Source organism: Thermococcus waiotapuensis (genome assembly GCF_055384795.1).
In genome coordinates this window covers 1,312,619-1,370,289 of the sequence record NZ_AP042429.1, presented here as the reverse complement: position 1 = coordinate 1,370,289, position 57,671 = coordinate 1,312,619, and the positions used below count along the sequence as shown (strand labels likewise).

Genomic DNA, 57,671 nt, shown 5'->3' with positions numbered 1-57,671 from the left:
TGGTTTACCTTAAAACGGGCCTGGGAGAAGGGGCTTTTGGAGAAGGACAAGCGCGTTCTCCACTGGTGCCCGCGCTGTGAAACCGCCCTCGCTGAACACGAGGTCCGCGGCGAGTACAAGATAAGGAAGGACCCGAGCATCTACGTAAAGTTCCCGGTGGAAGGAAAAACCAACGAGTATCTCCTCATCTGGACAACCACACCCTGGACGTTGCCGGCCAACTTAGCTGTAACTGTCCACCCCGAGTACGAGTACGCAAAGGTTAAGGTTGAGACTGAAGATGGCGAGGAGTACTGGATAATAGCGAAGTCCCTCGTCGAGCGCGTTCTTTCCGAGGTCGGTGTCAGGGGAGAAATCGTTGAGGAGTTTAAGGGGGAGGAGCTCGAGGGGATTAGATACACCCACGTCCTCCTGGAGGAATACCCAGCTCAAAAGGAGTTCCGCGAGAGGTGCGAGTGGGCCCACAGGGTTATCCTCGGCGAGCACGTAACCCTTGAGGACGGTACCGGCTTAGTCCACACGGCCCCGGGCCACGGTGAGGAGGACTTCGAGGTCGGAAGGCGCTACGGTTTGCCCGTTTACAGCCCGGTTGACGACGAGGGAAGATACACCGAGGGCCTCTGGAAGGGCACCTATGTCAAGGACGCTGACAGAGAGATAATCGAGCACCTTCGCGGGAAGGGCTATCTAGTGAAAGCTGGAGAAATAGAGCACAAGTACCCCCACTGCTGGCGCTGTAAGACGCCGCTCATATTCAGGGCAACCGACCAGTGGTTCCTCAAGGTCAGCAGGGTCAAGGACAAGATAATCCAGGAGAACGACGAGAAGGTGACCTGGTACCCCGACTGGGTCAAGGTTCGCTACGACAACGGCGTCATGAACAGCGGCGACTGGGTCATAAGCAGGCAGCGCTACTGGGGAATTCCGCTCCCGATATGGCAAAGCGAGGACGGCGAGATATACGTCGTTGGAAGCTTTAAGGAGCTGGTCGAGAAGAGCGTGGCGATAGAGGTCAACGGCAAGCGCATTGAACTCCCCGAAAGCTACGAGGAGAAGCTCAAAATCATAGAGGAGAAGCTCGGGCCGGAGGATTTGCACAGGCCCTACGTTGATGCGTTCATCATAAAGGTGAACGGCAAGGAGATGCGCCGCGTCAAGGACGTCGTTGATGTCTGGTTCGACAGCGGAATAGCCAGCTGGGCCTCCCTCGACTACCCGAGGAACGGGGAGCTCTTCGAAAAGCTCTGGCCTGCTGACTTCATTGTTGAAGGCGAGGATCAGGTGACCAAGTGGTTCTACTCCCAGCAGGCCGCTTCTGTTATAGCCTTCGACACCGTCCCCTACAGGGCCGTTGCCATGCACGGCTACGTCCTGGACGAGAAGGGCGACAAGATGAGCAAGAGCCTTGGAAACATCATAAAGCCCGAGGAAGTCGTCCAGAAGGGGGGCAGGGACTCGTTCAGGTTCTACATGCTCTGGGCAACGAATCCATGGGAGAACCTCCGCTTCAGCTGGAAGGGCCTTGAGCAGGTTGGGAGGATGCTCAACGTACTCTGGAACGTGTACGTGCTCAGCGCAACCTACATGAGCCTCGACAGCTTTGACCCCACCAAGGTTTCTGAGGAGCTCCCGTTCAGAGAGGAGGACAGATGGATACTAAGCAGGGTCAATGGCCTCATAGGCGAGGTTACGGATGGTATAGAGACCTTCAGGCTGGCGAAGGCGACGAGGGCGATCTACGACTTCGTTGTTGAAGATCTGAGCCGCTGGTATGTCAGGCTCATCAGGAAGCGCATGTGGGTCGAAGGCGACGACCCGGACAAGCTGGCGGCCTACTACACAGTCTGGAAGGTCTTCGACGTCCTGCTCAGGCTTATGGCGCCGTTTACGCCCTATATAGCCGAGGAGATATACCAGAACCTCCTGAGGCCGTTCCTTGGCGTTGAGAGCGTCCACATGCTCGACTGGCCAAAAGCTGATGAGAGAGCTATAGACAGGGAGCTCGAGCGTGAGATGGACGTTGTAAGGAAAATCGTTGAGGCGGGCTCATCGGCGAGGCAGAGGGTCAACATAAAGCTCCGCTATCCAGTGAGGAGGATAATCATCGAAACAGAGGAGGAGACCGTCAAGAAGGCTGTGGAGAGGCTTAACAGGCTCCTGTGCGACCAGCTCAACTCCAAGGAAGTCGTCGTTGGCAGGGTCGAGCGCGAGCTCATAATAAAGCCGAACTTCGCGAAAGTTGGCCCCGAGTTCAAGGGCGACTCAAAGAAGGTCACGGCCTGGATAGGCGAACACGGCAGGGAGCTCTACGAGAAGGGCGAGATGGACGTTGAAATCGATGGAAAGACCTTCCACCTCACGAGGGAGCACCTCACCGTTGAGGAGAAGCTACCGGACTTCCTCGTTGCTGAGGAGTTCGAGGGCGGGAAGGTGTTCATCGACAAGACCCTCACGAGGGAGCTTTTGGCGGAAGGCATAGCCAGGGAGTTCGTGAGGAGGATACAGGAGATGAGGAAGCGCCTTGATTTAGATGTCAACGACCGCATCATGGTCACGATAGAAACTACCGACGAAAACCGCGGGCTGCTCCAGGAAAACCTCGACTACATAATGAGGGAAACGAGGGCTGTGGAACTAATCTTTGGTGAAGCGAAGGGCTACGTAGTTGAATGGCCCGAGGTCGAGGCGAAGATAGGGATTGAGAAGGTGGGGGGCTGATTTCAGCTCTGCCCGCTGCGTTTTTATTTTCTCTTCTCCCGTTACCGTCGGGAATTAAGTATCGCCAGCAGGGCAATGCCCGCCACTGCAAGTTCTCCCAGAGCGCAAAGATTGAGTGGTAACCGCGGTGATGATTAACAGAAATCAAAACGACGAGAACAAAACGAAAGAAGCAAGGGTAAAAACGTCCCGAAGGTAAGGAAGCTCCAACACAGGGGCAGGCGTAAAACAGACCTCTCTCTTCCGGTGCATCCCTTTTCCAACAGTCCGGCTTCTATAAGCTTCCCCGTTACCCTAGAAGCTCTGGTAAATTTAGTACCCCTTTAAATTGTTACTAATTAATTACGTCAGTCCGAGACAGATATAGCCCAACGTGGCATCGAAAAGCTTTTATGACGTGCACGTATTATAGGCCAGGTAGGGAGGATGGAGCTGGACCTCAAGCTGGGCCTCGAAATATTAAAGCTCGGCATAGTAACGTTAGCCCTGTTCATCCTCTACAGGTATCGGGCCCTTTTTGAGACTTCCCTTTCCCGGAGCCTTCTCAGAAAGGGTACCTATGTAACACTACTCCTCTGGCTGGGTTTTCTGGCTGATGTCATGAACGACGTTTATCCCACATCCCTCACCAAGATCCTTGACGACATCATAATCTCCTTTGCCCTTCTGCTGGGCACCTATTACCTTGTGGACTACATGAGAAGGGCCCGGGTTGCCGTGGAGCCATCGAAGATAGTCAATGGAACATCCCAGCTTAAGAATGGGGCTTATCTGGCCGGTACCAGGGATATAGACTCCATCCTCAGGCTGTCGGCGGGCAAAAAAGTGATGGCCCTGACGAGGACGCCGGAGGTATTCAAAAAGAGGGGCATCCCCTACCTGTGGCTCAGCAAGGTCGAGGGTGAGAACTCTATTGATCCTCTCCGTCTTCCGGCGATTCTCCATCGCCTGATTTCCATGGCGGACGAAGATACCGTCATAATCATCGATGGCCTCGAATACCTGATAATGGAAAACGGCTTCAGTAGCGTTTTCAAGTTCCTGACCACCTTGAGGGATTACTTCCTCCTTAAAGGGGGGACGTTGGTAGCGGTGGTGAGCCCCGCCGCCCTGGAGGAAAGTCAGCTCTCCCTGCTGAGGAGGGAGTTCAAGGAGCTCGACGTTGAATAACTACAGGGGAGTTCTTTCCACCTCCAGCCTGTCCCAGGTCGGGTATTCTTCTACGACGAAGAACTTAACGTCCCCCTCTACTGCCTCCGCCAGCTCAACCGCAACTTCCTCCGGCATCTCTATTCTTCCCTTCTCGCGGTTTATGTAAAGCCACTCGGGCGGAACCTCTGCCTCTTCAACAAGAAAGCTGTAGAGCTCGTCGAGGTCGTCGTATTCCGCTACCCCAAAGCGGAGCGTTCCTTCCTCGGTTATCTCCATGTAGGGTTTGGCGACGTTTTTCGCCATCCTCTTCAGCCTGTTCCTGAGCTGGACGGCGTCCTTGAGCTTCGCGGTGCAGAGGTGGTAGCTCAGGGAAGTATTCTTCTCTCCCCACTCGAGGAGCTTTAGGCCGGTTTCAAGGGAGCCTTTTATCGCGGCGCTCTCGTCGCTGACCGGCTCGTAGCCCATCTCCAGAAGCGTCTTGAGGGTCATCTCGCTGTACTCAAGCTCGTTCACGTTGAGGAACTTCGCACCGAGCTTATCAAGAAACTCGGCGTACCACTCCATCCTCTCGAACTGGCCCGGAATTGCGGGTATCTCCCCCCCAACGTCCCAGTCGAAGTCGAAGGCGTTCTTTATGTTCTCTATCTCAACCCTGAAGAGCTTTGAGCTGGGATTGAACAGGTCAGGGTGGAAGCGTATCTCGTCTAAACCAGCATCGTAGAGCTTTTCGAGGTTCTTCTTGGTCGCCAAAGCCCCGGTGGTGTAGAGGTGGACGTGGAAGTCCCTGCCAAAGCGCTCCTTGAGGAGTTTTATGTATTCCACAGTTCTGTCGAGCCTCGCCAGCGGGTCTCCACCCGTGACACCTGCCCCTTTTGCCTCCTGGGTAATGGCCTCCTCGATAACGTCTTCAGTGCTCTTAACGGGTCTCTCGTTGGCGTAAACCACGTCTCCCCTCCTCCACGGGCTGAGCGGGCAGTAGAAGCAGTTCCTCGGGCAGGCGCCGGTGGTGAACAGGACGAGCTTCTCTCCCCTAACGCAGAGCTGACAGCCCTTTGGGAGCTCTCCCACGGCGAATGAAAAGTAAGGCGTTTTCATAACTCCTCACCCCGCTAACCCAGCCTGGGGGCATGGCTTAAAAAGGTTGGTGGCCAGATTCATGGGGTGTGAAAATGAAGGAGAAGCCGAAGTACCTGCCGCCGACGCTGAGGGATAAGTACCGCTACATAGCCTTCCAGGTTATAGGTGAAAGGGCCTTCACGGGTGAGGAGATAAAGAGGGCCATCTGGGAGGCTTCGCTGTCAACTCTTGGCTTCCTTGGCTCTGCTAAAGCTAAGCCGTGGTTCATAAAGTTCGACGAGAAGAGCCAGACCGGCATCGTTAGGGTTGACAGGGAGCACGTGGAGGAGCTCCGCTTCGCCTTAGCACTGGTTACCCAGGTGAACGGTTCGCGGGCAATCTTCAGAACGCTCGGCGTTTCGGGGACGATAAAAAGGTTGAAGGGGAAGTTTTTGGCTCAGTATGGCTGGCGTTAGCGCAGAAAGGCCATAGCCCTGTCAATCTCGTTGAGATAGGCCTTAACGTACCTCTCGCAGGAATTTCTCCACGTGAAGTCTTCCCTCGCGCGCCTCTTTCCGTTCTTCCTGAGGCGGTCGAGCGTCCCTTCATCGAGGTTCCTCGCCCGTATCATCGCCTTCGCCAGCGCAAACGCATCCCTCGGCGGCACGAGTATTCCGGTGGCGTTTTGTGGATCCCCATCGAGGTCTATTATCGTGTCCTTTATCCCCCCAACGGCGCTTCCTATCGGGACGGCCCCCAGGCACATGGCCTCGAGTTGAACCAGGCCAAAGGGCTCAAAGTAGGACGGGATAACCACGAAGTCCACGGAGCCGTAAAGCTCTCTGGCTGTTTCCCGGGGAAGGAGTTCTGTTATCACGCGAACGTTGCCCGGGAAGCGGCTTTCCACTGCCCTCGCCCACCTCTCAAGCTCGGGGTCGCCTTTTCCAATTATGAGGAAGCACATGTCCCCAAAGCCCGGATCGCTGGAGAGCACTTCTATAGCTCGCAGGAGGGTATCAACGCCTTTCTGGGCCCTGTCGAAGCGACCTATGAACATGAAGGCTTTGCCGTCTGAGAGGCCGAAGCGCTCTAAGATTAGCCTTCTGCGCTCTTTCCTTGGCAGAGTTGCGTTTTCGAGAAGCCCCTCGTTCCAGAAGGTGCAGTCTATGCCGTTGAAGACGTGCGTGGCTTTACCTTCGAAGTGCCCGAAGAAGTCCCATTCCTCCAAAAGGTAACTCCTGCTGACGGTGGTCACCAGGTCAGCCATGTAAGCGGCCGTGTGCTCCGGGTCGATATCTGGGTAGGGGGCGAACTCACCGAGGTTTGCCTCGTGGAAGTATCCCGCTGGGACCTTTGCCCTGTTGAGCCTGTGGACAGTAAAAACGCTTCTTATCCCGAAATACTTCTTCAGGAGGCCGAGCGCAAAGACGGTATGCCAGTCGTGGGCGTGGACTATATCAGGCTTGAACTCCCCAATGAGGCCGTTCATAAGTCCGGCGCTGGCCTTCCCGAAGAGGACAGTCTTTTTCAAAAGCCTCTCCCAGCCAGGTCCGTAGACGTCGGGCTCGCTCAGAAGGCCACCCGCGAGAGAGTAAACGGTCACACCGTTCTGCACGCGCTTTCTTACCTCTATCTCAACCTCTTCCCCGAAGGAAATGACTTTAAACCTCTCCACGGGCTCCCCGAGGCCCCTCCCGTGGTCCGGCGTGAATACAACGACTTCGTGGCCTAGCCCGGTAAGGCCTTCCGCTGTGCTCGTGATGGCTTCCGCCAGCCCGCCGACTTTTACCGGAAGGTACTCAAACCCCAGCATTAGTATCCTCATCTTATCACCTCCACTTCTCTTTAATCCTCTGCTACTCCACGGGAACAAGTCCGAGCCGTATGTCCGTGCTCGCGTAGTCCTCGATGACTGCGAACATTCCCCCGACTTTTACAATACCCCTCTCAGTCTCCACGTGGATGTTGTTGATGGCCTCCTTGAGAGAGAGCGTATATCCCACAACCAGTCCCTGGAGAGTCTCCTCCCGTCCAGTCTTGATATTCTTTCCCATGATTACCGCGGTTATCTGGCTGTCTTTCAGGTGTCTTTTAACCAGATCTGCCGCATGGAACATGGCAAAGAACCTCAGATCGCTGGGATTGGTGAGAATCTCCCCTATCAGCTTTGATTCCTTAAAAATCTCTATTATAAGGCTGTACTGGGAGAAGATTATCTCCGGGTACGTGGACTTGAATGCCGGCGGGTTGCGGGGGTTGAATGCTACGTTTTGGATGGTTATCACCTCCCTCCCATCCACCATGCCCACGATGTGGTTGGGTTTGTAGAAGCTCCTGAGGAAAAGGTTTCCAGGGCCTTTGAACCCTGAGACATCAGGAATTTCGTCGGTGTAGATGGAGACAGTTACTCCCCTTTTAAACGCCTCTATGAGGTCTTCCTTAATGGAATCAAATAACTTGCCTGGAATTACGACTATAACCTCATTCTCAGCTGAGGAAAGGGATTCTCTGAACATTTCAAGGGCCTCTTCGAGATCCTGGCTCCTCCATATGGCTGGCCTCTCCTCCTCGCGTTTTACATCCTTTAGGGCCTTCTCAAACTGAGCCATTATCTCGTCCAGTTCCTGTTTGAACCGCAGAAGCGCTATCCTGGGAGAATAAGCGGCGTATACTTTTGGTTTCCCTTCAATCTCGGTAACGAATCCTCTCCTCTTCAGAGAGGATATGGTGTCGTAAACCCTGTTGTAGGGCACCCCACTCTTGGAGGAGACCTCCTTAGCTGTGCTGGGGCCGTAAACCAGGAGCGTCCAGTAGGTTAAAGTCTCGTATTTTGTGAAGCCTATCTCGCTCAGTGCCTGTGCAAGTTGTGGGGGAACCTCCATCGTCATCACCGGCTATAAAAGGTAAAAGGTTTAAAAAGAGTTTAGGAGGTCGAGGTACCTCTCAAGGTGCCTCGTTATGATGAAGTTTTCCCTGACCCGCTCTCTGCCATTTGCCCCCATTTCATCCGCTACATCTGGGTGCCTTAGGAGGTAAAGCGCTTTTTCGGCAGCTTCTTCAACGCTTTTCACAAGGAAACCTGTTTTCCCGTCCACTATTTGGAGTTTAATCCCTCCGACGGATCTTCCTATAACGGGCCTTCCTTTCCACATTGCCTCCGTAACAGTTAGGCCGAAGCCCTCTTTTATGGACATTTGAAGAACCACGTCGCTGGCTCTCTGGAATGCGTTCACTTCCCTTGCGTGCACTCCGTTCAGGTTTGTGAGCACCTTGACGTCGTAGTCCTCCCCTATTTTCCTCAGTGTCTTCTCGAAGTAGACCCACCCTTCGGGGTCATCGTGGGCCATGACCCCAACTAGGAGCAGCTGGACGTCCGGGACTTTTTCCTTCACCTTCCTGTACACGTCTATGGCGTCGAAGACTCCCTTCCACGGATCGAATCTGGCCACCTGGGTGAGTATTGGTCTGTCCGGGTCGACGTCGAATTTCTCCAGGATCTTCAGCACGTCTTTTTCCTCGAGTTCCATGTTCTTATCACTCAGCGGGTCTATAGAGGGGGGCATTATAACGACGTTTTCCCTTTTGAGGTCGTTTCTGACGTAGTCCTCCATATGGAAGATATATCTGTCGTATCTCACAACGAACTCCCTTAGGAAGCTCCAGAACTCCTCGTTGGGGTCACTCAGGTCTATGTGACATCTCCAGATCCATGGCTGTCTCTTTTTGTAAAAGTTTATCAAGGCTGCTGGCTGAGGGTCGTGGATCACGACATAGTCGAAAGCGCCCAAATCGAAGTCCCGGGCGTTTTTTTCATTGGTCTTGAGGTAAAGGTTCTTCATGTCTTCCGTGAGCCTTAGTTCCCTGTTGCCTTGGAGGGCGTTGTGGAAGGTCTTGGTCACGTTGAAGAACTCATCTGGTCCCTCGATAACGAACCATCTCGCGTCGAGGCCGACGTCCCTCATTAGTGGGACTAGGTTGTGAAGTATCTCTGCTACTCCTCCACCGAAGGAGGTCGAGTTAACGTGGGCCAGGCTCTTTCCTTCAAGCCGCTCGGCCTTTTCCCGGATTCTTTCTAAGGTTTCCTCTCCCGTTATTTTGGCGTAGTCTTCGAGTTTCTTTCCTTCTCCTCCAAACTTCTTAACCTCAAACATGTTCTCACCTCACCCTCCCTTCAATGCTCCAGCAGTCAGTCCGCTTACTATATACCTTTGGAATATCAGCGCTAGTATCACGAGCGGAATTGTGGAGATGGCCGAGGCTGCCATTATGTTTCCCCAGGGCACCTCCCCGTGGACGCCCTGAAAGAGGGCTATGCCAACGGGAACGGTTCTGGCACGATAGTCTGTCGTAAAGAGGAGGGCGAACATGAACTCGTTGAAGGCCGCTATGAACACCAACAGGGCTGTTGAGAATAAGGCCGGAGCAGAGAGCGGTATAATAACTTTGTACAGTGTCTGAATTCTTGAGGCTCCGTCTATAAGGGCCGCCTCGTCGAGATCTTTGGGAAGCTGGGTAAAGTAGCTAAGGAGTATCCAGAGGGCTAGTGGCATCGTCCACGCCACGTATGGGAAGAACAGGGCCTTGTACGTGTTTATCCAGCCGAGCCTCTCAATGAACTTGAAGAGGTAACCGACGAGGCTTATCTGGGGGAACATCGAAAGGCCCAGCACAAATATCGGAACCGTTATTCTCCCCCTGAACTTTATCCTTGATACCGCGTAGGCTCCGAGAGCCGACACGGTTACGGTAACCACCGTGACGAGGGTCGCTATTATCACGCTGTTTTTGAAGTAGTCGAGGAAATGGAGCGTTGGGTCGCTTAGAACCGTCCTGTAGTTGTTAACTGTGAACTCGAAGTGTACGTACGGGGAGCCCAGAAAGGTGGCGTCCTTCGTGAAGGAGATCACCACCATCCACACGAATGGGAAGAGGCAGATTAACACCATCAGGGTGGCCCCTATAATGACCAGGGTCCTCTTTAGCTTTTTTTCGTTCATTTCAACCCCTCCTGGAAGCGGCCGAGCCTCAGGTAAACCACCGTGAAGCTGAGAACGGTTAGGAACGTGATGATTGAGATAGCCGACCCCACACCATAGTCGCCAAGGTTGTAGTAGTTGAAGGCTAGGAAAGATATAGACATAGTGGCCCCTCCTGGCCCGCCACCTGTGAGGACGTAGATTATGTCGAAGACTCTGAGTGCATCTATTGTTCTGAGAGTGACTGCGACTATGAGAACTGGCTTTAGGAGGGGGATGGTTATGTGCCAGAACCTCTGGAACATTGAAGCGCCGTCTATGATTGCTGCCTCATAAGTATCCTTTGGGATGGCCTGAAGGCCTGCCAAGAGAAGCAGGGTCATGAAGGGTGTCGTTTTCCATACATCAGCAAAAACAACCGCGAAGAAGGCGCTTATTGGTGTGCCAAACCAGTTGACGGCCCCTAGGCCAACTTGTGAGAAGATCCAGTTGAAGAGGCCGTAGCCGTAGTTGTACATCAGTTGCCACGTCTTGGCGGAGATTATGGTGGGTACGGCCCAGGGGATGAGCACAATCGCCCTCAGGAGCCCCTTGCCCTTTATCTCCTCGTTCAGGATAAGGGCAAAAATGAGCCCCAGCATCGTTTCCAGGCTAACGCTTACAACTGAGAACGCTATGGTGACCATAAGAGAGTGCCAGAACTCCGGCTTCTCAAGCACGAGAATATAGTTCCTCATCCCAATGAACTTGAAGCCGGGTATGAACGTTACGTCCCTATGAAGGCTTATCCAGAAGGTGCCGATTACCGGGATGACTATGAACAGGATGACGAATGCGAGCATTGGGGAGAGCATCCCGTAGGCCAGCTTTTCCTCTCTGTACTCTATTCTGCCCATTGACACCACCCGTTACGCCTTGAAAGTTCAAAGGGATGAAAAGAAAGAAAAGGATCAGCCGTACTGCTGTACCAGGTTTTCTGCCTCTTTCTGGGCCTGATCCAGCGCGTCCTGTGGACTCATGGTGCCAGCCAGTGCGGCGTTCACGTACTTCTGGATTATCTGGCTGAGCTGCGGGTAGTACGGAACTATTGGCCTTGGGACCGCGTTCTCAAACACACTCCTGAGGTCCTTTAAGTATGGGGCCGCCTTAAGAACGTCCGGGTCATTGTAGACGTCGGTTCTTCCCGGGTTCCAGCCGAGGTTTATGGCAAAGCCCTTCTGCTGCTCGTAGCTCTCGACGAACTTGACGAAGGCCCAGGCAAGCTCTTTGTTGTCGGAGTACTTGTTTATTCCGATGTGCCAGCCACCTAGGGTCGCGGCGCTCTTGTGCCCTGGGAAGTGGGGGAGCGGGGCTATCCCCACCTTACCTTTCACAGGCGAGTCGTTGGCGTTATGGAGGCCCCAAGCATAGGGCCAGTTCCTCTCAAAGGCCGCGTTGCCCTGCTGGAAGGTGAGCCTGACGGGCTCCTCAGTCATCTCTGTGTACGTGTTGGGAGGTGAGATCTTGTACTTGTGAATGAGATCGACCATGAACTGGAGGGCCTGGACATTCTCGGGCTTGTTCAAGGTCGGAACCCATTTCCCGTTCTCGAAGTGCCCGAGCTCACCGCCATTGCTGTAGACGTATTCGACGAAGTCACATACGAGGCCCTCGTACTGTTGGCCCTGCCACACAAAGCCCCAGAAATTGGGGTTGCTGGCTCTCTCCCCTTCCTGGATCCTCTGGGCCATCTGAACGAGCTGATCCCAAGTCTCAGGTGGATTGCTGTAGCCGTACTTCTGGAGGAGATCCGTTCTATAGTATAGCAGGCCAGCGTCAACGTAAACAGGAAGCGCCCAGAGCTTGCCGTTCTGCTTGTCGGCCAGGTTTACCACACTCTGGAAGAAGACGCTCAGATTATAGTTATCCTTCTGGACATATGAGTCAAGTGGTTCAAGCCAGTCGGACGCTATAAACTGTCCGAGCCACGCAACGTCCATCAAGAAGACATCAGGATCGCTTGACTTTGCCCTTAGGGCGTTTACGAGGTCAAGCCTCCTCTGGTCGGTGTCAGTGGCTTGTCTCTTGAGCTCCACCGTGACACCGGGGTATTCCTTCTCAAAGTCAGATATCACTTTTTGCCAGTAGTCGATCTCGTTTGGGGCGCCTCCTACAGCGAACACGATCTTCCCGCTGAGCTTGGTGCTACTGGTTCCTCCGCCACCGCCTATGCACCCGCTGGCCACAACAGAAAAAACAACCAAACCAACCAAAAGCACACTTAACATGGCACTCCTCGAAAGTGCTTTCATTTGGAGCACCTCAAAATTGTTGGTATACTTGAAGTATATATAGATTGCGGTCGTCGGATACCTCTCACTGGTTACCTGCTATGATGCCAGCAAAGCTATCAAAGGCCAAATTTTGGAGGGCGTTCTATTTTGATTTACTCATAGTATAAGCAAATGCCAGAGAGAAACGAGAGGTCATCTTGGCGCCTGATGGAAGGTCGGTTTAAAATAAAAAGACCTCAATCCAGCAGTATGAACTTCTCGCCTTCAACGTCCTCAAAGTAACTGCCGATTCCACCAACCTTGAGGACGTTTCCGTTGTACCTGAAGGTTATGTTTGCGGTCAGTGGGGTGTACTCATAGTCGACGATTTCACCTTCGAGGGTTACGGGTTCCTTAGTATCGATGTACCTTCCCACTATCTCAGCCCTTCTCGGGAGCTTCACGAACTTGAGAACCGTGATGAGGGTTCTGATGTTGACGAGAGAGAGCGGTTTTGGCAGACTTTCATAGTTTAGCGGTTTTATGACCTCGCTGTTGTCGAAATAGATGGTGTAGAACCAGTGCATGTAGTTCTGGGTTATCTTCGGGCTCCTGGCCCAGAAGGAGTAGAACTTCTCCCTTCTCCTGTCCTTGGGCAGGGCACCGAAGAAGAGGGCGTAGTTGACGTCGCCGATTATCCAGCTCGCCATCAGCCATGGCGCTCCACCGCTCTTTGCGAGGATGATGTTCTCCTGCCTGAGCCATTCGGGTATCTCACCCTCGAAGTTGCTCGTGATGACGAAGACCACGTCCTTTCTGTTTTTAATCTCGCCCTGGAGGAACTTCAGGAACTCGAAGGGCGTGTTTATGAGGACTTCGTACCTGGCGCTTCTAATTATGTGCTCCGCCCTCTCAACAGTGTTCTCAAAGCCCTGGATTGTCCAAATCTCCGGCAGCTCCTCCCCGTGTGCCTCCCGGTATAGGTCGAGGAAAGCTGCTTTAAGGTCCTCTATGTCCTGGATTATGTCCTCCTTTATCCTCTCGAGCACGACCTCGGGGTTGACTGGCTTGTAGAGCCTCGGCGTCCCCTGCATGACGTCAACAAACCCCTTCCTGTGGAGTGAGCTTAGGACATCGTAAACGCGGGTGTGGGGAATTCCGCTTTCCTTGGTTATGTCCGTGGCCTTGCTCGGCCCGAGCTTTAGGAGATTTATGTACGCCAGGCTCTCATACTTGGTGAGGCCGAGCCTCTGAAGTTTTTCTATGATCTCTTCCTCCCTCATGGCCAGACCTCCAAAGACATTTAAGTTCACTGGCATCGGTTTATTCATCAACAGTGATACGGGGGTGGTCAAGGTGTATAAAACTTTCGGATTCGTTGAAGACCCGTATTTCGGGAGGCTTGCCGAGGTGGAGTTCTCGATTTCCGCAGGCAACGAGAAGTACGCCTACCTCCTCGGAAGTTTCAACGCGTTCAACGAGGGCTCCTTCAGGATGAATAGGAGTGGAAACCGCTGGACGGTAAGGGTTCTCCTTCCGGAAGGCCTCTGGAGGTACGCTTTTTCCCTTGGGGGGAGGTTCGAGCTCGACCCTGAGAACCCGGAAAGGGAGAACTACCGCCGTCCTGCGTACAAGTTCGAAAGGGAAGTAAGTATAGCCGAGATAGCGGGTGACGATGAGGTATACCACTCTCCCGCCCTGCTCTACCTCTACCACTTTGCCGGAAGGACTCATTTCATTCTGAGGGGAAAGCGTGGCGTTGTGAGGTCAGCTGTGTTAGCAGTCAACGGAGAGAAAACCGATATGTGGAAAAAAGCCGAGGACGGGCTTTTTGAGTACTATGAGGCGGTCCTGTGGCAGGAACCGGCGGAGCTAGAGTACTACTTCCTGGTTGAAACAACGTCAGGAAGCCTGAAAAAGCTCGGCCCGTTCAGGGCTGTCCCAAATGAGCTTGAAGCCCCATCGTGGCCATTGGAGAGCGTTTTCTACCAGATAATGCCGGACAGGTTCGCGGTCGGAATTCAGGAGAAGAGGCTCCCGCTGGAGGGGGAGTTATTCCATGGGGGGGACTTGAAGGGGATCGTTGAGCATGTGGATCACCTTAAGGGCCTGGGTGTCAACGCCCTCTACTTAACCCCCATCTTTGAGTCCATGACCTACCACGGCTACGATATCATCGACTACTACCATGTGGCCAGGAGACTCGGAGGGGATGAGGCCTTCGAGGAGCTCGTGAAGGCCCTGAAGGAAAGGGGCATAAAGCTCGTCCTTGACGGTGTCTTCCACCACACGAGCTTTTTCCACCCGTTCTTCCTGGATGTTGTCAAAAATGGCGAAAAGAGCCAGTACAAAGACTTTTACAGGGTGACGGGCTTTCCGGTCGTTTCATCGGAGTTCCTCGAGCTCCTGGGCTCAGACCTCCCCTGGATCGAGAAGCATAAAGCGCTGAAAAGCTTAAACTGGAACTACGAAAGCTTTTTCTCGGTCTGGCTTATGCCGAGGCTAAACCACGAGAACCCTAAGGTGGTGGATTTCATAGCGGACGTTATGGAGTCCTGGCTTGAGAGGGGCGCCGACGGCTGGCGCCTGGACGTTGCCCACGGCGTTCCTCCGAGCCTCTGGCGCGATGTTAGAAAGCGGCTCCCGAAGGAGGCTTATCTCTTTGGCGAGGTCATGGACGACGGAAGGCCCTGGCTCTTCGACGTCTTTCACGGGGTCATGAACTACCTCCTCTACGATGCAATCCTGAGGTTTTTTGCGTTTGAGGAGATCAAAGCGGAGGAGTTCCTCAACGAGTTGAACCTTTTGAGCGCCTACTACGGCCCAGCGGAGTACTTCACCTACAACTTCCTCGACAACCACGACACCGAGCGCTTCATAGACCTTGTCAACGGGGACGGAAAAAGGTACCTCTGCGCCCTTGCATTCCTGATGACCTACAAGGGGATCCCAGCGATTTTTTACGGAGACGAGATCGGTCTAAAAGGCTCTGGGGAAGGCATGAGCGCGGGAAGAACGCCGATGCCCTGGAAGGAAGAGCTGTGGGACGAAGAGACACTCCAAAAAGTCAGGAAGCTCATAGACTTCAGGCGTTCCCTTGCTCCTCTCTCCCGTGGAGATTTCAGGGTTGTGGCCGCGGGGGATAGATGGTTCGCTTACAAGCGGGTTCTGGGCGCGGAAGAAGTTTTCGTCGCTATAAACTGCTCAGGGGAGGAGGTAAAACTGACTTATGGAGGAAAAAGCCTTCCAGGGGTGCCGCCCACATCGGCCCTTTTAATGTACAAAAGTGTCATCGAGGTACTGTAAAGGGCACTGGGCTAAACTTGAACCCGGGAGCGCAAGATATATATATCACTCGTGATGATACTAGAGTGCAGAAGTCTAAAGGGTGATGGCCATGAGAAAAAGCCTGTTAAGCCTTGTCCTGGTGGGAGTTCTTGTTCTTGGAGTAGTGGCCAGCGGCTGTATCGGAGGCGGTGGGGGCGGAACTACAACAACTACGACGACTACCCCCACGATGACTACAACTACAACGACCACGACAACAACTACGATCCACCCAATGACTACTACGACAACTACTACCACGACAACTACGACAACCACTACCACCAAGCCGACCACCACTACAACCACTACTACCACCAAGCCCACAACAACTACGACCCAGCCAAAGACTACTACGACAACTACTACCACGACAACTACGACGACCACTACCACCAGTACCCCGGGTCAGGAAGTTACTATAGTCCTCTGGCACGCAATGGGCGAAGATGAGGCCCAAACCTTCAAGGATCTCATAGCGGAGTTTGAAATCGAGCACCCCAACATACACGTCGAGATGGTTTACAAAGCCGATCTTGAGGGGGCACTCAAGGTTGCTATTCCCGCTGGCAAAGGTCCCGATCTCTTCATCTGGGCCCACGACTGGATTGGAAAGCTCGCCGAAGCAGGACTTCTAAAGCCGATAGATGATTACGTTCCGGCCAACTTTAAGGACAACTTCGTTCCGCTTGCCCAGGATGCTTTTGAGTACAAGGGCCACTACTACGGTGTTCCCTTCGCGGCCGAGACCGTTGCCCTGATCTACAACAAGGATCTTGTGCCAAATCCGCCGAAGAACTTCGATGAGCTGAAGCAGATGATGCAACAGTACTACGACCCGAACAACGGCAAGTATGGCATAGCCACCCCGGTTGATCCGTACTTCATCTCTGGATGGGCCCAGGCCTTCGGCGGCTACTACTTTGACGATAAGACGGAAATGCCGGGCCTCAACGATTCCAAGACAATACAGGGGTTCCACTTGTTCTTTGATGAGATCTGGCCTTACATGACCAGCTCAACTGACTACAACACCCAGGTCGGTCTCTTTACCGACGGAAAAGCCCCGTTCATGGTCAACGGCCCGTGGAGCATTTCTGGTGTTAAAAATGCCGGGATCAACTTCGGAGTCGTCCCGCTTCCGCCGATAGTAGTCAACGGAACCACTTACTATCCAAGGCCTTATGCTGGAGTCAAGCTGATCTACGTTACCGCCAACGCCAATGACGAGAAGATGCAGGCCATCTGGGAGTTCCTCAACTGGTTCTCAACGAGTGAGGACGTTGCCCTCACCCTTGCCCTCCAGAACGGCTACGTTCCGGTTCTTCAGAGCGTTGCCAGCAATCCAGACATCCAGAGCGACCCGGCTATAAGCGGCTTTATGAAGGCTCTTGAAAACGCCTACCTCATGCCTAAGAGCACCAAGATGGCCGCAGTCTGGGATCCAGTCACTAATGCTATCCAGGCCATAATCGGCGGTGAAGAGACCATCGAGCAGGCCCTCCAGGATGCACAGCAGAAGATACTTCAGGCGATAAGTGGAGGGTGATGTCTCTTTTCTTTGTTTTTTGTTTCATGATCGGAGGCGGGTGGATAAAATGAAGAAAAGAACCATTGCGGCCCTTGCGCTCATCACTCCGGGGTTAGCTGCCTTCCTCTTCTTCAACATATACCCGATAGTCTACTCCATTTACATAGCCTTTACTAACGCCCAACTCGGCAACTTCCCCGTGCAGACCCCCAACGCTCCTCCGCTGAAGTTCGTTGGTCTGGAGAACTTCAGATGGGCTATCAGTGACCCTGGATTCAGATCCGCTTTCCTCTGGACCTGGATATTCGTTGCCACCAGCGTAACACTTAAGGTTCTGGCTGGTATATTCCTTTCCGTGCTCTACAACAGCGAGTATGTAATTGGGAAGTCGATATACAGGGCCCTCCTCATAATCCCCTGGGCGCTCCCATTGCTTTTTTCAATAACCGTCTGGCGCTTTATGTTTGATCCGGTGTTTGGTCCGGTCAATATTATCCTCAGGGATTTAGGCGTTTCAAACCCTCCTGACTGGATGAACAACCCATTCTACGGCTTTATAGCATTGAATATCATTGAAGTCTGGCTCGCATACCCCTTCATGATGACAGTAATAACATCAGCACTCCAGGCTGTTCCGGATATACTCGTCGAGGCTGCCATTATAGACGGGGCCAACTACTGGCAGAGGCTTACCAGGGTTGTCATTCCAATCGTCAGCAAGCCCATAGCCTTCTCCACGATCCTCACGAGTGCCGCCAGCTTCCAGTACTTCCTCGTGCCTTTCCTCTACAACGGGACATTGTTCGAAGAGAAGTTCTTACTCCTCTACGGGTACAAGAGGGCATTTGGTGCCTCGATACCGAGCTATGGAAGGGCTGCTGCAGTTCTATTCATAGCCACTATAGTGCTCGCCATTTACATGCTGATTAGCATGAAAATAACAAAGCTCCAGGAGGGAGCGAGCTGATGAAACTTGGAATAGGGCTTCCTCAGGATATTAAAAGGCACCCACTGAAGGCTCTGGCCCTAACCTTACTGGCAATCCTTGTAATGAGCACCATACTCTTCCCTGTCTACTACATGTTCATAGTTTCCCTTAAGCCGGAGGGAACTCTGGCCTCTACTTCCATAGACTTGATACCGGATAGGATGACTCTTGATAACTACAGGGAAATCCTTTTCGGTCACAAGGAGGCCACCGTGAAGGCAAAGGTCTACAACATAACCTCAGAGCATGGAACGCTTATTGGGAATGGCTACACGATCGAGTACTGGGATGGAACACTCTGGGGCAAGTCGCTCATCAACTCCCAGTTCAATCTCAAGTACGTTGAAGACTTTAAGGTCGTTGGAGCCAATAAAACGGTGGTAGAAGGGCAGGAACGCTATGTTAACGGAACAGAGGTAACGATAAGGGCCAAACAGATAAACTCCGGAATCGGTGTTATAGGTGTTCAGCTCAGGGCGACTAAAATAGTTGTAACCTTTGAAAATCCTGAAAATCCGCCAGTAAAAATCCCCGGTCTGGTTAAGGTCGGAAACAACACCTACGAAACAGAAAACGTTGAGCTAAACCTACCAGGTAACGTGCGAATATACTCTGACAGTGGAACCTTTAAGGCGGAGAACTTCTACTACGTGCTTATTAACGAGGTCGGCGGCAAGTTCTTCGGCTACCTCAAGAGGAGCCTCATCATAGCGACGCTGACGGTAGTCCTCACCCTGCTCTTCGTGATCCCAGCTGCCTATGCCTTCTCAAGGCTCAAGTTCTTCGGCAGGGAGCATGTACTATACTTCTACCTGATGTTCACTCAGGTTTCCGGAGGTCTCGGAATAGCGGGCCTTGTTGCGCTCTACGGAATGCTTGTTAAGCTGGGCTTAACAGATAACATATACGTGCTTCCATTCATTTACGCCGCCGGAAACGTGCCATTCAATACATGGCTACTCAAGAGCTACATAGATTCAATCAGTCCGGACTTCGACGAGGCGGCTCTGGTTGACGGGGCCAGCTACCTCCAGATCATAAGGCACGTTTTAGTGCCAATGGCACTGCCCGGGATAGCGACGGTTGCAGTGTTCGCTTTTATTGGTGGATGGACGGAGCTTATCCTTGCAAACCTGCTCCTCAGCAAAGAAAATCTTTATCCGCTCACGGTATGGCTCTACAGCATGCTCAATGACCTCAGAAACGTCTCCTGGAATCAGTTCTCTGCCGCTGCCCTGCTCTTCGCACTGCCGGTGTTCATAATATTCCTCCTGGCGCAGAGGTACATAAAGAGCGGTCTGACAATCGGAGGTCTGAAGGAGTGATTTCGTTGTTGTCTCATATTTAACGGAGGTGTGGTGGTATGTTGGGGAGGAAGAAGAAAATAGGAATTTCCCTGCTGTTGGCGGGCTTTGTAGTTCTGAGCGTTTTCAGCATAGGCGTTGGCAGGGCCTCCGGGCAAGAGCCAAAGCCCCTCAACGTCATAATAGTGTGGCACCAGCACCAGCCCTACTACTACGACCCTGTGCAGGACATCTACACGAGGCCCTGGGTCAGGCTCCACGCGGCAAACAACTACTGGAAGATGGCCTACTACCTGAGCCTCTATCCGGATGTTCATGCGACCATAGACCTCTCCGGCTCCCTCATAGCCCAGCTGGTAGACTACATGAACGGCAAGAAGGATGTGCTCCAGGTCATAAGTGAGAAGATAGCCAACGGCACCCCCCTGACCCTCGACGAGAAGTGGCAGATGCTCCAGGTTCCCGGGGGCTTCTTCGATCACACCATCCCCTGGAACGGTGAACCCGTCACTGACTCCAACGGAAACCCAACGAGGGACTTCTGGGACCACTATACAGAGCTCAAGGACAAATTAATGAACGCAAAGGAGAAGTACGCGAACTTATCGCTCGAGGAGCAGAAGGTAGCCATAACTGGCGAGTTCACCGAGCAGGACTACATTGACCTCGCCGTCTACTTCAACCTCGCCTGGATTGACTATGGCTACATAATGGATCACCCCGATCTGAAGGCCATATACGACAGGGTTGACCTCGGCAACTACACGAGGGAGGACCTCCAGACGGTTCTCTACCACCAGGAGTGGCTCCTCAACAACACCTTAGCTGAGCACGAGAAGATAAACTACCTCCTCGGCAACGGCAACGTTGAGGTTACCGTCGTTCCCTACGCCCACCCGATTGGCCCGATACTCAACGACTTCGGCTGGGAGAGCGACTTCGATGAGCATGTAAAGGTCTCCCACGAGCTTTACAGGGAGTACCTCGGCAACGGAACCGTTACCCCCGTTGGAGGCTGGGCGGCTGAATCGGCGCTCAACGACAAGACTCTTGAGATACTCGCCGAAAACAACTGGACATGGGTCATGACCGACCAGATGGTTCTCCAGAATATGGGGATAGAGAACACCGTTGACAACTACTACCACCCATGGGTGGCCGAGTTCAACGGAAAGAAGATCTACCTCTTCCCGAGGAACCATGATCTAAGCGACCGCGTCGGCTTCCGCTATTCTGGAATGAACCAGTACGATGCCGTCAACGACTTCGTGAACGAGCTCCTCAAGATCCAGCAGCAGAACTACGATGGTTCGCTCGTTTACGTCGTTACTCTCGACGGTGAGAACCCATGGGAGAACTATCCATACGACGGAAAGCTCTTCCTTACCGAGCTCTACAAGAAGCTTACCGAACTTCAGCAGCAGGGACTCATAAGGACCGTTACGCCGAGCGAGTACATAAAGCTCTACGGGGACAAGGCCAAGGTTCTCACGCCCAAGGCCATGACGTATCTCGACCTCGAGAATAATACTAACGCTCTCCTTAAAGCTCAGAGCCTCAACGAGCTTTACGACATGGCCGGCGTTGAGGGAACCCACCAGTGGCCCGAGAGCAGCTGGATAGACGGAACGCTCTCCACCTGGATAGGCGAACCCCAGGAGAACTACGGCTGGTACTGGCTCTACCTTGCCAGAAAGGACCTTATGGCCAATAAGGAAAGCATGAACCAGAGCGCCTGGGATAGGGCTTACGAGTATCTGCTCCGCGCGGAGGCCAGCGACTGGTTCTGGTGGTACGGAAGCGACCAGGACAGCGGTCAGGACTACAGCTTCGACCGCTACTTCAAGACCTACCTCTACGAGATTTACAGGTTAGCCGGTCTCGAGCCGCCGAGCTACCTCTACGGCAACTACTTCCCCGATGGAGCTCCCTACACAACAAGGGCCCTCACTGGGCTAAGCGAGGGTGAGATAAAGACTTACTCAAGCCTTTCCCCACTTGCTGATAATGTAAGCGTTTACTTTGACGATGACGGCCTGCACTTCGAGGTTACCGGAAACCTCAGCGAGTTCGAAGTAAGCATATGGGAACCCAACAGACGCGTTGGCAACACCTTCACGGTCCTTCAGAACAGACCAGGCGAGCTGAAGTACACAATATTCCCGTTCTCAGCTGACAGCGTTGGACTTATGATAACCAAGCACGTTGTCTTCAGAGACGGGAAGGCGGAGATCTACAATGCCACCGACTATGACAACTACGAACCACTCGCCAACCTTGCCGTCTCAGTAGAGAACGGAAAAGCGGTGGTCACGCTTCCCTTTGACTACCTCGAGAGCCCGAGCGACTTCTACTTCGCGGTCTCAACGGTAAAGGACGGAAACCTCGAGATAATAAGCACCCCGGTTGAGCTGAAGCTTCCAACCCAGGTTACAGGAAAAGTCCTTGTGGATATGGTTGACCCCGAGGGTGATGATCACGGTCCGGGAACCTACACTTACCCGACCAACCCGGTGTTCCAGCCAGGGGTCTTTGACTTGCTCCGCTTCAGGCTCCTCGAGCAGACGGACAGCTACGTGATGGAGTTCTACTTCAAGGACCTCGGTGGCAACCCGTGGAATGGGCCGAACGGCTTCAGCCTGCAGATTATTGAGGTTTACCTGGACTTCACGGACGGTGGAAACACCTCTGCGATAAAGATGTTCCCAGATGGGCCGGGAAGTAACGTTGACCTCGACCCAGAGCATCCGTGGGACGTTGCTTTCAGGATAGCCGGCTGGGACTACGGAAACCTGGTTGTCCTCCCGAACGGGACTGCTATACAGGGTGAGATGACGATTTCGGCTGATCCAACAAAGAACGCAATCATCGTAAAGGTTCCCAAGAAGTACATCCAGCTCAACGAGAACTATGGCCTCTGGGGTGCGGTGATCAGTGGTTCGCAGGATGGTTATGGGCCGGACAAGTGGAGGCCTGTGCGTGTTGCGGCAGAGGAGTGGGCTATTGGTGGGGGAGATGCTGACGCTATCATAGCTGGAGTTGCTCCCAGGGTTATGGATCTCCTCGCTCCAGCTGGATTCAAGCCAACACAGGAAGAACAGCTCCAGAGCTACAACACGGAAGCAGAAACAAGAGCAACTGTGAAAGCCCTCCAGCTGATAAAGCCCGCAATAGTAGTAGAGGATCCCGAGGGTGATGACCACGGTCCGGGAACCTACACTTACCCGACCAACCCGGTGTTCCAGCCGGGGGTCTTTGATCTACTCAAGTTCAAGATGGTCGAAAAAGACGACTACTGGCACATGGAGTTCTACTTCAAGGACCTCGGTGGCAACCCGTGGAATGGGCCGAACGGCTTCAGCCTGCAGATTATTGAGGTTTACCTGGACTTCACGGACGGTGGAAACACCTCTGCGATAAAGATGTTCCCGGACGGGCCGGGAAGCAACGTTGACCTCGACCCACAGCGCCCGTGGGATCTCGCCCTTAGAATTGCAGGATGGGACTACGGAAACCTGGTTGTCCTCCCGAACGGGACTGCTATACAGGGTGAAATGAAGATATCAGTCGACCCCACAACCAACGCGATAATCGTCGACCTGCCCAAGAAGTACATGGAGATCAGCGAAGACTACGGTCTCTATGCAGCAGTGCTCGTTGGTAGTCAGGATGGTTATGGGCCGGACAAGTGGAGGCCTGTGCGTGTTGCGGCAGAGGAGTGGGCTATTGGTGGGGGAGATGCTGACGCTATCATAGCTGGAGTTGCTCCCAGGGTTATGGATCTCCTCGCTCCAGCTGGATTCAAGCCAACACAGGAAGAACAGCTCCAGAGCTACAACACAGAAGCAGAAACGAGAGCAACCGTGGTTATGTTGACGCTTGTGGAGGGCACTGCCCAGGGTGGCGGTGAAACGACCACTACAACTACGACGTCACCGGCTACGACTACTGCGCCTACGAGCACGCCGGTTACTGTTACTAAGACGGTGACTAAGACTGAGACTATGACTAAGACCGTGACTGACACCATGACAGAGACTTTTACTCACACTACAACTAAAACTGAGACTAAGACTGAAACAATGACCAAGACTGAGACTACGACCAAGACTGAAACAAAAACCGAAACCACCGGCGGTGGCGGAATCTGCGGACCGGCAATCATAATCGGCCTAACAGCGGTTCCGCTACTACTAAGAAAGAGACGCTGACTTCCTCTCTTTAATAAATTTTTTGGAGGTGGTAGAATGGCGGAAGTGAGGCTCATCAACGTGTGGAAGCAGTTTGGTGACTTCACCGCGGTTAGGGATATCAACCTCCACATAAAGGATGGGGAGTTCATGATTCTTCTGGGCCCGAGCGGTTGCGGTAAAACAACGACGCTGAGGATGGTAGCCGGCCTCGAGGAGCCCACAAAGGGTCAAATCTACGTCGGGGACACCCTCGTTGCTGACCCCGAGAAGGGAGTCTTCGTTCCCCCCAAGGACAGGGACATCGCCATGGTCTTCCAGAGCTACGCTCTCTATCCACACATGAGTGTTTACGACAACATCGCCTTCCCGCTCAAACTCAGGAAGGTTCCCAAGGACGAGGTAGACAGGCGTGTCAGGGAAGTCGCTGAAATGCTGGGCTTGAGTGAACTCTTAAACAGAAAACCGAGGGAGCTTTCCGGTGGTCAGAGGCAGCGTGTCGCCCTTGGGAGGGCCATCGTCAGGAGGCCCCAGGTGTTCCTCATGGACGAGCCGCTCTCGAACCTGGACGCGAAGCTCAGGGTGAAGATGCGCGCCGAACTGAAGAAGCTCCAGAGGCAGCTTGGGGTCACTACAATCTACGTCACCCACGATCAGGTCGAGGCGATGACGATGGGTGACAGGGTGGCGATCATAAACGCCGGGGAACTCCAGCAGGTTGGGACGCCGGATGAGGTCTACGACAGGCCGGCTAATACATTCGTGGGGGGATTCATCGGCTCGCCGCCCATGAACTTCCTCGATGCAACCGTCACAGAAGACGGTTTCGTGGACTTTGGCCCCTTCAGGCTCAAGCTCCTGCCTGACCAGGTTGAAGTGCTGGAGGAGAAGGGTTACCTCGGAAAGGACGTCATCTTTGGCATTCGCCCGGAGGATGTCTACGACGCCTTCTTTGCCCAGGTGAAGATTCCGGGGGAGAACATGGTCAGGGCCATGGTGGAGATAATTGAGAACCTGGGTGGGGAGAAGATAGTTCACCTGAGTGTTGAGGACGTTGTCTTCACTGGCAAGTTCCCGGCGGAGTCGAAGGTCAGGGAAGGCCAGGAAGTCGATGTGGTCTTCGACATGAACAAAATCCACATCTTTGAAAAGGGCAGCGGAAAGGCAGTCTTCTGAATCTTTTTAAGTTCCCGCTCTCATTTTCTTCCATGCCGCTTGAGGACTTCGCGGAATTTCTTGCGCAGAACGTTCCAAAGGGTAAGATAGCGGAGCTCGGGATAGGCTTTCAGTTCAAGGTGGCGCTCAGGCTGAAAGAGCTCGGCTACGACGTTCTTGCCGTTGACTGGAACCCCTCATCGGTCGAGAAGGCCAAAAAACTCGGCATCAACGCATTTAGGGATGACCTCTTCAGCCCGAACCTCGGCCTTTACAGCGGAGCCAAAGCGCTTTACTCGGTGAGGCCAACGCCCGAGATAGTGAAGTCCATCCTCGAACTCGGGGAGAGGCTTGGAGTTCCGGTTTACATTCTCCCCCTCGCAGGGGATACAGTGCCGAAAACCCTGAGGCTGTTCAACTTCCGTGGACTGGCCATCTACGCCAAACCTATTTAAACGCCTGCCAAAGTAGTATCGGTGGTGGCGATGAAGCTCTTTGGCACGGCTGGAATACGCGGAACGCTGTGGGAGAAGGTCACGCCCGAGCTGGCGATGAGGATGGGGATGGCGATAGGGAGCTATGCCGACGGTGAGGCCGTTGCCGTCGCGAGGGACGGGAGAACTTCGAGCGTCATGCTCCAGAGCGCAATGATAAGCGGCCTTCTCAGCACGGGCAAGGAGGTTCTTGACCTCGGGCTCATTCCGACGCCAGCTTTGGCCTGGGCAACGAGGAAGCACGCCGATGCCGGTGTCATGATAACTGCCTCCCACAATCCACCGACGGACAACGGGATAAAGGTCTTCAACGGTGATGGCACTGAGTTTTACGTTGAACAGGAAAGGGAACTTGAAGAGCTCTACTCCTCCGGGAGCTTCAGAAAAGCGAACTGGGACGAGATAAAGTCGGTCAAGCCCGTCGAGGTCATCGACGACTACATCGGTGCAGTTCTCGATTTCGTGAACCATGAAACAGGCCTTAAGGTTCTTTACGACGGTGCGAACGGGGCCGGAAGCGTGGTTGCTCCCTATCTCCTCCGCGAGATGGGGGCAAGGGTGATAAGCGTCAACGCTCATATCGACGGCCACTTCCCCGGGAGAAAGCCCGAGCCAAGGTACGAGAACATAGCCTACCTCGGACAACTCGCGAGGGTGCTGGGCGTTGACCTCGTAATAGCCCAGGACGGGGACGCGGACAGGATAGCCGTCTTCGACGAAAAGGGGAACTACGTTGACGAGGACACGGTCATAGCGCTCTTCGCGAAGAGGTATGTTGAAGAGCACGGCGGTGGAACCGTTGTCGTCTCCATAGACACGGGCTCGAGGATAGACCACGTTGTTGAGGAAGCCGGTGGAAAAGTCGTCCGCGTCCCCCTCGGCCAGCCCCACGACGGGATAAAGAAATACGGGGCCATTTTTGCAGCCGAGCCCTGGAAGCTCGTCCATCCGAGGTTCGGCCCCTGGATTGACAGCTTCGTCACGATGGGCCTGCTTTTGAAGATGATGGACGAAGAGGGGAAGCCCCTCTCCCAGATCGTTGAGGAGAGCATTCCCACTTACTACCTTGCCAAGGAGAACGTTAAATGCCCCGATGGGCTTAAGGAGGAAGTCGTGAGGAAAGCCGCCGAGGTTCTCAGGGAAAAGCTTAACGATCAGATAGCGGAGGTTCTCACGATCTCCGGCTACCGCTTCAACCTTAAAGACCGCTCCTGGGTTCTCATCAGGCCGAGCGGGACAGAGCCCAAGATAAGGGTCGTCGCCGAGGGGCCGACCGAAAAAAGGAGGGACGAGCTCTTTGAGCTCGCCTACGGGATAGTAAAAGGAGAGGTTGAAAGGCTCAAACCAACCTCGCCGGTCTGAGAGTTTTCACCGCTATGTCCTTTTTGTTTATCATTACCCTCAGCCCCTCCTTTGCAACGTAGGTCTTGACCCCGGTGATGTTTTCGATGTACTCGGCTTCCTTGTAGGGGTTGGCGAGGTGCATCTTCATGCCGATGTGGGTCATTACCAAAGCCTCGGGCTTTTTCTCCATGTTTTTGAGCATCTCCACGGCGTTATCGGTGCTGAGGTGGTAAGGAATCCCCATGTCCCTCGGCCTCGTCACCGCCGCTATGATGAGCCTCGCGCCGTCATGCCACTCGATAAGGCCATCGAAGTAGGCCGTGTCGGATATGTACGAGATGTCGCCGAACCTGGTCTTCATGCGGAAGCCGATGGTCGTTGGGTCCGAGTGCTGGCTGGGCGTTATTACGAGCTCCTCCTCCCCGAGGGGTATCCTGCTTCCCGGCTCTGGTATGTGGACGCTCTCAAGCACGTCAAGGTGGTACCTGCCTATGGCAGGCGTGTGGGTCTCGTCGCCGTAGACCACGCTCTTCGATGCTATCAGCGCCCCCCTCTTCTTGAGGGCTCCGCCGGTCATAGCTTCAACCATGACCTCGAGGTCGTTGCAGTGGTCGACGTGCCTGTGGGAGACGAATATGGCGTCGAGCTTCCTTGGGTCGAGCTTGTACCTCCAGCTCCTCAGGAGGGCCCCCGGTCCCGGGTCGACGTGCATGTTTTTGCTGGCCTGTATGTGGAAACCCCCCGTGGAGCGGAACTGGGTTATGGTTATGAAGCGCCCCCCTCCGCTCCCGAGGAAGGTTATCTCTATCAACTCTCCACCCCCGTTTCTTTTGCAGATGTAGGAGTATCCCCTTTCTCGGTATATAAGGGCATTGGCCGAGTTGTATCGCTGAAAAAAGTGCGCATCCATGTATAAAAATGCTGGTCTGCACACTTTTGAACTAACGTGCTGTTATCCTTTATTGTGTTGGCGGCAAAAATTTGGCATATTAAGTGTGGCATATCGTTACAAATGTCCATAAAGGGGAGAACAAGCGTTATGATGGTTCAATTTGCGAAACGTTTTTTAACACGAAGTGCGAAGATGTTCCTGCCTCTTCCATCCAGGGGGTGAAGGAAAGTGGAGTTCAAACCCTACGTACCCCCCGAAGAATCCCTGCCCGAATACACCGTTAAGGCGTTTGTTCTTGGTGTTTTGCTTTCGATTATAATGGGCGCGGCAAACGCCTACCTTGGATTGTACGCTGGTATGACAGTCAGCGCCAGCATCCCTGCGGCCGTTATATCGATGGCGATACTCTTTGCCTTCAAGGACAGGAACATCCTCGAGAACAACATGGTACAGACCGCCGCTTCCGCCGGTGAGTCCCTCGCGGCCGGAGTTATCTTCACGTTCCCGGCTTTAGTAGTGCTCGAATATTACACGACCTTCCCGTACTACTTGGTGACCATCATAGCGGCCCTGGGCGGCTCCCTCGGTACCCTTTTCACTGTGGTGCTCAGAAGGGCGTTCATAGTCGAGGAGAAGCTCCCCTACCCAGAGGGCACTGCGTGTGCCGAAGTCCTTATAGCGGGGGACAAAGGTGGAAGCCACGCTAAGCCTATACTCTGGGGCGGAATCTTTGGAGGTGTCTTCAAGCTCCTCGGCAGCTCCGGCCTCTGGGCAGGAACCGTTGAGACCGCCAAGTTCTTTGGAAGAAGGGTCCTCTACTTCGGAAGCGACCTCTCCGCTGCACTCATAAGCGTTGGCTACATCGTCGGCCTCAACATAGCTTTCCTTGTCTTCCTCGGCGGTGCCATTGCCTGGTTCATAGCAATTCCTATCTACGCGGCTAAGATGGGTAACCCCGATGGTCTGAGCGCCTTAGACCTTGCCTGGACCATCTGGAGCACCAAAATAAGATACATGGGCGTCGGTGCGATGGTCGTCGGCGGCCTCTGGAGCCTCGTCAAGCTCAGGGGACCGATATCGAGGGGCATCAGGGCTGGACTTGAAGCTGCTAAGCACAGACAGGCCGGAGGAACCCTCCCGAGGACAGAGGAGGATTTACCGCTCAACTACGTCCTGATACTCATAGCGGCCTTCGTGATTCCAATGTTCCTCCTCTACGCTCACATCCTTAACTCAATAGGGATTGCGGCGATAATGGCCGTCCTGATGCTCATCCTTGGCTTCTTCGGAAGCGCGATAGCCGGCTACCTCGCCGGTGTCGTTGGCTCCTCGAACAACCCCGTCTCGGGAATCACCATCATGAGCCTCCTCTTCACGGCCCTCATACTCAAGGCCCTTGGCTTCTCCGGCACAGAGGGAATGGTGGCCACAATCCTCGTGGCGGCGGTTGTTTGTACGGCAGCCGCTATAGCTGGGGATATCATGCAGGATCTTGCAACAGGTTACCTCGTCGGTGCGACCCCCAAGAGGCAGCAGGTCTTTGAGATAATAGGTACCTTCTTCGCCGCCCTCGTCATGGCCCCCGTGCTCAACCTCCTAATCCAGGCCTACGGTATCGCTGGAACCCCAACGGCCAAAGAGAACGCCCTCGCGGCCCCGCAGGCCTTCCTCATGGCCAAGGTTACCCAGGGTGTTTTCAAAGGGACCCTTGAGTGGAACATGGTCTTCATTGGCGCAGGCATAGCGGTTGTTCTCATACTCCTCGACGAGATACTCGCAAAGAAGGGCTCGAAATTCAGAACCCCTGTCATGCCAGTAGCGGTTGGAATCTACCTGCCGTTCAGCCTCGGCGTGCCGATATTCTTCGGCGGTCTCGTCAGGCACTTCGTCACCAGGGTCAGGAAAGACAGTGCGGAGAACCCGACCGACCCGGGCGTCCTCGGTGCGGCGGGACTCATAGCCGGTGAGGCTCTCATGGGCATCGTCTTCGCTGCTCTCATCGTTGCAGGGACTGCACCCAGCGTCGGCTTCAGCAGCGACCTCCTGGGAGTCATCCTCCTGGTTGCAATAGCGGCCTGGCTCTACATTATCGGCAAGAAGAAGTGAGCCCTTTCCATTTCCTTCCCCACCTTTAAATTTCAGGCGCCGGAGGAACGATCATGGAAGAGTATCTGAACCTTGTTCCGGTTCGCAACGGGAAAGTCCAGCTCAGGAAGGTCGAGGGAAAGTACTACCTCCTCATCCCTATGGAGTCAAAGCTCGACTTTTTAGCCAGGAAGCTCCACGGGGACTACAGGAGGATAGAGCTTGACGAAGTGGGGGCTTACATCTGGGAGCTCTGCGATGGCAGGAAAACCGTTGCGGAGATAGGAAAGGCCCTGAAGGCGCGCTTTGGGGAGGAAGTTGAGCCCCTTTACGAGCGCCTGGTGACGTTTCTTTTAGAACTGAGGAAAAGGTATCTGGTTGGGTTTAAAAGGGATGAGGATATAGTCCAAGGTGGTGACTGAAATGGGCGAAATCCTTGATAGGGTCTCCCGGGAGATCGAAAACCTCCGGGACGAGATGGTGGAAACCCTAGTCGAACTCATAAAAATCCCGGCGATAAGCCCTGACTACGGAGGAGAAGGCGAATACGACAAGGCCCAGAAACTGCTCGAAATGATAAAGGACTGGCCCTTTGATAAGGTTGAGGTCTACAATGCCCCCGACGGGAGGGCCAAGAACGGCGTCAGGCCGAGCATCCTGGCCTATTACTACGGCGAAAAAGGCGAGAAAAGCGAGAGACTGTGGATTCTGACGCACCTCGACGTGGTTCCTCCGGGGGATTTGAGCAGGTGGACGGTTACCGAGCCCTTCAAGCCCTTAGTAAAGGACGGAAAGGTCTACGGCAGGGGGAGCGAGGACAACGGCCAGAGCCTGGTCTCTTCCCTTTACGCAGTTAAAGCCATGATGAACCTCGGGATAAGGCCGAAGAGAACAGTAGTCCTTGCCTTTGTCAGCGACGAGGAAACTGGAAGCCACTACGGCGTCGAGTGGCTGATAAAGAACCATCCGGAGCTTTTCAAGAAGGAAGACCTCGTTTTAGTTCCCGATGGCGGAAACGAGGATGGAACTTTCGTGGAGGTGGCAGAGAAGAGCATACTCTGGTTCAAGGTCAGGGTTAAGGGGAAGCAGGTTCACGCGAGCATGCCCCACAAGGGCCTCAACGCTCACCGCGTCGCCCTCGACCTTGCTTACCACCTTGACAGGCTCCTCCATGAGAAGTATCCCACGAGGAACGAGCTGTTCGAGCCGCCGGAGAGCACCTTCGAGCCGACCATGGTCAAAAATCCCGCTAATAGTCCCAACATAGCGCCCGGAGAGCATGAGGTGGTCTTTGACTGCAGGGTTCTGCCCAACTACAGCCTCGACGAAATCCTTGAAGACGTGGGAAGACTCACCGAGGAAGTAAAGGAGAAATACAGGAAGGAGATCGATGGGAAGATCCTTCCGGAGATAGAGATAGAGGTTCTCCAGCGCCTCGACGCCCCCGCTCCGACCGACCCTAACAGCGAGATAGTTGTTCTCCTGAAGGACGCACTCAGAAAGCTCCGCGGCAAAGACGCTAAAGTCGGAGGTATAGGCGGCGGAACCTTCGCGGCCTTCTTCAGAAAGCTCGGCATTCCAGCCGTTGTCTGGGCGACCCTCGACGAGATGGCCCACCAGCCCGACGAGTATGCCAAGATCGACAACATGGTGGAAGATGCGAAGGTCATGGCCGCTCTGGCGCTTCTGTGAACTTTTCGTTTTCAGCTCTTCGTGGGAAGGAAAGGGGGAATGAGCTTTTAAAGAGTCCCCCAACTTTTTCCATGCCTGCCTGGAAGGACGGAAAGCTTGGGTTGCCAGTTAAGGAAGCTGTTAAGCTCTTTCCCGGGCTTGAGAAATACCTTGACGAACGCGGAAGGCTCGATCTCTCGAACAGGGAAGCGAGGATACTCTACAACAGGGCGATTGCGAAGGCCGTCTTCGGGTTAGACATCGAATACCACCCGCGGGGCCTGGTTACTACCCCTGTTTCGCGCTACCTCTTTCTTAACACGTTCCTCCGGGGCGGTGAAAGGGTTCTGGAGATAGGCACCGGGCACACAGCCTTAATGGCCCTCATGGCGGAAAAGATATTCAACTGTGACGTTACTGCTACGGAGCTCGATGAAGAGTTCTTTGAGTATGCGGGGAGGAACGTTGAGAGGAATAAAGGTAAGGTGAAGCTGGTCAGGAGCAACGGTGGAATAATCCGGGGAGTTATCCCAGAAGGCGAGAGATTTGACGTTATTTTCTCCGCCCCGCCCTATTACGAGGTCCCTACGAGGGGGGTTTTAACGGAAAGGGAGGGCGTCGGTGGCGGAAAGTACGGTGAGGGGTTCTCGGTGAGGCTGGTGGAGGAGGCGCTTGACTATCTGAGGCCCGGCGGAAAAGTGGCGCTCTTTCTTCCGGACAAGGGGCCCCTGATAAAGGCCATAACAAAAAGGGGAGAAGAGCTGGGTTACTCTGTTAGAGACGTCCGCTTCAAGGCCGGAACGAGGTGGAGGCACAGCCTGATTTTAGCGCTCTAAGATTTGGGCTGTTTGTAGTACCTCCCCAAATATTATGATTACCAAAAACTTTTTATAATCGGACTACAACAGTTATTATTGAAAAACTCTATCTGGAGGTGACAAGGATGAAACTCTGGGAAGTACGGAGTAGCAGTTGGGGCAGCGTCAGGATACTCAGTGAAAATAGCAAATGGTATGACTATCTTTAGCCCAATGTATCTCCTCGAAGCTAGAAGCATAGATTATGACGGGCTAGAAAAGAACGTTAAGTATTATAAAACTCTTTATTGGAAACAAAAATACGATCAAAAAACTAGTTATGGGTACAAAGTAGTCGCGGTTGCATACATCCAAGTAGACAGGAAAGTTGAGCACGCGCTTTGGTTTGACTCCAAGGAAACTGTTATATATAGTCCTAACGCAGATGTGGGGGAAATGTGTACATAAATGCCTGAGTTTGCAACAGGTGGGGACCATATGAAATCGGAAGTCTTTATTGTCCTTTTTGTTGTCTTGGTGTTTTCTATCCCTTTAGTAGTTGCTGGAGGTTCGACAAAACCCTTCCCCCAAGTCGAAGGTAGCGTGTTAGTAGTGTCTTTAAATCAAACCGGAAGTGAAACCTATATGACGGTCCCGTTTCTTACGAACACCTCCGGCGGAAACGTTGTCTATAAAGGCTGGGTTAAGGTGGTGGGGTTTGAAAATCTCGGAAAGAAAGTGAGGATAACACTACAGTTCAAATTTGATGATCCTTCCTCCTATCTGGAGAATCTGACAGGAATGGACCTCCTCAACGACGGGGTTCTCAACAAAACGATCACCACAAGCTTTTTGGTGGATAGGGAAAGCAACACCTTCGAATTAAACGGCACCTGGGTTTTCTTCCCCTTTCTTTTCCTTCAGCCCGAGGAATCAAGGCCCTTCCATATCTTCGAGTTTCTGAGGACAGAGAAGTACGGAAGTGTAAGGGCCGAATTGGCCAACGGCATAAGGGTTGAGGTTGCCGATGCCCTGGAGCTTTACTCAACCGGAACGTTCCAATACCTCTTTTGCTCGGCCAGCATAGCAACAGAGAACGTGACCTGTGAGGAACCTATTGAGCTCAGATACGCGAACGTTATGACCAAGTCCCACTACGTGTTTGGGGCGGACGTTCTCTTTCCCTCGGATCCCTTTGGAATCTACCGCGGCCCTGTGATGCTGAGCTTCCAGTTGGCCCCCTCTGAGGACGTGCTCAGGGTCCTCCGGGAGAGGAATGGTGATGGGAAATTTTACATGGTGATCCCCATACTGGTTGGTATTGCAGTTTTAGGCTTAATTCTCCGGAGGGGAGGGGAATGAGGTACGCGGCCCTCGAGATTGGGTCCAGTAGGAGTGTTATCCTTGTGATGGTGCTTGCTCCAGCCATAGTGCTATACACCGCGTGGCACGCTTTTTTGGGGCTTGACCTTGGAGACCTCGGCGGTGCTGAGTTCATGAAGACGGCTCAGAAAAACGAGGTAGGTGAAGTTGTCTCCAGTTTTGAAAAGGTGCTTGAGCCTTTTCTCTCGGAAGTCCTAAGGGCTCAGATAAAGGCCTTTGAGAACGGCATCAAGACCTTTCTTGTGGGGTCTTTTCTCACGCTATCTACCCTAACATCGATGACTTTCTGCAGGGCCATCACTGAAGGCTCAATAATAAATGAGATCGGGCTCCTCAGGGAAAGGAGAAGGGTCTTTTTCGAGAGGGTCATTCCCCTTTTCATTTACGCTGGTTTTATGTCCACCCTACTGAGTGCCGGAGCGATGATTTTTCTGCCTTTTACCGGGGTCGAAGTTACCAAGAGACTCTTGGGTGCCCTCCTCATCACGACGTTCTTGGCGTCACTGTGGGGCATCTTTCTATCCGCGATAGTTGGATCCCTGCTGAGAGACAACGTCTACTCCCTCCTCTCCGCTTTTTTTGTGGTCGGGATTTTTCTCTTTGCTGGAAACTACGGGGAGTTGCTGTTTCCATTCGCTGGGGCCTTTGAGTTCCTTCTCTCAGGTGGGCAGAGCATGGAGCTCGTTGTCATATTTGGCCTTTCTATATTTGCGGTCTCTCCCCTAGCGGCCCTAAAAGCCTTTGAAAGGGGGGATTACTATTGAGGCTATCCCAGATGTTGGCCCTCTCCACCCTCGCTTTTATAGTTGCGGCATCCTTCATCATTTTTAACGTCTCCCATAGTGAGGTTACGCTACACTTCACGTCCTTCGGAAATCCGGAAGGAAAGAGTTACTACATTTTCATGAAGGAATTAATACTACCTTTTGCTGGGACATATGAAGTCACTGGATCCAACGTGACGATCCTAACCCTGGAAGGGAGTTTCAATGGGACATTTATGACGCGGGACAGGGCCGTTGGAGTTATCTCCGTCCAAAAGGTTGGAAACGAGCAAATTGTGAGGATAATCCCAAGGATCGGAGTTTCCCCGGCAAGTATTGTGGTTCTAACCCTCATCGGGGTGGGGTGGGCGTATGCTGTTAGAGTGCTCAAACTTGAGTAAATCCTGCGACAACGTGAAGGCGCTTGATGGGGTTAGTTTTGCGTTGGACAAGGGAATTTCCTTCATACTCGGGCCTAACGGAAGCGGAAAGACGACGTTTATCAAAATAATGAGCAACCTCATTAAACCGGACTCCGGAGATGTTAGGATCCTTGGGAGGCCCTATCTCGACCTAAAGCCAGGAGAGATTGGTTTTGCCTTTGAGAAGACCGTTTTTCCGCGCTTTGTTAAGGTTGGGGACTATCTCCATGCCGTTGGAGAAATACGGGGAAACGATAACTCCGATGAGATCATCTCACTCTTTCAGCTCGAGAAGGTCAGGGAAAAACGATTTTCAGAACTGTCGCAAGGGTACAAGAGAAGGTTTCTCGTGGCGAGCGCCTTTGTGGGATTCCCAAAGGTGGTTTTTCTTGATGAGCCCTTCAGCAACGTTGATATCACGGCCAGAAAGATAATGATGGAGGTTTTTATGGAGCTGAGGCACAGGGTTAACGTGGTCATAGTTTCGCACGTGTTTACGAACGTTGAACGGATTGATAGCTTAGTTCTGTTGAGAAGCGGGAGGGTTATTGGCAACCTTCGAGGGGACGACCTTAGGGGGATGAACGGGTTCAGGGCCAGCTTTGACGATGGAACCGTCGTCATCAACGACGTTGAAAAAATAAACGAGCTTATTCTCGGGGGAAAAAGGCTCGTTTCGATAGAGCCCGTTTCCTTGGAATCCTGGCTCATGGAGAGGTTTTAAATGCAGTATCGTGGGACTCAGACCGTGGGCGTCTCAGCACTCACGCCGGTCTCAGAGGAGGTGCTTTCTCCTCATCGTCCCGTGGTGTTCCTTTCCTGCTTGTTTTGATTCGGAGTGTGTTAAAGTTTGTGGTGCGAAATTTTTAATTTTTGTGCTGTGATTCCTATGGCGTAATAGTAAGCCCGAATAGGACTTGCTGAAAGTCATGAAGATCTGGGGGCGACCATTCCCTCGATTCCCCTGCGGCGGTAGGAGTGGGGGACTGCTGAGGAAGATGGTGAACCCCAGTGAACGTACCTGAAAGGCTCGCAAGGTTTAAGTTCTGAAAATCCAATTTTGGTTGGGTGACTCGATGGGGGAAAACATTGACATTTCCCTGATACTCCGTGATATTCAAATCATGAGGAAAAAACTGGACGAGATAGAGGAAGAGCTCCTCAAGTTAAAGATCGGCAGGCTTGAGGAAGAGGAAGTAAGTGAAGAGGAACTCGAGGAGCTCGAGAGACTTTCCAGAGAAACCCTAAAGAACGGAGTCCCCTGGGAAGAGGCTAAAAAGGAACTGGACCTTTGAGGTGCCCTGAATGGCTTACGAGGTTCTCGTTCACAGAGACGTTCTGAGGGAACTCAAAAATGCTCCCGAAAGCGTGCGTAAAAAATTTGGGGAGCTGGCCGAAGAACTCAAGTTTAACCCTGTCCCCTCCGAAAAGTTCGACGTCAAAAAGCTCAGAGGGAGGGAAAATACATTCAGGGTTCGATTGGGCGACTATCGAGTTATCTATGAACTCCGGAAAAAGGAACTTCTTATCCTGATGCTCAAATTTGGAAAGCGTGAAAATGTGTACAAATAGTTTTTGTTTCCGCCAACAATTCTCCGAAGGCTAAAGGAAAGGAACTTTTGTTCACTTCATGTCCTCCACGTATAGGAAGAGCGCCTTAAGGTACTCGGTGTCCTTTGAGGCCATCAGTATCGGGTGGTCGGGGGCCTGGGTCCTGTAGGGCTCGAGCATTTTGAGGAACTTTCCGGCTTTCGCGGCTGCGGCGATGACCATGTCCTTGAAGGTCTGCATGTCCACATGCTGGGAGCAGGAGGCTGTAACCAGTATTCCACCTTCTTTGACGAGCTGTAAGCCTGCATAGTTTACGTTGAAGTAGGCGCGAAGACCCTGCTTGAGGTCTTTCTCGTGCTGGACGAAGGCCGGGGGATCGAGGATCACTACATCGAACTTCTCGCCCTTCTTTATCATCTCCTCCATAACTGGGAAGGCCGAGCCAACGATGTACTTCATTCTGTCCTCGACGCCGTTGAGCCTGGCGTTTTCCTTTACCATTTCTATGGCCCAGGGCGACTTATCGATTGCAACGACCTCTTCTGCTCCTGCAACTGCTGCATGTATTGCGAAGCCTCCCGTATATGTGAAAACATCCAGAACGCGCATCCCTGGCTTGACGTACTTCTCCAAAGCGATCCTGTTCTCCCTCTGGTCCAGGAAGAAGCCGGTTTTCTGCCCGCGCATGTCAACGATGAACTTTGCCTTGCCCTCCTCTATTATGGTGCGATACTTCTCCTTTCCGAGGAGGACGCGCTCTACCTCGGGCAACCCCTCCCTTCTCCTTGACCTCCCAGTGTTCTTCTCGAAGACGGTCTCTATCTCAGGTTCGACCTCCATTATGGCTTCAGCAACGTCGAGCTTGAACCTCTCCATCCCAGCGCTCGAAATCTGGAGGGATGCTATCTCGTTGAAGCGGTCAACTATCAGCCCTGGCAAATAATCAGCCTCCCCGTAAACCATTCTGTAAGCTTTGTCGTAGCCAAGGACTTTCTTCCTGTACTCGTTGGCCTTTCTGATCCTCTCCCGGAGGAGCTCCTTGTTCACTTCGGTGTCCTTGTCCTTGGTAATGAGCCTGACCATTATGTTGGAGTTGGGGTTGACGAAGCCCTTGCCGAGGAACTTGCCGCTCCTCGTGTAGATCTCAACTATGTCGCCCGGGCTGAAGTCTCCCTCCGTTCTCACGACTCCCTTCTTGAAGACTATCATCGCGCCTTTGCCTATTGCCCTCGCCGCTTGAGCGTCAACGATTACCCTCGCCATAGTTACCACCAGTGGGCCTTGATTTTTGGGTTTAAAAGGTTGCGTGGGTTGGAAATTCAGCAAGCTGTAGGCACCGGTTTAACCTCTTCAAGGTTGCCCAGCGATAGGTATTTAACTTCTGGAGCGTAACATCTTAGGGGTGGTTCTATGCACTTTGAGGTGGTCAAGGAGTTTCTTGAAGACATCGGTGCCGACTGGACAGAGGTCGAGGAGGAAATCCACCTCGACCCGGAGGTTTTCTACGAGGTCTGGAAGTACGTCGGTCAGCCGGAGCTCAAGACCTATATAATAGAGGACGAGGTTGTCGAGCCCGGCTCCTACGATCCACCTGAGATGAAGTACACCGATGTTAAGAAGATCAAGGTCAAGAATGTCTACTTTGAAACCCTGGATGGAAAGAAAATCGTCACGGATTACGCGGCGTTCCAGAAGATTCGGAAGGAGAGGTCTCCCTGATTTTCTTTACACTCCGATGACCAGGGGGACTATCAGGACTGCCATGCAGCTCGTTCTCCTCACTCCCCATACTCCCGCCAAGTAGCCCACGGGGGAAGACGTTGTCAGAACCCAGAGGCCGAGGAGGCCATCGAAGTACAGGGAGAGGGCTACAAGGAGGACGATGACCGCAAGGTTGAGGTGGGTGTAGGGAATCATTCTAATGAACTTCACGTAGACCCTGAGCAGCGCCATGCCAGCCAAAACCGCCAGGAACCCAACGAAGAGAGCTGAAAGAAAGAGAATATCACACCCAGGCACGGTGACTCCGTTTCTTGACATCGCAACAGTGACCCCGTTCCTTGTTCTCCCCGTGAGGGAGTAATTGATAACCCCGAAGAGGAAGTTGGCAGTGTTGATTGAGTAGGCCGCCGCCAGGAAATTTCTCTCCCCTTTTGAGAATGCAGTTGCTATAGCCGCCCCCATAGAAGCGGTAAAAGCTGGAAGGAGAGAGGAAATCATTCCAATCAGAGTTCCGGCGAAGGAAAAAGCGGCTAGGGTCCCTACGTCGATCTCCCATTGGGCTTCCTGCTCCGGAAAATCCCGGCTCCGCAGGGCGCTTATGATTACCGGGATCCCGAAAAGCCCCGTGAACAGGTGGTAGAAGGGCTCTTCCACTGGGAACCCTCGGAGGACAGTTATCCCAAGGAGCCCGGAGAGGGCCATTATGATGAGGGTCTTCGTTTTCTTGCCCTTTCCCGCGGTTAGAAGGAGGAACACCAGGAGGAGGCCAGCTGCGGTTCTTCCTATCTCTGGGCTATATCCTCTCGCCAGCGTGGGATAGATCACAGAAAGGGGAATCGAAAAGAAAACCGCCAGAAGGCTCGACCAGAGGGCTATTTCAATCGCCTCTCCTCCCTTTCCGCTGAGAACAAGCCTGTGGGCCGGCAGGACTGAAAGGGCCGTCCCTTCCTCGGGGACGCCGAGGAAAGTTGAGGGGAATGCGTCCATGAAAGTGTGGGTCAGGCCCATGGCGAAGAGGAGAAAGAAAGAACCTCCCATCTCCGCTAGAGTATTAACGTGGATTCCGGGGGTTAAGCCGGTGAAAGTTCCAAAGATGAGGCCTTTCAGCAGTTCCCAGAGCAAACGTCATCACCCGATGCCACTTCGAATGCTGTTCTGCCTTGGTAGGTCGTGAAGAAGCCGTAGGCAGTAACCTGCTCCCCTTCCCTCAGGCTTACGCCCAGGGACTTCGGGAGCTTCAGAAGAACCCAGCAGGAGCCATTCGTCACGTTGGCTATCCCAAAGCCGTTCTTGTATAGCCTGACCCACTCAACTTTCCCCTGTATTTTAGAAAAGCCACCCTCCTTTGGGTTGCATATCTCATTGGGAAGCTCCTCCCGTGGTCTTACCAGGGTGCAGTCTATGCACAGAAGGTGGGAGCCAGTGTTAAGGGCCTTTACCTTTAGCGTGTCCCCAGTTCTCGCCCGGACCCCTCTGAGGTTGAGATCTGTACAGTTGAGGGTGAAGTCGCTTTTTCCGCTCTTAACTACCGTGCATATCCCTTCTCCTATCTCCCCGGTCGAGGCCTCGTTTATCGGAACTGCCTCAGGATAACCTAAAACGCGGACATCTTCGCTGGAGTCGACGTAGACGTTGACCCTTGAGGTTAACCTTGCTCTGCCGAGGAGTTCAATGGTTTTTCCAATACCCACCGAATGGTTGTAGGGTAGATAAACGTAGACCTTTTCCTTCCCGTTCCAGACTATGACCTCGTTTTTTGCTCCAAAATAGCCCAGCACGACGCCCTTAACCAGTACTGGCATTCCGTCTTCAAAACTTCCCGAGGCGTTTTTTAGCACTGAATATTTAACTGGGTAGAACTTTGAGCCGTATTCGAGGCCGTACACAACAACGCGGGCCCCCTTTGGGATGTTTAATGGTGTTGCGAGGTCGACCCAGTCAGGGGTAAGCAGGTATGCATTTTCTCCCTTTTTCCAGTACGCACCCTCTATAGAAACTGCCAGTGGAGGTATTTCGTCGGTTTTTTCTATCCTGTACTGACCAGAAACCCTGAGGAATCCTTCTCTTTCCTCCACTTTTCCCCATATGCGGTACACGGCCCCTATCTCCAGGTTGGAAGGCACGAGAACGGTCCTGGATCCGTTGAAGAGTATTGAATAGCCACCTCCAGATTTAACGCATACCCCGAAAAAGACTTCTCCGCCGTTATCCCCGGGCGCGACCGAGTACATGGCCGCCGCGGAGAGGAGGACCCCCACGATCAGTACTACCTGGAGGAGTTTCTTCTGGACCATCAATAATGCTAAATTCCAGAAACCTTAAAAGGTTTACTCTTCAGGGTCGGAAAACCTCAGCCGCGGAGTACTATCCCGCTGGGCGTTATCTCGTAGGGGAACCAGGAGAGAGAGTGAGCGGTTCTCCTCATTCCGTAAACGCGTATGTAGCGCCTGAGTGCCCTGCCCTCCTCGACCATCTTGAGCTCGATTATACCGTCGACTATCGCTTTGACCATGGCCTCGACCTCTGGCCTTTCTACACCGGTGTTTACCTCAATGAACCAGATCTGCTTGTAGCGGTGGGCTATGTCCTTGAGCTCCTCCAGGAACTTGTATATCTCAGAGCGCTCGCTCTCAAAAAAGAGGGGCGTTATAGACGTTATGACCCCGACCATCTGGCCAGTGTGCCCGCTTGAGACGAGGCCGGTGGTGGTATCTCTAACGAACTTTGCTATCTGGGTTGGGCTGGTGGGGTCTATTATAACATCCTCTGAGAACGAGAACTTGGGGGCGCTCTTTATCCTGTGAGAGTAAGCGTCGACAAGGTAGAGGTACTCGTCGAGTATTGGGGAGAAATCCCAGCCGAACTCCTTTGAGATCTCGAGAAACTCCTTCTTTGGCATGTCAACGAGGACCACGAGGCCGGGCATTCCATGCAGGACGACCAGGTTGTAAATGAGTTGCATCTGGAAGATTGTCTTCCCCGATTTGGGGTCCCCTATGACCAGTACAACGCTCCCCTCGGGCACTCCACCTTGGATAAGGGAATCTATCACGCCGGTCTTAATCCTGTTGACTGTCAAACTTTACCACCGTCCTGCTTTTAATATATCTCGCCGCTCGGATAGACGACTATGCCCTCCTCTGTTATCTCAAAGGGATATTTCTTCATCGGATGCTTGGTTTCCCTCATCTTCCTTATGAGAATGTACCTCTTAAGCTCGATGTCCTTCTCAACGAGATCAAGGAGAATAACACCCCTCGCTATGAACTCTTCAACTCCGTACCTGCTGAGCTTGTCCCTCTTTGGATCCTCCGCCTCAGTCGTGAGGATCGTTGTAACCCCCATCTCCAGGAGTATCGTGTTAAGCCTGAGCAGGAGTTCTCTGATGTTTTTCTCTTCTCTGAGCCTTATTGCTATCGATGGTACCGAATCTATCAGTACTCTCTTGACGTTTATTGCCTTGATAACCCGGTAGATATACCGTAGAAAGCCTTCAACATTGAGGCCTTCTTCCAGCACGAACCTCTCCTCACTGGGGAGTCCAGCCACCGAGCTTACTCCGTCAATGAGGGCTATCTTTCCTTCGTCTTCATACTTCTGGAAGTCCCACCCGAAGCTTCTCATTTCCTTTCTTAGGTCGCTTACTCGCTCCTCAAGGGTGACGATAACACCGGGTTCGTTGTACAGTTCGGCACCCTTGTAAACAAACTGGGCCCCAAACGTTGTCTTCCCGGTACCTGTTGGTCCAGTGACCAGAACTGTGGTGCCCTGTGGAAATCCACCCTGGATGAGGTCATCCAGACCCGGAATCCCGGACTTAACACGGACTACATTATGTGGTGCCATCATAACCACCCACTTCAATGTAATTTACCTAAGACCCTCTGCCTTTTAGCAATCTTGTACCTTTTTGAGCCATCACTGGATATAAACTTTTCGAAGGTTCGTTAACTGTTTTGTTATGTTTTCAAGGTTCTCGCCTTTTTGCAGTCTCCGCTTTAATCTGTCTAGTCCCGATATCGTATTGCACTCTAGGCGTTTCAATTTTGGTTCGGTTGGATTTATTGCAGTCTCACTAATACCCCTTTCTCGCCGACGAACTCCAGGAACCTGCGGTATGTGGGATGTGAACTCAGAGTTGAGGCATCACCCACGGCTATTAGCTTTCTCCTGGCTCTGGTTAGCGATACGTTCAGTCTCCTTAAGTCGGTAAGGAAACCCAGTTCTCCCCGGGGATTAGAACGGACGAAGGAAATCACTATTGCTTCCTTCTCTCTTCCCTGGTATCCATCCACGGTCTTGACTTCAACATCCTCTGGAAGAAGTGTGCTTAGCAGGTCTCTCTGGTCGTCGTAGGGAGTTATTACACCAACGAACTCTGGCTTCAGACCGATCTCGAATAGACGCTTGACTATTTCGGCAACTATTTTGGCCTCCAGTGGGTTCTCCCTGCTGTCGCTGCCTTTTCTTTGTTTCTCGAAACGATCTTCTCTTTGGGACGTATCAACGAAGACTAAAACGTTTTCTGGATTGAGCACTTCGCTCCAGGACTTCTCTTGGTTTTGACTTTTAACTCCGAGGTCTGCGAGCGTTATGTTCCTCACGCTCTCGGCCGCTTTGACTTTTCCTGAGTAGAATTCCCTGCTCGGAAACTCCATCAGCTTCTCGTTCATGCGATACTGGATCGTGAGCATCTCCGACTTTTTGGGATAGCGTTCCATAAGCCCCTCAAACAGAGTTTTTGAAAGTTTCCTGGCCCTTTCACTCAGTATGGTTGGTGGCAACTGTTTGTGGTCCCCAGCAAGTATGAAACGTTTCGCACGATTGATGGGCATGAGGACGCTTGGAATAGTCGCCTGTGTGGCTTCGTCTATTACGGCGACATCGAAATCCCCGTAGTTAACTACATCAAGGCCCGAAGATGAGTTCGTTGTCAAAACAACGTCCGCCTCTTTTATTATGTCCCGAGCTATTCTTTCCTCCAGCTTTATTGCGTCATCGAGAGTTTTCTTCACCTGTTCGTTCAGCTTTATCCACTCGGCCATCTCCCTGAGGATCCTTGCTGGAACACCCCTCGTTCCAATCCCCCTGGCTGCCAGCCTGAGGATTTCCCTGTCGCTTAATCCCCTCCGGTATTCTGGGCCGGGTTTCGCGAAGGTGTCCCTCTTCTCCTTAAGGTTCTGGTGGATGATCCTCAGTTCCCTCAGCTCGCCGTAGAGCTCGTGCTGGGTTATTTTGTAAGCTAAGGTCGTCTCGTGGAGTTGCTTTGAAACCCTGCTCGGATGGCCGACCCTCACTATATTCAAGCCGGAATTGGCAAGTCTTTCAACGAGGTTGTCAACTGCCACGTTGCTTTCGGCCGTTGCGAGAACTTTGTTCCCCCTCTCAACTTCCTGCCTTATGAGTTCAGCCAGTGTTCTTGTCTTTCCCGTGCCGAAGGGGCCGTGGATCAGAAAGAAGTCAGAACTGCCCAAAGCTCCGGCTATGGCCTTCCTCTGGCTTGCGTTGAGACTTTTGTCATGGGGTGTGAACTCAACTTTTTCACTATCTTCCGGTTCTCTCAGGCCCAGGTAAAATTCCGTTGCCTTTCTTCCGCTGTCGTGGAGGTTGTCCAGGTTTTCGATCCAGCGCTTGAAGGTTATGTCGTTGGCGTAGAGGTCTAGCCTCACCCCTTTAAGGGCCCAGTCCGGAACGGATTCGAGGGCGACCGTGATAAACTTCTTACCCTTTTCCACGACCGTCCCGACCAGGTCGCTCTTAAGGGGATCCCTTCTGCTTATCACTACCAGGTCTCCAACGCTTATTTCGGTTCTTATTTCTTTCTCACGCCCGTATCTAACCAGAAAATAGCCCAATTCCTCGCCGATGATTTTACCACTCAGGCTCATAATGGCCCTTCCAGCTTTCTCACGTTCTCTCCCCGACAGGCGTTTTATCTCTGCCCTCATGGCTTCTATCTCGGCCTTTCTCTCGAGCTCGACCAGTTCCTTGAGGCGGTTAATGAACGTTGAGAGTTCCCTTTCCATGTGTCTTCCCGTTCTGGAAAACGGAGGGCGCTTAAAAAATATGGTGGTCAGCCCATGCGAGTTTCGTCACCGCTCAGGCGAAACTTCCCACATCATCCCGGGAAGAGTAGAAAAGTGGAGTTAAAAAGCTAAGCCCTGCCGAGGGACAGAACCATGAGTATTTCCCTGTAAAAGGATTTCATGGCCTGCAGGTGTTTTTCCTCAACGCTGCTTTTGCTTGCGACGTAGTTGTAGTAGGCCTCAAGCTTGTTGAGAAGCCACTGGAGTTCTTGCCTGGCCCTGTCGCTGGGACCGTTGTCTAAAAGTTTGCCCCTCAAAAACGGCATCACCTCAGAAGGACAGCCCCATGCGGCCCAGAACAGACCTTCTTTCAGTATCTCGAACAGTATTTCTTCCCTTTCACCCCCGTACGGTTTCTCCCTCCCCCCTTTCGGCTTTTCCTCCTATGTTCTCCAACATTCTTTCGTTGCCTTTCATGGGCATCACCGCAGTAAAGTGGGCCTTTGGGTATTTGACTTTTTCGGGATTATCTTTGCAAATCTGGCAGAAAATCAACAGAAAAACAGGGATTTTTTTGAACATCTGCCAAATATTCCCGGGTGCTCATGGGTCGGCACGGGCAGAACTCCAACGGGGCAAATTTTTAAGATGTTCCTCCCACCTGTAAACGGTGGTTTGATGGTTTCAGTCGGTATAATCGGGGGTGGAATAGCCGGCTTAACTGCCGCCCTGGCTCTCTCCAGTAGAGGTTACGAAGTCACTGTAATTCATGCCGGGATAGAGGCCACAAACTCCTACCTGGCCCAGGCTGGAATAGCGCTGTCCATCCTTGAAGGCGATTCTCCAGAGCTTCACGTTTCTGACACAGTGCGCGCGGGGAGATACCTCAACGACGAGGAGGTGGTCTGGAACGTCGTTTCAAAATCTTCTGAGGTTTACGATTTCTTTCTCTCGCTCGGCCTGAAGTTTGAGGGGAACGAAACCGAAGGCGGTCACTCCTTCCCTAGGGTGTTCACGATAAAGAACGAGACCGGAAAGCACATTATTAAAACCCTCTACCTTCACGCGGAGGAGTCAGGAATTAACTTCGTCAAAGGCTGGGCTGAGGAACTTGCCGTTAGGCACAAAAGGGCCTGTGGTGTTTTCGTTGATGGAGAATTTATGAAGTTTGACGCGACCGTTATAGCGACGGGAGGTTTCGCCGGTTTGTTCAAGTACACGGCAGGATCGCCGCTCAACCTGGGCTTTCTTATCGGGGACGCGATTATGAAGGGGGCCCTTGCGAGGGATCTTGAGTTCGTTCAGTTTCATCCAACGGGTTTTATCGGAAGTAACGGCGTTAAACTTATAAGCGAAGCAGTCAGGGGTGCCGGTGCGAAGCTGGTAACCGAAGACGGAGAGCGCTTCGTGGACGAACTCTCGCCCAGAGATATCGTCGCCAGGGCGATATACCTGAAAACGCTCGAAGGAAAACGCGTCTTCCTTGATGCAAGGGGCATAACAGACTTCAGGAGGAGGTTCCCCCAGGTTTACGCTTTTCTGGCTAAAGAGGGGCTTGACCCGTCAAAGGACTTAATACCGGTTTCACCCATTGCCCATTACACAATGGGAGGCATAGCCACGGATCTGTGGTACAGAACTAACGTAAAGAACCTCTATGCCATAGGTGAAGCCGCCAGTAACGGTTTTCACGGTGCCAACAGGCTGGCAAGTAACTCCCTTCTTGAATGCGTCGTTTCAGGCCTGGAGGTGGCCAGGACGATCGCCAGGGAGAGACCGCGCGCTGGGGAAGTCAGAGATGTCCCCTACCACGGGTACGAGGCTGGAGACGTTGAATCTCTGAGGGAAATCCTCTGGAATCACGCCGGAATCGTTAGAAATGGCAGAGGGCTGAAAGAGGGCATTAAAAAGCTCGAATCTGTGGAGGCCGATCCAAGGCTCAAACTTTTGGCCAAGGGAGTTCTGGAATGTGCCCTGGCCAGGGAGGAGAGCAGGGGGAGCCACTACCGTGAGGACTTCCCCCTTGTGAGAAAAACCTATCAGAGGCCATCGTTTTTTGACGGAAGGTGCAGGCTTTAGGTCAGTGGCACGTTGCTTTTTATGCCGCTAACGACGAATGAAAAGCTGCGGGAGAGGAGTGACCAAGAAGGGGTCAAAAGTAAAAATCAGGCGTTCTCCTCCCTGATGAGGACTGCGTTGACGACGCCGTCCTGGCCCGGTCTGCTGGTTACGATGGCCTTACCGGCCTCGGTCTCTATTATGGCGCCCTTGGTGATTATGTTCCTTCTCGCGTACTGCCTGTTGGCCGGGTTCTCGATGACGTTGAGGATCTTGGCCTTCCTGCCCTTTCCACCCTCGAAGACGTTGGCGTAGAGGGCCTCAATAAGGCGGATCTTCCTGTTGCCACCGTAGGTTCTGATTATCTTTCTCTTCTCCTTTTCTTCGGCAATCTTAGTGTTGGCCGGCTCTCTACCGAGCTCCCTCTTCCTCTTCTTCCTAGCGAGGACAATCCTCCCGCCTGAAGGCTTTTTAAGTGATCTTCCCTGCCATATGGCCATCATTATCACCTCTCGTGACCCTAGACCTAACGCCACTTTGAGGGGTGCGTTTATAAGCTTTTCCTACCTTCAACGGTGGGAGGGTGCGTGAATGCTCTTCGTTGTGAGACCGGGGAGAAAGAAGAACGAGCTTGAGGCCCTCTTCATCGAGAAAGAGCCTGAAAAACTTTCCCAGCTTAAGGGGCTTAAGGCTGATAGGGTTTACCGTTTCATAATGCACGAGGGGAGACTCTTCAAGGTCCTCGAGGGGAGCCAGTATCAGAACCCGAAGGAGATAGAGAAGCTGTTAAGACAGGCCAGAATCGTTTTAGTCAACGCCGACGAGTGGGAGGACTACTTCAAGAATCGCCTTCAGAACAAAAACGTTGAGAGGGCCGAACTCTGCCGCCTCTGTCTCCTTGAGGGCAGGATCACGATACTGACGGAGGGCAACAGGATAAAGTACCGCGACGAGTACATCTGCGAGCGCTGTGCCGAGGAAGAGCTCAAGAGAGAACTCCGCTTCCGCTTCAACAGCGTGGCAATGTTCGACCAGGCGAAGAAGCTTTTGGACAGGTTTAGAGACCTCGACAAAGTTCTCTACGCCTTTGACCCGCGCTTTGACCCGACGAGGCATCCGGAGATAACGAAGTGGGATGAGCTGAAAGCAAAGCACGTCAAGGTTGAGAAAGTTAGGCTCGACGAGCTTCCCCTTCCGGAGAGGTTCAGGGAAGTCCTCAGGGGTGAGGGCATAACCGAGCTTCTCCCTGTCCAGAGCCTGGCAGTTAAGAACGGCCTCCTCGATGGCGAGAACCTGCTGGTGGTTTCCGCTACTGCAAGCGGTAAGACGCTCATCGGCGAGCTGGCAGGAATTCCGAAGGCGATGGAAGGCAAAAAGATGCTCTTCCTTGTGCCGCTGGTGGCCCTCGCAAACCAGAAGTACGAGGACTTCAAAAGGCGGTATTCCAAACTCGGCCTTAGGGTGGCCATACGCGTTGGCATGAGCAGAATAAAGACGAAGGATGAGCTCGTGGTCGTTGACACCGACATTGATGCCGAGATAATAGTCGGAACCTACGAGGGGATTGACTACCTCCTCAGGGCCGGGAGAAAGATTGGCAACGTTGGGACGGTTGTCATAGATGAGATCCACACGCTGGACGAGGAGGAGCGCGGGCCCCGGCTGGACGGCCTCATCGCGAGGCTGAGAATGCTCTATCCCCACGCCCAGTTCATAGGTCTGAGCGCAACGGTCGGAAACCCCGAGGAGCTGGCAAAAGAACTTGGCCTAAAGCTGGTTCTCTACGACGAGAGGCCCGTTGACCTTGAGAGGCACATCATCATAGCGAGAAGCGAAAGCGAGAAGTGGAGCCATATAGCCAACCTCTGTAAAGCTGAAGCGAACAGGAAGTCGAAGCAGGGCTACAAGGGCCAGACCATAGTCTTCACCTTCTCAAGGAAGAGGACTCACGAGCTTGCCGCTTACCTCACGAGTAAAGGTCTCAAAGCGAAGCCCTACCACTCCGGCCTCCCCTATGCCCAGAGGAAGCTCACCGAGATGGAGTTTTTAGCTCAGATGCTCGACGTCGTTGTTACAACCGCGGCCCTGGGGGCTGGAGTTGATTTTCCCGCTTCTCAAGTGATCTTTGAGAGCCTCGCGATGGGCAACAAGTGGCTCAGCGTTAGGGAGTTCCACCAGATGCTCGGAAGGGCGGGGAGGCCACTCTACCACGAGAAGGGGAAGGTCTACCTCATAGTCGAGCCCGGGAGGAAGTATTCTGCTCAAATGGAAGGTAGTGAAGACGAGGTTGCCTTCAAGCTTTTGACGGCTCCAATAGAGCCTGTAACCGTTGAGTGGAGCGATGAGCTCGAGCAGGACAACGTCCTCGCCCATTCCTGTGTCTTCAACAGGCTTGAAGTCATTGAAGAAGTCCAGTCGAGGTGCCTCGGGGCAAACCAGAGCGCCGAGAAAGTTCTGAAAAAACTGGAGGAGTTCGACTTCCTCCGGCTTAGGGGTTCCCTCGTTGAGGTCACCCCCTACGGAAGGGCCGTGAGCATGAGCTTTTTGCTGCCGAAAGAAGCGGCTTTCATCCGCGAAAACCTCGGCAAGAAATCTGCCCGGGAGATGGCGGTGAAGCTTTTACCCTTCGAGAACCTCTACCTGAGTGGAACACTTCAGAGGGAGCTTGAGAGAGTTGTAAAGGGCAGGTTGAGCGCCAGCGTCTTCTCTTCAAGCTTTGCGTCCATACTTCAGGAGCTTGACAGGGTCATTCCCGAGCTAAGCCCAAACACCGCTGAGAGGCTCTTCACACTCTACCAGGAGTTCTTCATGTGCGGCGAAGAGGACTGTACTGACTACGCCATGGAGAAGGTTGGTAACATGATAATCGAGCTGAGGCGGAGCGGAAAGCACCCCACTCAGATAGCCGAGCACTTCAGGAAGGTTTACGGGCTGATCGTCTACCCGGGCGACGTTTTCACGTGGCTCGATGGCATAGTGAGGAAGCTTGAGGCAATAGAGAGGATAGCGAGGGTCTTCCGCGTCAGGAGCGCAGAGGAGGAGGCAAGAACCCTGAAGGAGGAAATCGAGGAAGGTAAAACGGTGCGCGAGAAAAGGAAAGAAGAGAGCTTCACTTCCTCCCACGGAGCAGGTTGGGGAGCGCGATGAGGGCAAGGATGGCGGCCGGTCCGCAGATCCCTTTTCCTTCATTGCTGGAGGTTCCGGTCGTGGTGGTTGCTGTGATTGTGGTGGTTGTACCAACCTGGTAGGTTGCTTCCTTTGTGTTCCCGTAGAAGTCCGTTGCTATGGCTTTTATGGTGAAGGTCGTTGCGTTGACACCGTCGACTTCGGTGAAGTACGTTGCTTTGACCTCGGATGGCTTAACGGAGAAGGCCGGAAGTTCTTTCACTACCTTTCCGTCGACGATTATCTGAACCTTCATGGTCCTTATGCCCACGTTGTCATCGGCGCTTATGTAAACCGAGAACCTCTGGCCCGGTTTGGGCTTGCTCGGGGTGATGTAGCCTATCGAGACCTCGGGCGGTTTGGTGTCCTTTTTTGTGACTGCGGTTATCTGGCCGACTCCCCTGGGGACTGTGACGTTCAGCAGCATGTATTTCTCTCCCGCAATTTCTCTCTCGGCGACGACTCTGTAGGTTATGTTCGTGCCCTCTGGATCTACGCTGGCACCCGCGGGTATCCTTATGACAAGCGGGCCGCTGACGCTCTCGTTAAGCTCGTTGAAGAACTGAACGGCCGTTCCTTCCTGTCCCTCCTGCCTGAAGACCACGAACTTCTGGGGCACCGGCAGTGAGCTTATCCCATCGTGGAGAACGTTCCCAGCCAGCGGAAACTCAACGGTGCCGTTGGAGTATACGTAGACAACCTGCGAGCCGTACCAGCTTGGCACAGTATAGCCGAGGCCCTTGTCCGTTTCGCTCGGGGGGTTGCTCGTCTTGTCAGGTGCTCCCGTTGCCGTAAGGGTCCAGAACCAGTGCTCGTTTCCGTTCTTGTCAATGTATAAAACCGGCTTGTCATTGTGAATGTGGCCCGAGAGGACGAGCCTGATGTTGTACTTTTCAACCATCTGGAGGAAGTATCTCGCTATGTCTTCGTACTCGCCTTTGCTGCCCTCCCAGTCCCAGCTAACGAACCTGGTTAGGGCCTTCCAGTCGCTGTCGTCAAAGGCCGTGTAGCCCTTTATAGTCCCTCCCCACTTCCCATCGGGGGTGCTGTACCAGAACGGGTGGTGGACGAGGACTATAACCGTCTTGTTCGGGTGGCTCTTGAGAACGTCCTCCATCCACTGGAGTTGCTCCATCTCCGGATGCCTCTCTTCGCCCCTGCTGTCCAGGCCTATGATGAGGAAGTCTCCGATGACCCTGTAGAAGTATCTGGGGCCAACGTACTTGCCGTAATAGGTCGGTGGATCATCGTGGTTGCCCTTTATGCTTATTAGGGGAGTCCCTGCCGCCGTGGCGTAGAGGATGGCCCTGTTGAGCATTTTGTATCCTTCCTGATCACCGTTGGTATCAACGTCATCGCCCGTGCTGATTATGAGGTTTATAACGTTCTGGCCCCCGCTTCCGACCATGGCGTAGTACGTCATGAAGCTCTCTGTGGCTGTGTAGCTGTGCATTCCTATGGGGTTATTGCAGTAGTTGAGTATCTCAGGGATGCTCTTCTGGAAGTAGTCCCCGCACACGAAGCCCATCTTGAACCCGCTCGTAACGTGAAGGTCGCTTCCATGGGCTATCCTGAGTACCGTGGGGGCTCTGTCCATAACCCAGAGTCCGTTGGGGATAGCTACGTCGCCTTTATTGCTCCTAACGACGAGGAAGTAGACGTCTGGAACCGCCTCATTGGGTATCTTGGCCCTGACCACACCCCCCTCGGTTCCGACGATCTGGAGGTCGTAGGGACCGTGGAGTATCGATACTATCTGGAGGGATTGAACGCTAACACCCTCCGCCGGATAAACCTCGATTGTATCGCCTGGGAGGCCTATTGCCGGTGTCCCCGGGAGGGGGTCGAGAATTACCTGGCCCGGGGTTACGACGTTGCCAGCCGCTTGGACTCTGACTTGGGGAAATACAAAAGCCGCTGTCGCCATCAACACCAGAAGGAATACCAGGGCCCTTCTTCCGAGCATGGTATCACCGGCATGAATTGAGAAAGCTGGGGTTATAAGTCTTCTTCCAGCGGGGCAACCTGGAGAGCACTATGAGGATCGGCCGCCATTTTGAGAATGACCTCTGCGAGCTTTGACTTTCCCCCGAGGCGGAAATACATCCGGTAATTAGTGAGTATGCGCTCGCGCAACTTCTTGGCAACGTCGTCGAGCCCCTTTCTGGTGGCTATTAAAAGCCTTGTTATGTCCACGCCCATCTCCATAAGATAAAAATCGGCGCGGCTTGGGGGGAGCGGTGGCAGAGTTCCATGGATTTCCCCCGCCGGCTGGAGGGAGCATTTTAAAACGACCGTTTTTCCCAGCTCGTCTTCGTGTTCCTTTTCTTTTGCTTCAACGGTGCCGTAAACCCCGGGGAGGCCCTTTATCCATCTGTACTCCCCGTTTTCATCGAACTCCAGTCTCAGGGGCAGGTTAAGGGCCAGCTTTATAATTGTCTCAACGTCGTTCGTGAACTGGATTGAAGCATAAGGGCAGGACTTAAGTTCCCCGGCGCTTCTGCCCCCAAAGAGCTTGAAGAAAAGCCTATTCCCCCGCCTGACCACCCCCACGGGTGTGACGTTTGAGCGGGTTATGAGCAGAACCTCGTAGACTTTCCCCTCCTGGAGCGTGTCCAAAAGCTCCATGTGACCACCAAAAAAAGAAGGTGAGAGGACTTAAAGCCCTTGCCTCGGGAGGACTATTATGTCGTCCCTATCAACGTAGAACGTGACCTCCTGGAGCGGCTTGAGGTGGGAGACCTCCCTGTCGCTTATGGTCCTGGCGATGATCCTGGTGTCTCCGAAGAGGCCGACAACCTCTATGAAGAACCCGTAGTACTCAATGAGGTCAACCGTCCCCGTGAACGAGACCGCGTTTTCAACGGGTTTGAGCTTTATCCTCTCCGGCCTTATAACGATGACCACGTTGTCGCTCTTCTCCGTGTAGCGGAGACCGTCGAGGGTTATGCCCTCGAATTCAACCCTGACCTTATCCCCGTCCCTTTCCACCACTCTCGCCGGGATGACGTTTGTCTTGCCCATGAAGCTGGCTACGAACTCCGTCCTGGGCGTCTCGTATATCTCCTTGGGAGTACCCACCTGCTCCACGGTTCCGACGTTCATGACCGCTATCCTGTCGCTTATGGCCATTGCCTCCTCCTGGTCATGGGTGACGTAGATAACAGTGATCCCGAGCTCCCTCTGTATTCTCCTTATCTCCGAGCGCATCTCAAGCCTGAGCTTTGCGTCAAGGTTGCTGAGCGGCTCATCGAGGAGGAGAACCCTCGGCTCAACGACGAGGGCCCTGGCTATGGCCACACGCTGCTGCTGCCCACCGCTCAGCTGGGTCGGGTAACGGTCCTCGAAGCCCTTGAGCTTTACCAGCTCGAGGGCCCATTTGACCTTTTTCTCTATCTCCTCTTTTGGAGCTTTCCTCAGCTTCAGGCCGTAGGCGACGTTGTCAAATACCGTCATGTGGGGCCAGAGGGCGTAGTTCTGAAAGACGAGGACTGCACCCCTCTTGCTGGGGTGCTGGTATGTGACGTCTTCATCCCCAAAATAAATGTGCCCGCTGTCGGGGTAGTCAAGGCCCGCTATCGCCCTGAGGGTCGTTGATTTTCCGCAACCGCTCGGCCCAAGGAGCGTGAAGAGTTCCCCGTGCTTTATGTGAAGGTTTACGCCCCTGAGTGCAACGGTTTCACCAAAAGTCTTAACGAGGTTTTCAATCCTGACTTCCACCATCTCAACCACCTCACGTGAGGCCTATGAAGGAGTATCTCTGCTTGGTTATAACGTTCACGAGGACTATTGCGATTATCTGTACAGCCATGAGGAACACACCCAGAGCGGCCGCGAGGTTGGCACTTCCAACGGCGCTCGTCATGAGCTCGACCATTCTGGCAGTTATCGGGTAGTATTCCGGGTTGATGGAACCGAGGGTGATGCCCACGCTGGTCTCGCTCATGCAGTAGACGAAGCTGAGCATAGCACCACCGAGGAGGTTCAGAAGGATGAGCGGCATCAGTATCCCCGTTAGCGCCTTCCACCTGCTGGCGCCGAGGTTCAGCGCGACCTCCTCCAGGGAGACATGTATCTGCTGTATTCCAGCGGCGATCGAACGGGCGGCGAAGGGGAGACGCCTTATGGAGTACGCTAAGATGAGCACCATGGCGGGGTTGAATCCGAGGAGGTTGGTGGGGTCGAGAGGTGTGTTCGGGAACACCCTCGCAAAGAAGAAGAAATAGCCCATCGCTATAACTATTCCGGGAATCGCTATCGGCATCGTGGAGAGGCTGTCCAGGACCGGGCCCAGCTTGCTCTTCCCGAACCTGCTGGTGGTGTAAGAGGCTGTCAGGGAGAGGAGGATTATAACGATGACCGCTATCGTGGAGTAAATCACGCTGTTTATTATGACCCTTTCGATATCCGGCTGGGTAAGGATGCTCTCTATGTAATTCGTCGTGAAGCCAGAAGGCCAGGTCCCGCTCCAGCGCTCGCTGAATGCGAGGAGAAAGACTCCGATCTGGGGGAATACGGAGAGGAGGAGAATTGGAAGGACAACAAAGTATATGAGAACCGCCTGCCAGGGCCTGGGCTTGGCAAGGCGGGGCTTCCATCTGCCACCCTTGCTCAGCATCGCGTACTGCCTCATACTGACGTACTTCCTTATACCCAGGAACATGAGGATCGCTATGGCCAGCATAACGAGCGCAAGCGCAGCTAGCTGTGGACTGCCAACGTTAAAACCGCTCGTGAAGGCGCTGTAGATCTGGAAGGACATGAGCTTTCTGGCCAGGCCGTTGCCCTGGAAAACTATCGGAGCGGCGAGATCCTCGAGGCTGAATATTCCAACGAGGGTAGCCCCAGCCGCTATCCCTGGGAGGGCGAGCGGGAACGTAACCGTTCTGAAGAGGCGGAAGCCGCCGCTTCCGAGGTTCTCAGCCTGCTCCTCAAGGGTGGGGTCGATGTTTATGAAGCTCGCATAGGCGTTGAGGTAGACTATTGGGTAGTACGTCATGGTCTGGGCTATTATAACACCGACCAGGCCATCTATCTGGACCCTGTAGGGGAACAGGTGAAGAACCTCGTAGAAAAGCCAGTTGATTATCCCATCTGGAAGGAACATCTTCTTCACGACGAAAACGTTAACAAAGGGCGTCACGAGGAGGGGCACGAAGAGCAGAACCCTTACGATGTTTTTGCCGGGAAAGTCGTACCTTGCCATGATGAAGGCGAAGATTGTTCCCAGTATGGTCGTGAGGATCATGACGCTGATCGAGATGATTATGGAGTTCAGGATAACGCCGAAGTCGACGCCTTGGATGTAGTATATCTTCTCTCCAGTGCCCATGGTGATTACCTTGGCGAACTCTCCGCTGGGGTGGAGGTTTATGTAGTACTCGTTCAGCAGGCTACTGAACCAGTGGAGGGACAGATGCCCGTTATACTCGAAGGCTATGACGAGCATGGCCAGGACCGGGATTATTAGGAACGCTATCAGGTATAGGAGCGGGAACAGGAAAGAGGTCGCGACTACGGGGTCGAAAACGGGTGTTCCAAAAAAGTTCTCGCTCCACTTGCTGACCTTCATTGGACGCTACCTCCCTTGGTTCTTCATCTTTTCCCTGTCTTTGCGAAGGCTATTTAAAAGTTTTTGAAATCTGTGGGTTGAACCCCTGCGGAGTGCGGGTAAAGAAAAGGATAGAAAAATGTTGGAATCACCCGCCTATCTCGCTGAGGACTTCGTTATACTTGTCTGCCGCGGCCTGGCGCCATATCTGTATGAGCTGGTCCTGGAAGTTCCTGTCCTGTGAGATCCTGTCGTTGATTCTCTTGGCATAGTCCTCGGTGAAGGTAACTATCTGCCCGGTTTCGGGATCCTTAAACTGTATTGGTGCGGTGAGCTTGTCCTTTAGCTCGTTGAACTTGTCCTCGCTGATCTTTCCATCTTTATAAGCCCTAACCAGGGAAACCCATGTGTCGTGGAGCTTCTGGTTCTCATCAACGAGGGTGGCCTTGAAGTAGTACTCGAGGGCATTGACAGTCTCAAGGGCACTATTATCGTCGAACGGTATTCCCTGGGCCTTGGTGACATCGTCGTATGCTTTCTTTAGGCTCGGTCTCGCATCGCCGTAGGTCTGCCCGGCGTACTGGCCCTTGAATACTATCTCAGCGGCTTCGTTGCTCACCTTCATATTGAACACTTCGGGATTAACCGGGAGCCTGTTGATGTCGGGGCTCATCCAGATCGCCTGGCCCTCGGTGAGCACCCAGTAGATGAACGCCTGAGCCGCCTCCGGGTGTTGGGCGTTCTTAAGGAGCGCTATCGGGTCACCGTTTATAATGCTCTCTCCGCTGGGAATAATATACTCGCAGTCCGGGCTCTGCTGCATGGCGGTGTATCCGTAGAAGTCTATGGTGTTTCCGGCCGCTATCTCGCCGTTTATGACGGCATCTCTAACCGCGTCGCTCTGCATGTATACCCTCGAGTTGGCGGCTATGAGAGTCAGTATCCTCCACCCCTGGTCCCAGCCGAAGGCCTGGAGGATGATCTGGTATATCCTCGTGTTGGATGTGCTCTGGGTTGGGTCGGCTATTCCGTACTGGGGCGGATCAACGGCCCAGGCCTCGCTCGCTATGTCCTCCCACTTCTGGGGAACGGGCAGGTTCCACCTGGCTAACTGCTTCTTGTTGACTGTGAAACCGAAGGATGATAATGCCGCTGCTATCCAGTATACGTTACCCCTATCGTCCTTCCTAACCATGGGCATTCCTGCAATCTCTACCGGTATCTGGTTGCCTATGAGACCCAGGACTTTGTTGTCAGTTATCGGAGCAAGGTAACCTTCTTTGTAGAGGTCATCAAAGAGAGTAGGTCCTCCACCCCAGCCGACGTCGGCCCCTTTCTCCACATAGCTCGGCCAGAGGCTCTCCGACACTTTGATAAACTTCAGGTCAGTGATGTGGTACTCCTTCGCTATGTCGCTCTTGAGGAACAGCTGTTTCGCCATATCCTGGATGGTTGTGTCATGCCTTGTGAGGATGACGAGAGTTATGCCGCTTTCGCCACCGCCACTGATACAGCCGCTTGCCACGACGCTTAGGGCGAGAAGCAGCACAACCCCAATGGAAGCAACCTTTCTCATCTTCATCCCCCGCGAATGCTGTTCAATGGAAATAAAAGGAAGAACGGCTCACTCCCTTCTTCTGAGGAGGAGCGGTACTATTGCCAGGCCGATTATTGCCGCTGGCCCGCAGATTCCTCCACCGCTCTTGCTGCTAGTATTGGTTGTGGTTCCCGCTGTTCCGAGCTGGGCCTGAACCTTCATCGCCCAGTGGATGAAGTTTGTGATAAACGTTGGGCCGTCGAGCTTGACTCCGTAATACAGTGGGGACCATATGGGCTCGTAACCACCGTAGGGTGTCTCGCCACTCACTATGAGAACGTTCTTCTTGTCAGGGAAGGTTTGGACGGCCAACAGTGGGAACCTGCCAGTGGCACCCACAGTGTAAGCGTTGGCAGCCGGATCGCTGTTCTCGACGATCTGCCCGTTCTCGCTGGTGGTGACAATAACGTAGACGTTCTCTATTCCAGCGTTCGGCCCGAGGGCCTTCCAGTTGCCACTGTCATCAACGTATGCCACAACACCAGGCCCGTGGAAGAGGACTTTCCCGCCGTTCTGGAAGTCCTTGGTGATGTCATCTTTGTTTGGAGTCTTGTCGTCCGGGTTGACGATGCCAACCACACGGTAGCCCTGTCCGGCGTTGCTCCGGGGGTCCTCGAGTGAAGCCTGGTCGAGCCTGAGGTTGACGCCGAGTGCCTCTAAAACGGCGTTAACGTTGTTTATTGTCTGGACGCCGCTTCCGTAGTCGCTGTCACCTGCTATCCAGAGGATTCTGTTGCCATCGCTCCACCACTGTTTGAGGGCGTTGATTTCGTCGGGGCTGAGGGGCTGAGTTGGCTGGCCGATGATGAGGAAGTTGATGTTCTTTATTGCGTCGTAGGTTATGGTCTCCCCTGCTTGCTGGATGCCGAGGGTGTCTGCTTTGTCGCCGGGCCCGATGTAGACCCAGGTGACGTCTCCTATCTTCTTGAGGATTCCGTCGACGAGTACTGTTCCGTTCTTGTCCGTGAGGACTGTTAGGCCCTTGTCGTTTTCGCCGTGGGCGAGATCAATGCCGACCGTTGCGGCGCTGGCCATGGCAAACCCAAACAAACCAAAGAAAACAAAAGTTGCTATCACTATTGCGGCCTTCCTCATGGTATCACCGGGAAATTTAAAGGGCAGGAGGTTATAACTTTAACGCTCTTCTCGTGTCCTGTGGGCGCACAGGGCCTACTTTTAGCTCCCTGTAAAAGTTTGGAGATTATCCAGAGATTTGGAGAACCATCTGGGCTGGATCCCTGACCGCGGGCCCAAGCCCGAGTACGTATATAGCTAAATACCAGAAGCGGCGCTCCTCCTCGTCTGGGACGAGGTACTTGAGACCGTAGTAGACCGCTACGAGGATCAGCGTTATCCAGGGGTAGTAGAAGTACGCCCCGAACCACTGCACGAGGTGGTTCTCTATCCAGTGAACCTCATGGTAGCCGTAGTAGTGTATGCCAACCACAGTTGATCCCATGTCGTACATGTGCGCCAGGACGGCGTAGAGATAAAGCTTAT

At 53.3% G+C, this 57,671-nt stretch carries 48 protein-coding genes (2 of these 48 running past the window's edge); 24 read left to right on the top strand and 24 right to left on the bottom strand.

Going from position 1 to position 57,671, the window contains the following annotated elements:
- Together ileS and ACZ47M_RS07555 are read left to right on the top strand one after the other, a co-directional pair.
- A protein-coding gene (ileS, locus tag ACZ47M_RS07560) for an isoleucine--tRNA ligase (RefSeq protein WP_315343066.1) crosses the window boundary here: on the top strand, positions 1–2,718 show its 3' portion. Its footprint begins 483 nt before the window's first position; 2,718 of the gene's 3,201 nt are visible here — the last part of the coding sequence; the start codon falls outside the window, past its left edge; its stop codon occupies positions 2,716–2,718.
- A gap of 426 nt (positions 2,719–3,144) precedes the next feature.
- A complete protein-coding gene (locus ACZ47M_RS07555) occupies positions 3,145–3,888 on the top strand; it encodes a DUF835 domain-containing protein (protein ID WP_315343067.1) in 744 nt (247 codons plus the stop codon).
- Here ACZ47M_RS07555 and ACZ47M_RS07550 read toward each other — a convergent pair whose 3' ends face one another.
- Positions 3,889–4,965, bottom strand: a complete 1,077-nt coding sequence (locus ACZ47M_RS07550) for a radical SAM protein (protein WP_315343069.1) — start codon at positions 4,963–4,965, stop codon at positions 3,889–3,891.
- A gap of 74 nt (positions 4,966–5,039) precedes the next feature.
- Here ACZ47M_RS07550 and ACZ47M_RS07545 point away from each other — a divergent pair, with 74 nt between their 5' ends.
- Positions 5,040–5,402: a ribonuclease P protein component 2 gene (locus tag ACZ47M_RS07545; protein WP_315343071.1), complete on the top strand. Its 363-nt coding sequence runs from the start codon at positions 5,040–5,042 to the stop codon at positions 5,400–5,402.
- Here the strand turns inward: ACZ47M_RS07545 and ACZ47M_RS07540 are convergent.
- The 7 genes from ACZ47M_RS07540 to trmBL1 all read right to left on the bottom strand — a co-directional run bounded on the left by ACZ47M_RS07540 (position 5,399) and on the right by trmBL1 (position 13,437).
- Positions 5,399–6,751 carry a glycogen/starch synthase gene (locus ACZ47M_RS07540; RefSeq protein WP_315343074.1) on the bottom strand — a complete coding sequence of 451 codons (1,353 nt, stop codon included), beginning with the start codon at positions 6,749–6,751 and terminating at the stop codon, positions 5,399–5,401. The genes ACZ47M_RS07545 and ACZ47M_RS07540 overlap by 4 nt on opposite strands.
- 31 nt (positions 6,752–6,782) lie before the next feature.
- Positions 6,783–7,814, bottom strand: coding sequence for an HTH-type sugar-sensing transcriptional regulator TrmB (gene trmB / locus ACZ47M_RS07535; RefSeq protein WP_315343123.1), 1,032 nt, complete (start codon positions 7,812–7,814; stop codon positions 6,783–6,785).
- Between the two features lie 24 nt (positions 7,815–7,838).
- Positions 7,839–9,077 carry a trehalose synthase gene (gene treT / locus ACZ47M_RS07530; protein ID WP_464883392.1) on the bottom strand — a complete coding sequence of 413 codons (1,239 nt, stop codon included), beginning with the start codon at positions 9,075–9,077 and terminating at the stop codon, positions 7,839–7,841.
- Between the two features lie 9 nt (positions 9,078–9,086).
- The gene (malG, locus tag ACZ47M_RS07525; RefSeq protein ID WP_315343077.1) at positions 9,087–9,923 is read right to left on the bottom strand and encodes a trehalose/maltose ABC transporter permease MalG; all 837 of its coding nucleotides are present in this window, start codon (positions 9,921–9,923) and stop codon (positions 9,087–9,089) included.
- Positions 9,920–10,798: a carbohydrate ABC transporter permease gene (locus ACZ47M_RS07520; protein WP_315343126.1), complete on the bottom strand. Its 879-nt coding sequence runs from the start codon at positions 10,796–10,798 to the stop codon at positions 9,920–9,922. Before ACZ47M_RS07520 ends, malG begins: the two co-directional genes overlap by 4 nt.
- 54 nt (positions 10,799–10,852) lie before the next feature.
- Complete coding sequence (locus ACZ47M_RS07515) at positions 10,853–12,169, bottom strand: ABC transporter substrate-binding protein (RefSeq protein WP_394356322.1); 1,317 nt, start codon at positions 12,167–12,169, stop codon at positions 10,853–10,855.
- A 242-nt stretch (positions 12,170–12,411) separates the two neighbouring features.
- Positions 12,412–13,437 carry an HTH-type sugar sensing transcriptional regulator TrmBL1 gene (gene trmBL1, locus ACZ47M_RS07510; protein ID WP_315343128.1) on the bottom strand — a complete coding sequence of 342 codons (1,026 nt, stop codon included), beginning with the start codon at positions 13,435–13,437 and terminating at the stop codon, positions 12,412–12,414.
- Between the two features lie 73 nt (positions 13,438–13,510).
- Here trmBL1 and ACZ47M_RS07505 point away from each other — a divergent pair, with 73 nt between their 5' ends.
- The 8 genes from ACZ47M_RS07505 (at position 13,511) to glmM (ending at position 26,505) form a co-directional block, all read left to right on the top strand.
- A complete protein-coding gene (locus ACZ47M_RS07505; RefSeq protein WP_315343083.1) occupies positions 13,511–15,460 on the top strand; it encodes an alpha amylase N-terminal ig-like domain-containing protein in 1,950 nt (649 codons plus the stop codon).
- An 85-nt stretch (positions 15,461–15,545) separates the two neighbouring features.
- Positions 15,546–17,030 (top strand): extracellular solute-binding protein, encoded by a 1,485-nt coding sequence (locus ACZ47M_RS07500; RefSeq protein ID WP_315343085.1) that lies wholly within the window; start codon positions 15,546–15,548, stop codon positions 17,028–17,030.
- Between the two features lie 49 nt (positions 17,031–17,079).
- Complete coding sequence (locus ACZ47M_RS07495) at positions 17,080–17,979, top strand: carbohydrate ABC transporter permease (RefSeq protein WP_315343088.1); 900 nt, start codon at positions 17,080–17,082, stop codon at positions 17,977–17,979.
- The gene (locus ACZ47M_RS07490; protein WP_315343090.1) at positions 17,979–19,325 is read left to right on the top strand and encodes a sugar ABC transporter permease; all 1,347 of its coding nucleotides are present in this window, start codon (positions 17,979–17,981) and stop codon (positions 19,323–19,325) included. The genes ACZ47M_RS07495 and ACZ47M_RS07490 overlap by 1 nt, the downstream gene beginning before the upstream one ends.
- Before the next feature lie 38 nt (positions 19,326–19,363).
- Positions 19,364–23,515 carry a glucodextranase DOMON-like domain-containing protein gene (locus ACZ47M_RS07485; protein ID WP_464883391.1) on the top strand — a complete coding sequence of 1,384 codons (4,152 nt, stop codon included), beginning with the start codon at positions 19,364–19,366 and terminating at the stop codon, positions 23,513–23,515.
- A 36-nt stretch (positions 23,516–23,551) separates the two neighbouring features.
- Positions 23,552–24,670: an ABC transporter ATP-binding protein gene (locus ACZ47M_RS07480; protein ID WP_464883390.1), complete on the top strand. Its 1,119-nt coding sequence runs from the start codon at positions 23,552–23,554 to the stop codon at positions 24,668–24,670.
- A gap of 32 nt (positions 24,671–24,702) precedes the next feature.
- Positions 24,703–25,104: a UPF0146 family protein gene (locus tag ACZ47M_RS07475; RefSeq protein ID WP_315342341.1), complete on the top strand. Its 402-nt coding sequence runs from the start codon at positions 24,703–24,705 to the stop codon at positions 25,102–25,104.
- A gap of 30 nt (positions 25,105–25,134) precedes the next feature.
- Positions 25,135–26,505, top strand: a complete 1,371-nt coding sequence (glmM, locus tag ACZ47M_RS07470) for a phosphoglucosamine mutase (protein ID WP_315342602.1) — start codon at positions 25,135–25,137, stop codon at positions 26,503–26,505.
- Here glmM and ACZ47M_RS07465 read toward each other — a convergent pair.
- Entirely contained in the window at positions 26,483–27,298 is an 816-nt protein-coding gene (locus tag ACZ47M_RS07465) for an MBL fold metallo-hydrolase (RefSeq protein ID WP_315342344.1), read from the bottom strand. The genes glmM and ACZ47M_RS07465 overlap by 23 nt on opposite strands.
- A 309-nt stretch (positions 27,299–27,607) precedes the next feature.
- Between ACZ47M_RS07465 and ACZ47M_RS07460 the strand changes: the two genes are divergently transcribed.
- The 10 genes from ACZ47M_RS07460 to ACZ47M_RS07415 all read left to right on the top strand — a co-directional run bounded on the left by ACZ47M_RS07460 (position 27,608) and on the right by ACZ47M_RS07415 (position 36,073).
- Positions 27,608–29,485, top strand: a complete 1,878-nt coding sequence (locus ACZ47M_RS07460; RefSeq protein ID WP_315342346.1) for an OPT family oligopeptide transporter — start codon at positions 27,608–27,610, stop codon at positions 29,483–29,485.
- Positions 29,486–29,538: 53 nt separating this feature from the next.
- Entirely contained in the window at positions 29,539–29,886 is a 348-nt protein-coding gene (locus ACZ47M_RS07455) for a PqqD family protein (RefSeq protein ID WP_315342348.1), read from the top strand.
- A 1-nt stretch (position 29,887) separates the two neighbouring features.
- Positions 29,888–31,156 carry a M20 family metallo-hydrolase gene (locus ACZ47M_RS07450; RefSeq protein WP_315342605.1) on the top strand — a complete coding sequence of 423 codons (1,269 nt, stop codon included), beginning with the start codon at positions 29,888–29,890 and terminating at the stop codon, positions 31,154–31,156.
- A gap of 71 nt (positions 31,157–31,227) precedes the next feature.
- Positions 31,228–31,971 (top strand): class I SAM-dependent methyltransferase, encoded by a 744-nt coding sequence (locus ACZ47M_RS07445; protein ID WP_315342350.1) that lies wholly within the window; start codon positions 31,228–31,230, stop codon positions 31,969–31,971.
- A gap of 459 nt (positions 31,972–32,430) precedes the next feature.
- Entirely contained in the window at positions 32,431–33,294 is an 864-nt protein-coding gene (locus tag ACZ47M_RS07440; RefSeq protein WP_315342352.1) for a hypothetical protein, read from the top strand.
- Positions 33,291–34,079 carry a hypothetical protein gene (locus ACZ47M_RS07435; protein WP_315342354.1) on the top strand — a complete coding sequence of 263 codons (789 nt, stop codon included), beginning with the start codon at positions 33,291–33,293 and terminating at the stop codon, positions 34,077–34,079. Before ACZ47M_RS07440 ends, ACZ47M_RS07435 begins: the two co-directional genes overlap by 4 nt.
- Positions 34,076–34,480 (top strand): hypothetical protein, encoded by a 405-nt coding sequence (locus tag ACZ47M_RS07430; RefSeq protein ID WP_464883389.1) that lies wholly within the window; start codon positions 34,076–34,078, stop codon positions 34,478–34,480. Before ACZ47M_RS07435 ends, ACZ47M_RS07430 begins: the two co-directional genes overlap by 4 nt.
- Entirely contained in the window at positions 34,452–35,225 is a 774-nt protein-coding gene (locus ACZ47M_RS07425) for an ABC transporter ATP-binding protein (protein WP_315342359.1), read from the top strand. Before ACZ47M_RS07430 ends, ACZ47M_RS07425 begins: the two co-directional genes overlap by 29 nt.
- A 352-nt stretch (positions 35,226–35,577) precedes the next feature.
- Positions 35,578–35,796, top strand: coding sequence for a hypothetical protein (locus ACZ47M_RS07420; protein ID WP_315342362.1), 219 nt, complete (start codon positions 35,578–35,580; stop codon positions 35,794–35,796).
- Between the two features lie 10 nt (positions 35,797–35,806).
- Positions 35,807–36,073: a type II toxin-antitoxin system RelE family toxin gene (locus ACZ47M_RS07415; RefSeq protein WP_315342365.1), complete on the top strand. Its 267-nt coding sequence runs from the start codon at positions 35,807–35,809 to the stop codon at positions 36,071–36,073.
- A gap of 51 nt (positions 36,074–36,124) precedes the next feature.
- Here ACZ47M_RS07415 and ACZ47M_RS07410 read toward each other — a convergent pair whose 3' ends face one another.
- Entirely contained in the window at positions 36,125–37,315 is a 1,191-nt protein-coding gene (locus ACZ47M_RS07410; RefSeq protein ID WP_315342607.1) for a class I SAM-dependent rRNA methyltransferase, read from the bottom strand.
- Positions 37,316–37,462: 147 nt separating this feature from the next.
- Between ACZ47M_RS07410 and ACZ47M_RS07405 the strand changes: the two genes are divergently transcribed.
- Positions 37,463–37,771 carry a DUF5748 family protein gene (locus ACZ47M_RS07405; RefSeq protein ID WP_315342367.1) on the top strand — a complete coding sequence of 103 codons (309 nt, stop codon included), beginning with the start codon at positions 37,463–37,465 and terminating at the stop codon, positions 37,769–37,771.
- 6 nt (positions 37,772–37,777) lie between these two features.
- On the opposite strand, the gene ACZ47M_RS07400 is transcribed toward ACZ47M_RS07405, so the two are convergent.
- From ACZ47M_RS07400 to ACZ47M_RS07375, 6 genes are all read right to left on the bottom strand, one after another.
- Positions 37,778–38,896, bottom strand: a complete 1,119-nt coding sequence (locus ACZ47M_RS07400; RefSeq protein ID WP_315342370.1) for a tripartite tricarboxylate transporter permease — start codon at positions 38,894–38,896, stop codon at positions 37,778–37,780.
- Entirely contained in the window at positions 38,878–40,068 is a 1,191-nt protein-coding gene (locus ACZ47M_RS07395; RefSeq protein ID WP_315342373.1) for a hypothetical protein, read from the bottom strand. The genes ACZ47M_RS07400 and ACZ47M_RS07395 overlap by 19 nt, the downstream gene beginning before the upstream one ends.
- A gap of 56 nt (positions 40,069–40,124) precedes the next feature.
- The gene (locus ACZ47M_RS07390; RefSeq protein ID WP_315342376.1) at positions 40,125–40,853 is read right to left on the bottom strand and encodes an RAD55 family ATPase; all 729 of its coding nucleotides are present in this window, start codon (positions 40,851–40,853) and stop codon (positions 40,125–40,127) included.
- 20 nt (positions 40,854–40,873) lie between these two features.
- Positions 40,874–41,620 carry an ATPase domain-containing protein gene (locus tag ACZ47M_RS07385; protein WP_315342609.1) on the bottom strand — a complete coding sequence of 249 codons (747 nt, stop codon included), beginning with the start codon at positions 41,618–41,620 and terminating at the stop codon, positions 40,874–40,876.
- Positions 41,621–41,835: 215 nt separating this feature from the next.
- On the bottom strand, positions 41,836–43,800 hold the full coding sequence (locus ACZ47M_RS07380; RefSeq protein WP_315342379.1) for an IGHMBP2 family helicase: 1,965 nt from the start codon (positions 43,798–43,800) through the stop codon (positions 41,836–41,838).
- Positions 43,801–43,928: 128 nt separating this feature from the next.
- Positions 43,929–44,126: a hypothetical protein gene (locus ACZ47M_RS07375; protein WP_315342382.1), complete on the bottom strand. Its 198-nt coding sequence runs from the start codon at positions 44,124–44,126 to the stop codon at positions 43,929–43,931.
- Between the two features lie 352 nt (positions 44,127–44,478).
- Between ACZ47M_RS07375 and ACZ47M_RS07370 the strand changes: the two genes are divergently transcribed.
- Positions 44,479–45,879, top strand: coding sequence for an L-aspartate oxidase (locus tag ACZ47M_RS07370; RefSeq protein ID WP_315342384.1), 1,401 nt, complete (start codon positions 44,479–44,481; stop codon positions 45,877–45,879).
- Positions 45,880–45,965: 86 nt separating this feature from the next.
- On the opposite strand, the gene ACZ47M_RS07365 is transcribed toward ACZ47M_RS07370, so the two are convergent.
- Positions 45,966–46,358, bottom strand: coding sequence for a 30S ribosomal protein S8e (locus ACZ47M_RS07365; protein WP_315342611.1), 393 nt, complete (start codon positions 46,356–46,358; stop codon positions 45,966–45,968).
- A gap of 91 nt (positions 46,359–46,449) precedes the next feature.
- Here ACZ47M_RS07365 and ACZ47M_RS07360 point away from each other — a divergent pair, with 91 nt between their 5' ends.
- Positions 46,450–49,005: a DUF5814 domain-containing protein gene (locus ACZ47M_RS07360; protein WP_315342387.1), complete on the top strand. Its 2,556-nt coding sequence runs from the start codon at positions 46,450–46,452 to the stop codon at positions 49,003–49,005.
- Here the strand turns inward: ACZ47M_RS07360 and ACZ47M_RS07355 are convergent.
- The 7 genes from ACZ47M_RS07355 to ACZ47M_RS07325 form a co-directional block, all read right to left on the bottom strand.
- Positions 48,968–50,989: a metallophosphoesterase gene (locus ACZ47M_RS07355; RefSeq protein ID WP_315342388.1), complete on the bottom strand. Its 2,022-nt coding sequence runs from the start codon at positions 50,987–50,989 to the stop codon at positions 48,968–48,970. The two genes, ACZ47M_RS07360 and ACZ47M_RS07355, sit on opposite strands and share 38 nt — an antisense overlap.
- Before the next feature lie 32 nt (positions 50,990–51,021).
- The gene (locus ACZ47M_RS07350) at positions 51,022–51,651 is read right to left on the bottom strand and encodes a DUF447 domain-containing protein (protein ID WP_315342391.1); all 630 of its coding nucleotides are present in this window, start codon (positions 51,649–51,651) and stop codon (positions 51,022–51,024) included.
- A gap of 30 nt (positions 51,652–51,681) precedes the next feature.
- The gene (locus ACZ47M_RS07345; protein ID WP_315342392.1) at positions 51,682–52,746 is read right to left on the bottom strand and encodes an ABC transporter ATP-binding protein; all 1,065 of its coding nucleotides are present in this window, start codon (positions 52,744–52,746) and stop codon (positions 51,682–51,684) included.
- Positions 52,747–52,756: 10 nt separating this feature from the next.
- On the bottom strand, positions 52,757–54,595 hold the full coding sequence (locus ACZ47M_RS07340; RefSeq protein WP_315342394.1) for an ABC transporter permease: 1,839 nt from the start codon (positions 54,593–54,595) through the stop codon (positions 52,757–52,759).
- Positions 54,596–54,722: 127 nt separating this feature from the next.
- Positions 54,723–56,150, bottom strand: a complete 1,428-nt coding sequence (locus tag ACZ47M_RS07335; protein WP_315342613.1) for an ABC transporter substrate-binding protein — start codon at positions 56,148–56,150, stop codon at positions 54,723–54,725.
- Positions 56,151–56,198: 48 nt separating this feature from the next.
- Positions 56,199–57,266 carry a DUF4350 domain-containing protein gene (locus ACZ47M_RS07330; RefSeq protein WP_315342396.1) on the bottom strand — a complete coding sequence of 356 codons (1,068 nt, stop codon included), beginning with the start codon at positions 57,264–57,266 and terminating at the stop codon, positions 56,199–56,201.
- 106 nt (positions 57,267–57,372) lie between these two features.
- Positions 57,373–57,671, bottom strand: partial view of a DUF63 family protein gene (locus tag ACZ47M_RS07325; protein WP_315342399.1) — the final stretch only. Its footprint extends 496 nt past the window's final position; only the last 299 of its 795 coding nucleotides appear in the window; its start codon lies beyond the right edge, outside the window — the gene reads right to left on this strand; its stop codon occupies positions 57,373–57,375.

What these genes read in the sequence shown, in the direction of transcription:
- ACZ47M_RS07555 (WP_315343067.1), top strand. Translation starts at nt 3,145, where the DNA reads ATGGAGCTGGACCTCAAGCTGGGCCTCGAAATATTAAAGCTCGGCATA.
- ACZ47M_RS07550 (WP_315343069.1), bottom strand. Translation starts at nt 4,965, where the DNA reads ATGAAAACGCCTTACTTTTCATTCGCCGTGGGAGAGCTCCCAAAGGGC.
- ACZ47M_RS07545 (WP_315343071.1), top strand. Translation starts at nt 5,040, where the DNA reads ATGAAGGAGAAGCCGAAGTACCTGCCGCCGACGCTGAGGGATAAGTAC.
- ACZ47M_RS07540 (WP_315343074.1), bottom strand. Translation starts at nt 6,751, where the DNA reads ATGAGGATACTAATGCTGGGGTTTGAGTACCTTCCGGTAAAAGTCGGC.
- trmB (WP_315343123.1), bottom strand. Translation starts at nt 7,814, where the DNA reads ATGACGATGGAGGTTCCCCCACAACTTGCACAGGCACTGAGCGAGATA.
- treT (WP_464883392.1), bottom strand. Translation starts at nt 9,077, where the DNA reads ATGTTTGAGGTTAAGAAGTTTGGAGGAGAAGGAAAGAAACTCGAAGAC.
- malG (WP_315343077.1), bottom strand. Translation starts at nt 9,923, where the DNA reads ATGAACGAAAAAAAGCTAAAGAGGACCCTGGTCATTATAGGGGCCACC.
- ACZ47M_RS07520 (WP_315343126.1), bottom strand. Translation starts at nt 10,798, where the DNA reads ATGGGCAGAATAGAGTACAGAGAGGAAAAGCTGGCCTACGGGATGCTC.
- ACZ47M_RS07515 (WP_394356322.1), bottom strand. Translation starts at nt 12,169, where the DNA reads ATGTTAAGTGTGCTTTTGGTTGGTTTGGTTGTTTTTTCTGTTGTGGCC.
- trmBL1 (WP_315343128.1), bottom strand. Translation starts at nt 13,437, where the DNA reads ATGAGGGAGGAAGAGATCATAGAAAAACTTCAGAGGCTCGGCCTCACC.
- ACZ47M_RS07500 (WP_315343085.1), top strand. Translation starts at nt 15,546, where the DNA reads ATGGCCATGAGAAAAAGCCTGTTAAGCCTTGTCCTGGTGGGAGTTCTT.
- ACZ47M_RS07495 (WP_315343088.1), top strand. Translation starts at nt 17,080, where the DNA reads ATGAAGAAAAGAACCATTGCGGCCCTTGCGCTCATCACTCCGGGGTTA.
- ACZ47M_RS07490 (WP_315343090.1), top strand. Translation starts at nt 17,979, where the DNA reads ATGAAACTTGGAATAGGGCTTCCTCAGGATATTAAAAGGCACCCACTG.
- ACZ47M_RS07485 (WP_464883391.1), top strand. Translation starts at nt 19,364, where the DNA reads ATGTTGGGGAGGAAGAAGAAAATAGGAATTTCCCTGCTGTTGGCGGGC.
- ACZ47M_RS07480 (WP_464883390.1), top strand. Translation starts at nt 23,552, where the DNA reads ATGGCGGAAGTGAGGCTCATCAACGTGTGGAAGCAGTTTGGTGACTTC.
- ACZ47M_RS07475 (WP_315342341.1), top strand. Translation starts at nt 24,703, where the DNA reads ATGCCGCTTGAGGACTTCGCGGAATTTCTTGCGCAGAACGTTCCAAAG.
- glmM (WP_315342602.1), top strand. Translation starts at nt 25,135, where the DNA reads ATGAAGCTCTTTGGCACGGCTGGAATACGCGGAACGCTGTGGGAGAAG.
- ACZ47M_RS07455 (WP_315342348.1), top strand. Translation starts at nt 29,539, where the DNA reads ATGGAAGAGTATCTGAACCTTGTTCCGGTTCGCAACGGGAAAGTCCAG.
- ACZ47M_RS07450 (WP_315342605.1), top strand. Translation starts at nt 29,888, where the DNA reads ATGGGCGAAATCCTTGATAGGGTCTCCCGGGAGATCGAAAACCTCCGG.
- ACZ47M_RS07445 (WP_315342350.1), top strand. Translation starts at nt 31,228, where the DNA reads ATGCCTGCCTGGAAGGACGGAAAGCTTGGGTTGCCAGTTAAGGAAGCT.
- ACZ47M_RS07440 (WP_315342352.1), top strand. Translation starts at nt 32,431, where the DNA reads ATGAAATCGGAAGTCTTTATTGTCCTTTTTGTTGTCTTGGTGTTTTCT.
- ACZ47M_RS07435 (WP_315342354.1), top strand. Translation starts at nt 33,291, where the DNA reads ATGAGGTACGCGGCCCTCGAGATTGGGTCCAGTAGGAGTGTTATCCTT.
- ACZ47M_RS07425 (WP_315342359.1), top strand. Translation starts at nt 34,452, where the DNA reads ATGCTGTTAGAGTGCTCAAACTTGAGTAAATCCTGCGACAACGTGAAG.
- ACZ47M_RS07420 (WP_315342362.1), top strand. Translation starts at nt 35,578, where the DNA reads ATGGGGGAAAACATTGACATTTCCCTGATACTCCGTGATATTCAAATC.
- ACZ47M_RS07415 (WP_315342365.1), top strand. Translation starts at nt 35,807, where the DNA reads ATGGCTTACGAGGTTCTCGTTCACAGAGACGTTCTGAGGGAACTCAAA.
- ACZ47M_RS07410 (WP_315342607.1), bottom strand. Translation starts at nt 37,315, where the DNA reads ATGGCGAGGGTAATCGTTGACGCTCAAGCGGCGAGGGCAATAGGCAAA.
- ACZ47M_RS07405 (WP_315342367.1), top strand. Translation starts at nt 37,463, where the DNA reads ATGCACTTTGAGGTGGTCAAGGAGTTTCTTGAAGACATCGGTGCCGAC.
- ACZ47M_RS07395 (WP_315342373.1), bottom strand. Translation starts at nt 40,068, where the DNA reads ATGGTCCAGAAGAAACTCCTCCAGGTAGTACTGATCGTGGGGGTCCTC.
- ACZ47M_RS07385 (WP_315342609.1), bottom strand. Translation starts at nt 41,620, where the DNA reads ATGGCACCACATAATGTAGTCCGTGTTAAGTCCGGGATTCCGGGTCTG.
- ACZ47M_RS07380 (WP_315342379.1), bottom strand. Translation starts at nt 43,800, where the DNA reads ATGGAAAGGGAACTCTCAACGTTCATTAACCGCCTCAAGGAACTGGTC.
- ACZ47M_RS07375 (WP_315342382.1), bottom strand. Translation starts at nt 44,126, where the DNA reads ATGCCGTTTTTGAGGGGCAAACTTTTAGACAACGGTCCCAGCGACAGG.
- ACZ47M_RS07370 (WP_315342384.1), top strand. Translation starts at nt 44,479, where the DNA reads ATGGTTTCAGTCGGTATAATCGGGGGTGGAATAGCCGGCTTAACTGCC.
- ACZ47M_RS07365 (WP_315342611.1), bottom strand. Translation starts at nt 46,358, where the DNA reads ATGGCCATATGGCAGGGAAGATCACTTAAAAAGCCTTCAGGCGGGAGG.
- ACZ47M_RS07360 (WP_315342387.1), top strand. Translation starts at nt 46,450, where the DNA reads ATGCTCTTCGTTGTGAGACCGGGGAGAAAGAAGAACGAGCTTGAGGCC.
- ACZ47M_RS07355 (WP_315342388.1), bottom strand. Translation starts at nt 50,989, where the DNA reads ATGCTCGGAAGAAGGGCCCTGGTATTCCTTCTGGTGTTGATGGCGACA.
- ACZ47M_RS07350 (WP_315342391.1), bottom strand. Translation starts at nt 51,651, where the DNA reads ATGGAGCTTTTGGACACGCTCCAGGAGGGGAAAGTCTACGAGGTTCTG.
- ACZ47M_RS07345 (WP_315342392.1), bottom strand. Translation starts at nt 52,746, where the DNA reads ATGGTGGAAGTCAGGATTGAAAACCTCGTTAAGACTTTTGGTGAAACC.
- ACZ47M_RS07340 (WP_315342394.1), bottom strand. Translation starts at nt 54,595, where the DNA reads ATGAAGGTCAGCAAGTGGAGCGAGAACTTTTTTGGAACACCCGTTTTC.
- ACZ47M_RS07335 (WP_315342613.1), bottom strand. Translation starts at nt 56,150, where the DNA reads ATGAGAAAGGTTGCTTCCATTGGGGTTGTGCTGCTTCTCGCCCTAAGC.
- ACZ47M_RS07330 (WP_315342396.1), bottom strand. Translation starts at nt 57,266, where the DNA reads ATGAGGAAGGCCGCAATAGTGATAGCAACTTTTGTTTTCTTTGGTTTG.